Origin of the sequence: Arthrobacter sp. Bi26 (genome assembly GCF_918697925.1) — a bacterium.
GTDB lineage: Bacteria > Actinomycetota > Actinomycetes > Actinomycetales > Micrococcaceae > Arthrobacter.
The window spans coordinates 1-44,829 of the sequence record NZ_CAKKMF010000035.1 but is presented as its reverse complement, the minus strand read 5'-3'; the positions used below and the strand labels follow the sequence as shown (position 1 = coordinate 44,829).

The following is a 44,829-nucleotide window of genomic DNA, read 5'->3' as shown; positions in this document are numbered from 1 at the left end:
CCGTGGGACATGTCCAGCGGTGGGAACAAACAGCCCGCATGGCGGAAGCCGGGCCCGACCTCAAGGTCCGGCCCGGCTTCCGGGTCGTTGGATTCCGCGCCGCGAAGGGTGCACGGGAAAGTCTCAGAGGCCCGCGTCGCGGCTCTCATTGCGGGTGATGGTTTCGCCGGTGTTGGGGTCCACGACCGTGCGGCTTTCGCTGACCCGGCGCGTGCGGCCGCGTCCGGGGGAGGCGAGGACGAGCGAGGCGATGAGCCCAATCACGCCGACCGCCATCAGGATGTAGCCGATCATGGCCTGGTTCACGTTGGGGATCAGCCCCGGGGCGACGGCCCAGGCAAGGATAGCGCCGATGGCGATGAGGAAGATTGCGGAACCGATTCTCAAGACGATCTCCTTGGTGCCTGCAGGGGCAGTTTGGTGATGCTAAGCATGCTGTCCAGCGTCACGCTACAACCCCGACCCTGCTGTTTCAATGAATCACCCCCGGACCGGCCGGGATATTTCCGCGCCGATTCCGGACATCCGGCCCGTAATCGGACGGCCGCGCCGCGGATCCGGGGGGCAGAAGTCCGCTTCCGCGGCGGAACTCGGGGCCGGTCAAGGACGCTGCGCCAAGCATGCTGCGCGGAGCCCGAGCCCGCGCTGGATAGGCTGGGCCCATGGAGACGGTCGTCTGGTCAAAACCCGAACACGAACGCGCCGGCACGCCGCTGCTGGTGATGCTGCACGGCTACGGCACGGACGAGTTGCGGATGTCCAAGCTGTTCGGTTCCCTGCCGCCGGAGTTCAGTTGCGCTGCCCTGCGCGGGCCCAAGGACATCGGAGACCACCACGGCTGGTTCCTTTTGGATTACTTCCTCACCCACGACTTCGCCGACGTCATCGCCTCCACGAACGCGGTCTTCGCCTGGATCGAGTCCGTCAAGTCCCGGCACAGCAGCGTCAGCCTGTTCGGATTTTCGCAGGGGATGGCCATGGCCAGCACGCTTCTGCGGCTCCGGCCTGACCAGTTCCGCGCGGTGGTCGGGCTCTCGGGTTTTGTCCTGGACAACGAACTCCTGACTATGAGCGAATCCTTCACCTCCCGCCCGCCGTTCTTTTGGGGCAGGGACAGGGCCGACGTCGTGATTAACGACGCCGCCGCCGAACACACCGAGGAGTGGCTGGAGCAGAACACCCAGCTCACGGCCCGGACGTACCCCGGCATGGGACATTCGATTTCCAAGGCCGAACTCGTGGACGTCAGTGCGTTCCTGCGGCACTACGTCCTGCGCTGACCAGACGCTGAGCAGCCGCCGCCCGCCCGCAGCCCTGGACGCCGTCCCGCCGGCCGCCCAAACACCCACCCGACATGGGACCATCCACTTGCATGCCAAATTTGTAAGCGCTTACAATCGACCTCGGCCATGAACACCGGGCCCACTACTTCGGGGGGAGAAAGGGTCGAGCCCGTGCCGCAGGCCAAGACCTCGCGTGTGAGAATCCAGGACGTCGCCGCGCTCTCCGGGCTCTCCATCTGCACCGTCTCCCGTGCACTCCGGCAGCTTCCCAACGTCTCGGCACAAGCCAAGGCAAGGGTCGGTGCCGCGGCAGCCCAGCTGGGCTACAAGGCCTCGGCGGCAGCATCCCGGCTGGCCGGCGGCAACACCGGTTCCGTGGCCATCATCGCCCCGACCGCCACGGCATGGTTCTTTGCCCGGGCGGTGGAAGCGGCCGAGGAAGTCCTTGCCGACAGCGGCTATGACACCGTCCTGATCAGCCTCCGGAACCGGCCCAGCGTGCAGCAGAAGCTTTTCGGCGACCTCGCGGGCCTGGCGCAGCGCGTGGACGGTGTGCTGCTGCTCAACATCGGCCTCGGTGAGGCCGACATGGCCGCGCTCGCAGGGTCGGGCCTCGCCGTGGCCAGCGTCGGGATGCACGGCGTGCCGTGGGACAACGTGGGGATCGACAACGCGGAAGCCGCCCGCGCCGCCACCAACCACCTGCTGGAACTGGGCCACCGGGACATTGCAATCCTCGCTGGCAGCGAAACCGGTGCGCCCTCCCTCGTGACCGCCAGCGAGCGGCGGCGGGGCTTCGAGCAGGCCCTGGCCGGCCACGGCCTCGAGGTCGATCCGGACCTCGTGCTCGACGCCGGCTCCAGCATCGAAGGCGGCCGGCTGGCCATGGTGGAGCTCGTGGAAAACCGCAGAATGCCGTCCGCGATCTTCGCCGGCTGCGACGAGACAGCCTTCGGAGCGCTCATGGCGATGCGGGAGTTCGGTTTGTCAGCGCCGGAAAACGTGTCCATCATAGGAATAGACGATCATCAGATGAGTTGGTTCCTGGGCCTGACCACTATTGCCCAGCCAGTGGCCGACCAGGGCGCTTTCGCGGCCACCCTGCTGATTGAAAGACTTCATTGCTCGGGACTTCCCAATCCGCCCCTTGCCGGTCCGCAGTCGAACCATCTGCTGGACGCCAAACTGTTGGAACGCACCAGCACGCGCCGCCGCTGATCCGGACGGTGCCCGCCGCCGGAACGGACCCAAACACAGCAGCAAAGGCCGGGGCCGCCGTCGCAACGGACAGCGCTTGGACCGACTGCCCTGCACTGACTGCCTTAGACCATAACTTTGATCAAACCGTCTTGCCTGCCCGTTGTCTGAAAGGACTTTGACTCATGACTGTAGTTCCCGACACCTCCGGCCTCGCCGGTGCGCTCTCCGGCGCATCCGCCATCCTTTTTGACCTCGACGGCGTCCTGACGCCCACCGCGGTGGTGCACGAGCAGGCCTGGAAGCAGCTCTTCGACGGCTTCCTGGCCTCGGTCCCTGAGGCTGCGCCGTACCGTGAGAGCGATTACTTCGACCACATCGACGGCAAGCCGCGCTTCGACGGCGTCCGGGACTTCCTGGCCTCCCGCGGGATTGTGCTGCCCGAGGGTCCGGCGGACGACGAGCCCGCGCATGACACCGTCCATGGGCTGGGCAACCGCAAGAACAAGGTCTTCAACGACATCGTCGAGGCCGGCGGAGTCCAGCCCTACGAGGGCTCCGTCCGGCTTGTCGACGCAGCACTGGCCCGCGGACTCAAGCTCGCCGTCGTCTCCTCGTCCCGCAATGCCCCTGCCGTGCTCAAGGCTGCCGGGCTCTCCGATTACTTCCCGGTGGTGGTCGACGGCGTCATCGCCGTCACCCAGGGGCTGCCCGGCAAACCCAGCCCGGCCACCTACGAATACGCCGCCCGGCTCCTGGATCTGCCGAGCCAGGACTGCGTCGTGGTGGAGGACGCCGTCTCCGGCGTCCAGGCCGGCAGCGCGGGAGACTTCCGCTCGGTGATCGGCGTCGACCGCGGAGCCGGCCGGCAGACGCTGCTCGACGCCGGGGCCACGGTTGTGGTCAACGACCTCGCCGAACTGCTCTAGCTCTGCGACGGCTTCCGCCGCCTAACACCTCATCCCTCCCGGCTCCCACCGCCTAGCCCACTGCCCACTCCCGCCGAAGGAACCCCCTAAAACCATGGCTCTCATCACCTCGGACCGCGCCCGGTTCCCCAACGATCCCTGGCAGCTGGTCGAGACCGTCCATCTCCCCGGCAATGCCGGCACCTTGGAGACCCTGTTCAGCCTCGGCAACGGGCACCTGGGCATCCGCGGCGCGCATTGGGGCGCCGCTGATGCCGAACTTCCCGGCAGCTTCATCAACGGCTTCCACGAGACCTGGGACATCAAGCACGCGGAAAACGCCTACGGCTTCGCCCGCACCGGCCAGCGGATCCTCTACGTCCCGGATGCCAACAACTTCACCGTCATCATCGACGGCGAGCCGTTGAGCCTGGACGAGTCCACGGTGCTGGACTACCGCCGCTCGGTCGATTTCGCCACGGGTATCTACGAGTGCCGGATCACGTGGCAGTGCCGCTCCGGCGCGGCCGTGACCACCACCGAACGCCGTGCCGTCGGCTACGAATCCCGCGGCGCGCTGGGCATCAGCCTCGAAGTGGCGGCGGACCGGGATATCTCCGCCGACGTCACGTCCTCGGTCATCAACCGCCAGGACCAGCCGGTGGACGACCACTCCGCCCACGATCCGCGCCGCGCCGGCCGCCACGCCGGGCGCGTGCTGCTGCCGCTGAGGCTCGACGGCGGGGACGGCTCCCTGCGCCTGTCCTGGGAAGCCTCCGAATCCAAGCAGCGGCTCGGGATGGCCGTGGACCACTGGACCTCGGCCGGGGTGCAGCCGTTCGACACCCAGGTGGACCAGGACGACAGCAGCGTCCGCTACGTGCTCGCCGTCAGCGCGGACGTACCGTTCGTGCTGGAGAAGAGCGTCAGCTACGCCGTGGGCCAGGCCGCCGAGGACCTCGCGGACAGCGCCGAAGCCAGCCTCAAGCCGGTCAGCGAGATCTTCACCCAGAGCGAGGACTACTACCGCGGCTACTGGAGCACAAGCGACATCGTGGTGGCGGGCCAGACCGAGCTCCAGCAGGGCATCCGGTGGAACCTCTTCCAGCTCGCACAGGCCACTGCCTGCGCCGATGTGGCCGGCATCCCGGCCAAGGGCGTATCCGGCTCCGGCTACGACGGCCACTACTTCTGGGACCAGGAAGTGTACCTGCTGCCCTACCTGACCTACACGAACCCGGGCAACGCCCGCCAGGTCCTGGAATTCCGCCACGACCTGCTGCCCGAGGCGAAGATCCGCGCCAAGGAGCTCAGCGTGGACGGCGCCCTCTTCCCCTGGCGCACCATCAACGGACTCGAGGCCAGCGCCTACTACGCGGCAGGCACCGCGCAGTTCCACATCGCCGCCGCGATCGCGTTCGCGACCAACCGGTACATCTGGGCCAGCGGGGACACCGAGTTCCAGGACACCCTGGGCTCCGAGCTGCTGATAGAGACCGCCCGGATGTGGGCGTCCCTGGGCTTCTTCGGCAAGGACGGGCTCTTCCACATCCACGGCGTCACCGGCCCCGACGAGTACACCGCCGTCGTCAACGACAACCTGTACACAAACGTCATGGCGCGGTTTAACCTGCGCGCCGCGGCGGCGCTGGACCACCCGGAGATCGACGACGCCGAACGCGAGTTCTGGGAACAGGCCGCCAACCGGATGCAGCTGCCCTACGACGAAGACCTCCAGGTCTACTCCCAGGACAACGACTTTATGACCCTGGAGCCGTGGGACTGGACCACGCCACGGTCCAAGTACCCGCTCCTGCTGCACTTCCACCCGCTGGTGATCTACCGGCACCAGGTCCTCAAGCAGGCGGACAGCGTGCTGGCCATGTTCCTGCAGTGGCAGGACTTCACGGCCGAGGAAAAGCGCCGAGCGTTCGACTTCTACGACCCCATCACCACCGGCGACTCCACGCTGTCCGCCTGTGTCCAGGGCATCATGGCGGCCGAGGTCGGCTACGGCAAGGCTGCGCTGGACCACTTCACCCACGCCCTGTTCATCGACCTCGACGACACCCACGGCAACACGATCGACGGCGTCCACATCGCCAGCACCGGCGGGGTGTGGAGCTCGCTGGTCAGCGGCTTCGCCGGTCTGCGGGACCAGGGCGCGGTACCGTACTTAGATCCGCGGCTGCCGGCAGAATGGGACGGACTCGAGTTCCACCTGAAGATCCAGGGCAGGCTCCTGCACATCGGGCTGGAGCAGGGCTCGATCAGCCTGACCGTCCGTGAGGGCGCGCCGCTGGAGGTCGACGTGCGCGGGGAACTGCTCACCGTCGACGGCAACCCGGCCCGGGTTCCGCTGGCGCCCGTCACGGACCCGGAGCCCACCATCTTCCCCAGCGGCCTTCCCACGGCGTCGATCCCGGTGGTGCGCGCCGCGGTCTGAGCCCCCGCGGCCTGAGGCGCCGGTGCCCTGACGGTGCGGGCGTCCGGTTTGCGGCGGTCGCCGCGGGGGCAGATGAGGGCGGATCGGCGGCGTCGATCCGCCCTTAACTGCCCGCCAGGCCGTCCTCGGCGGGTTCTTCCGCGCCGCTGGATTGTTCTGTTTCGCGGGCCTCTTCGGCGCCGCCGGCGAGCGGATGGGCCAGCTCGTCGGCCGGCATCCGCGCCACTACCATCGCGACGGCGGCCATCACCGGACACACGGTTCCCGCGACGAGGAAGATCAGCCACAGCGGCAAGACTTCGGCGGCCGGTCCGGCCAGTGCCATGGAGACCGGCATGAGGGCCAGCGACACGAAGAAGTCCAGGCTCGAGACGCGGCCCAGCAGATGCGGCGGGACACGGCGCTGCAGCAGGGTTCCCCAGATCACCATGCCCACGCTGCCGGTGGCGCCGAAGACAAACAGTGCGGCGGCCACGGCCCAGAAACTGTCCATGATTCCGATGGCGGCGATCGGCAGGCTTCCCAATCCCCATGACACCATCATCACGGTGAGGTAGCGGCGCGGGAGGGGAAAAGAGGCCGTGGCCAGCGAGGCTGCGGCGCCGCCGACGCCCATGATGGCGAGCAGGAAGCCGAACATGCGCGCGTCCCCGCCGAGCTGGTCCCGGACCACGAACGGGATGAGGACCTCGATGGGGCCTATCAGGAACAGCACTGAAATGCAGGCCCAGAGCAGGGTCCACAGCAGCCAGGGCGTGCGGACGGTATAGCTGACGCCCTCGCGGAGGTCGTGGCGCAAGGACTTCTTGGCCCGCGTCTGGCCTGAAACGTTGGCCCCGCCGCTGGCCGTACCCTCGGTGCCCACTGTGCCCGGCGCCCCTGCCGCGGGCTGGCGGTGGAGGAAGTTCAGGATGCAGAAAGCCAGCAGGTGGCAGACCGCCACACCGGTGACGGCGTACGCGGGGGACATGGCCGCCACCAGGACCCCGGCAACGGCCGGCCCGGCGGCCTGCTGCAGGATCGGCCGCATGGTCCCCTCCAGGCCGTTGGCCGCCAGCAGGTCCTCGGGCGGCAGGATCCGCGGCAGGATGGCGGAATAGGCGGGGAAGAAGAACGCCGCCCCGACGCCGAGCACGAAGGCCCCCACCGCCAGATGCCAGAGCTGCAGCAAACCGGCCATGGCCAGCGCGCTGATGCTGGCGATGACGGCGAGGTTGGCGCCCTCGACCGCGATGATCAGCAGCCGCTGGGGGACGCGGTCCGCGGCGATGCCGCCGGCCAGCAGAAACGCCACGAGCCCGACGCTGCCCGCCGCGGCCACGAGCGAGAGTTCCAGCGGACCGCCGCCGAGATAGATCACCTCGTAGACCATCGCAACGGCCCACATCCCGGAACCGAAGATGGAGATGGCCAGCGCCGTGATCAGCACGCGGTACTCCTGGTGCGCGAAGGGGCTGAGGGCTCGCAGGGCGGGCATGGGCCCAGTCTAGTAGCCGGCCACCTGGCCGGACCGGAGGGGTGCGCCGGCCCCGGGGCTGGGTCTGGCCGGCCCGTGTGTAGTGTTAAGTGCACTTAGTTTTATGGTTCCGACGAGAGGCGATCATGGCCAAGCGCAGCAACCCGGCAATGAAGATTGCCCAGGAAACAGCCCACAGCGCGATGTTCGACGCCGCAGGCCAGCCCCGGCCCGGCCTGCACAAGGTGCTCCTGCGCGCGGTTGAAGTCCAGCGGCCCCTGGTGCTGGCCAATATCCGCAGGCTCCAGCGCAGGCACCCGCACGCCACCGCGGCGCAGCTCGCCGCCATCCTGGAACGCGACTACCTGCTGGCCGTCACCGGCGGCGGCGCGCTGGTGGGCGGGGCGGCCGTGATTCCGGGCGTCGGAACTGCCGCCGCACTCGGTCTCTCGGCCGCCGCAGCCGTCGGGTTCCTCGAAGCCACCGCGCTGTATTCCACAGCGCTCGCTGAACTGCACGGCGTGCGGATGGTGGATCCGGACAGAGCCAGCACCCTGGTCATGGCGATCATGCTGGGAGAGGAAGGCACCCAGCTGCTGAGCTCGCTGAGCGGACAGGCGGCGGGCCGGGGCAAGGGGCCCACCCAGGCCTGGACCGCGGCCTTCACCCGGCGCGTCCCCCTCGCCGGCTTCGGTGCCGTGCGGGCCAAGATCCAGACGATGTTCCTGCGCTCCCTGCTCAAGACCCAGGGCACAGCCTGGCTGGGCCGTGCCCTGCCCTTCGGCATCGGCGCCGTCGTAGGCGGAGTGGGCAACCGGGTGATGGGCCATGCGGTCGTGGCGAACGCCAAGGAAGCCTTCGGGCCCATCCCGGACACGATCCCGGGAGAACTGCAGGCCTTGGCAGAAACCACCGGGCCGCTCGCGCTCTACGAAACTTCCCTGGACACGCCACCGGGGACGACGCCGGACAGCGGCACCCCGAACAACGGCACCCCGAACACCCCAACGAAGGGCGGCGGCACGTTTTGGATCTGAACGCTGATCTGGGGGAGTCCTTCGGGACCTGGACCATGGGCGACGACGCCGCGATGTTTCCGCTTGTCACGAGCGCCAGCGTGGCCTGCGGGATGCACGCCGGCGACCCTGTGACCATGCTCGACACCTGCCGGGCCGCCTACGAGCTCGACGTCAACGTCGGCGCCCACCTTGGCTACCCGGATCTGGCCGGCTTCGGCCTGCGCTCGCTGGACATGACCTTCGATGACCTGTTCGGCGCGGTGCTGTACCAGCTCGGCGCGCTCGACGGCGTTGCCCATGCCGTGGGCGCCTCGGTGGACTACGTCAAGCTGCACGGGGCGCTCTATGACCGCACCGTGCGCGACGCCGAGCAGGCCTCCGCAGTGATCGCCGCCATCCAGGCCTACGATCCCGGACTGCCCGTCCTGGGCTTCCCCGGCTCAGCCTTGCTGCAAATCGCCCGGGACGCCGGACACCCCGTCTTCGCCGAAGCCTTCGCCGACCGCGCCTACCTCCCGGACGGCACCCTCGTGCCGCGCACGGAGGAAGGCGCCGTGCTGCTCGACGCCGGACAGGTCGCCGAGCGGGCCGTCAGGCTCGCCACGAAGGGCGAGGTCGAGGCGGTGGACGGATCGGTGATCGCGGTGAGGGCGGATTCGCTCTGCCTGCACGGGGACACACCCGGCTCCGTCAGCGTTGCCGCCGCCGTGCGGGCCGCGCTGGAGGCCGCCGGCGTGGAGCTGGAGAGTTTCGCCTGACCCGCAGCCAGGCAGCCCCCAAACCGGCACCGGCCGGCGTGCGCACCGTGTCCTAAGGCCCTATCCGGGCCAGAAAGTGCATCCTAGCTTGAAGGCATGACTGCCGGAGGCGCCGCGGGGTTGGACGGACCCGCCTCGGATGCAATGTTGAAATTGGGCCGATTTTTCACGAAATGGGACCAGACCGACGACGGCAGGGCGGTGTTCCGGGAAGGCGGCCGCAAGGGCGACATCTTTTACCGGGACCGGTGGAGCCACGACAAGGTGGTCCGGTCAACCCACGGGGTGAACTGCACGGGCTCGTGCTCCTGGAAGGTGTACGTCAAGGACGGCATCATCACCTGGGAATCCCAGCAGACCGACTACCCCTCGGTGGGCCCGGACAGCCCGGAATACGAGCCGCGGGGCTGCCCCCGCGGGGCGGCCTTCTCCTGGTACACCTATTCGCCCACCCGGGTGCGCTTTCCCTATGCCCGGGGTGTCCTCGTCGAGATGTACCGCGAGGCCAAAGCGCGGCTGGGTGACCCGGTGCTGGCCTTTGCCGACGTCGTGGGGGACCCGGCGCGGCGCCGCCGCTACCAGCAGGCCCGCGGCAAGGGCGGCCTCGTGCGCGTCTCCTGGCAGGAGGCGATCGAAATTGCCGCCGCCGCGCACGTGCACACCATCAAGGCCTACGGGCCGGACCGCTGCGCCGGCTTCTCGCCCATCCCGGCCATGTCCATGGTCTCGCACGCCGTCGGGACCCGCTTCATCCAGCTGATCGGCGGGGTGATGACGTCCTTCTACGACTGGTACGCGGACCTGCCCGTGGCCAGCCCGCAGGTGTTCGGGGACCAGACCGACGTCCCGGAATCGGGGGACTGGTGGGACGCCCGGTACCTCATGATGTGGGGCTCCAACGTCCCCGTGACCCGCACCCCGGACGCGCACTGGATGGCCGAGGTGCGGTACCGCGGCACCAAGGTGGTCACGGTCAGCCCGGACTATGCGGACAACACGAAGTTCGCCGACGAATGGCTGCCCGCCCAGGCCGGGACGGACGCCGCGCTGGCGATGGCCATGGGGCACGTGATGCTCAGGGAATTCTTCGTCGAGCGCGACGTGCCGTTCTTCACCGACTACGTCCGCCAGTTCACCGACCTGCCGTTCCTGGTCCGGCTGGAACGGCGCGACGACGGCTCCCTCACCCCGGCCAAGTTCCTCACCGCCAAGGATCTTCCGGACGAGGCCGGGGCCGAGGACGCGGCCTTCCGCACCGTCCTGTTCGACAAAGCCACCGGCCGTCCGGCCGTGCCGAATGGCTCTTTGGGGTTCCGCTACTCCGGCAGCGGCGAGGGCAAATGGAACCTGGACCTTGAGGGGATCGAACCGGCCCTGTCGCTCCGCGAGGTCTCCGGGGACAGCGCCGAGATCCTGCTGCCGTGCTTCGAGGACGCCGGCGGGAACGGCAGCGTGCTCCGCCGCGGTGTTCCCGTCCTGGAACTGGATGGCCAGCTGGTCACCACCGTGTTCGACCTCATGCTTGCCCAGTACGGGGTCGGCCGGGACGGGCTCCCGGGGGAGTGGGCCGCCGGCTATGATGACGCCGCGACGCCCTACACCCCGGCCTGGCAGGAGGAGATCACTTCCGTCCCGGCACAGGCCTGCATCCGGGTGGCCCGCGAATTCGCCCGCAACGCCGAGCAGTCCAAGGGCCGGTCCATGATCATCATGGGCGCCGGGATCTGCCAGTGGTTCCACGGCGACACCACCTACCGCGCCGTGCTGGCCCTCGTGATGCTGACCGGCTGCATGGGCCGCAACGGCGGCGGCTGGGCACACTACGTGGGGCAGGAAAAGACCCGGCCCGTCACGGGCTGGCTGTCGCTGGCGAACGCACTGGACTGGTCCCGGCCCCCGCGGACCATGATCGGCACCGGCTACTGGTACATGCACACGGACCAGTGGCGGCAGGACGGCTACTCCGCGGACGCGCTGAAGTCCCCGCTCTCCACCGGAAGCCTGGACGGCATGCATACCGCGGACGCGCTGGCCCAGTCCGCGCGGCTGGGCTGGATGCCGTTCTACCCGCAGTTCGACCGGAACCCGCTGGACCTCGCGGACGAGGCGGAAGCCGCCGTCGGCGCCGGCACCGCGAAGGATACTCCCGGCTACATCGCTGACGCGCTGAAGAACCGTACCCTGAATCCGGCAATCGAGGACGTGGACGCCCCGGAAAACTGGCCGCGGACCCTCGTGTTGTGGCGTTCGAACCTGTTTGGCTCCTCGGCCAAGGGCAACGAGTACTTCCTCCGGAACCTGCTGGGCACCCACAACAATGTCCTGGGCCCGGACCATGCCGAGGGGCTCAGGCCCAAGGACGTGAAATGGCACGAGCAGGCACCGGAAGGGAAACTGGACCTCCTGGTCTCAGCGGACTTCCGGATGACCTCCACCACCCTGCTCTCCGACGTCGTGTTCCCGGCCGCCACCTGGTACGAGAAGCACGATCTGTCCTCCACCGACATGCACCCGTTCGTCCACGCGTTCAGCCCCGCGATCGACCCGCCGTGGGAGACCAAAACGGACTTCGACGCCTTCCACCTGCTGGCCCAGGAGTTCTCCCGGCAGGCCAAAACCCACTTGGGCGTCCGCCGGGACCTGGTGAGCGTGCCGCTGCAGCACGACACACCTGGCCAGCTCGCCCAGCCGGGCGGGATCGTGCGGGATTGGCGGGACATGTCCATTCCCGCGGTCCCGGGGCAGAACATGCCCATTTTTTCCGTCGTGGAGCGCGACTACACCGCCATCGCCGACAAGCTGGCCGCCGTCGGGCCGCTGGCTGACAAACTCGGCTTCACCGTCAAGAACGTCACCTACAAACTCCAGGGGCCGCTGGAGAGGCTCAGCCGCTCCAACGGGGTGATGCTCGGCGGCGCCGCGGACGGCCGGCCGGCGATCGACACTGACGCGAAAATGGCGGAGGCCATCCTGGCCTTCTCCGGCACCACCAACGGCGCGCTGTCAGTCCAGGGCTTCAAGGACCTGGAAGTCCGCACCGGGAAGAAACTGGCGGACCTGGCCGAGGGCTCCGAGGAAAAATTCATCACCTTCGCCCAGACCCAGGCCGCCCCGGTGCCGGTGATCACCTCGCCGGAATGGTCCGGCTCCGAGACCGGTGGCCGGCGCTACGCACCCTTCACCATCAACGTGGAACGACTCAAGCCCTTCCACACCCTGACCGGGCGAATGCACTTCTTCCTCGACCACGACTGGATCCGGGACATCGGCGAGGCCCTGCCGATCTACCGGCCGCCGCTGGACATGCACCGGCTCTTCGGCGAGCCCAGACTCGGCCAGGACGGCTCCATGGAGGTGGTGGTCCGCTACCTGACCCCGCACTCCAAGTGGTCCATCCACTCCGAATACCAGGACAACCTGCTGATGCTCTCGCTCTCCCGCGGCGGACCCACGGTCTGGATGAGCCCCGCCGACGCGGCAACCATCGAGGTCAAGGACAACGACTGGGTGGAGTGCCTGAACATCAACGGCGTCCTGGTGGCCCGGGCGATCGTCAGCCACCGGATGCCGGCCGGCGTGGTGTACGTGCACCACGCGCAGGAACGCACCATCGACGTGCCGAAGTCCGAGGCCACCGGCCGGCGCGGCGGCATCCACAACTCCGTGACCCGGCTGCTGGTCAAACCCTCGCACCTGATCGGCGGTTACGCCCAGCTGGCCTACGCGTTCAACTACCTTGGCCCCACCGGAAACCAGCGCGACATGGTGGCCACCGTCCGGCGTCGTTCCCAGGAGGTGCAGTACTGATGCGTGTCATGGCTCAAATGGGCATGGTCATGAACCTGGACAAATGCATCGGCTGCCACACCTGTTCGGTGACCTGCAAGCAGGCCTGGACCAACCGTGCGGGCACCGAATACGTCTGGTTCAACAACGTCGAGACCCGCCCCGGCCAGGGCTATCCGCGCCGCTACGAAGACCAGGAGAAGTGGCACGGCGGCTGGGCGCTGAACAAGCGCGGCAAGCTGGTGCTCAGGGCCGGCGGCCGGGTCAAGAAGCTCTTCGGGATCTTCGCCAGCCCCGTCCAGCCCGAGCTCAAGGACTACTACGAGCCCTGGACCTACGACTACAAAACCCTCGTGGACGCGCCGCTCGGCGACGACTTCCCGGTCGCCCGGCCCAAGTCCCTGATCACCGGGGAGGACACCAAGATCACCTGGTCCGCGAACTGGGACGACGACCTGGGCGGCTCCGCCGAGAACGGCCACCTGGATCCGATCGTGGAAAAGGTCCGGCGGGAATCCGAAGACAAGATCAAGTTCGCCTACGAACAAACCTTCATGTTCTACCTCCCCCGGATCTGCGAGCACTGCCTGAACCCCTCCTGCATGGCCTCGTGCCCCTCGGGAGCGATCTACAAGCGCGTGGAGGACGGGATTGTGCTGGTGGACCAGGACAAGTGCCGCGGCTGGCGCCAGTGCGTCACGGGCTGCCCCTACAAGAAGATCTACTTCAACCACAAGACCGGCAAAGCCGAGAAGTGCACCTTCTGCTACCCGCGGGTGGAAGTGGGGCTGCCGACGGTCTGCTCGGAGACCTGCGTGGGACGGCTGCGGTATTTGGGGCTGTTTTTGTACGACGCCGACGCCGTCACCGCTGCGGCGTCCGTCACTGACCCCCAGGAACTCTACGACGCCCAGATGGACGTGCTCCTGGACCCGAACGACCCAGCCGTCCAGGCCGAGGCCCGGGCCCAGAATATCCCGGAAGACTGGATCGACGCCGCCCGGCGCTCGCCGGTCTACGCCCTGGCCAAGGTCTACAAGGTGGCCCTGCCGCTGCACCCGGAATACCGGACCATGCCGATGGTCTGGTACGTGCCGCCGCTCTCGCCCGTTGTGGACCTGCTGCGCGACCAGGGGCACGACGGCGAGGACGCCGGCAACCTCTTCGGCGCCATCGACGCGCTGCGCATCCCGGTGGAATACCTCGCCGAACTCTTCACCGCCGGAGACACTGAACGGGTCGCCGCGGTGCTCAGGAAGCTCGCGGCCATGCGGTCCTTCATGCGCGGCATCAGCCTCGGCAACGACCCGGACGACGCCATCCCCGAGGCCGTGGGGATGGACAGCCAGAGCATGTACGAGATGTACCGGCTGATGGCGATCGCGAAGTACGAGGAGCGCTACGTCATCCCGAAGGCGCATGTGGAGCAGGCCCACGACCTCGAAGAGATGGGCTGTTCGCTCGATTTCGAGGGCGGGCCCGGCATGCAGGATTCGGCCCCGTTCGGCGAAGCCAGCGGCAGGCCCGTCCCGGTGGCGGTGGAAACCTTCAACGCCCTCCGCGACCGGCAGACCTCCGGCTCCGCGCCCGGCGAAAGCACCCTGCGCGGCAGGGTGAACCTGCTGAACTGGGACGGCACAGGCGCCCCCTCCGGGCTGTTTCCGGAAAAACCGCCTCCCATGAAACCGTCGGCCCCCGAGGACTCCCCGGACTCTCCTCCGGCGGGGGAACAGCCATGACCCGCCGCCAGCAGGTCCTCTACCTCGCCGCGGCGTGGTGCCTGTCCTACCCGGATGAGGAACTGATCGGCCGGGTTCCGCTGATGCGGGCCGCGCTGGCCGAGTTCCCGGGGGCCGCGGCGGACTTCGTGGAGGTCCTGGACCGGCTGGAGTCCACACCGCCCATTCAGATCCAGGCCCAGTATGTGCGCGAGTTCGACCTCGGCAAGCGCCACGCCCTGCACCTGTCCTACTGGACTGACGGGGACACCCGGCGCCGCGGCGAGGTCCTGGGCAACTTCAAGAAGACCTATCGGCAAAGCGACATCCTGGTGGACACGCACGGCGAACTGCCGGACTACCTCCCGATGGTCCTCGAATACGCCGCGCTGGTGGACCTCGCGGCCGGCCGCGAGTTGCTGACGCGCTTCCGGGCGAGCCTTGAGATGCTCCGCTTCGGGCTGCTCCGGGACGAGCTCCCGCACGCCCGGATCCTGCAGGCCGTCTGCGCCACCCTGTCGGGGAAATCACCGGCCGACGAGCAGGCCGTCATGCGGATGGCCGGCTACGGCCCACCCACCGAGGCCGTGGGCCTGGACCCCTACGATCCGCGGCTGCTGCCCGTGAAGGGGGCCTGACCATGCTGGCATTCGAAGCCGAGACCGGATCCGCCGTCGACATCTCCGCACTGGATATCCTGCTGTGGGGCGTGCTGCCGTACGTCATGGTGGTGGTCCTTGTTGGCGGGCTGGTCTGGCGTTACAAATACGATCAGTTCGGCTGGACCACGAGGTCCTCCCAGCTGTACGAGTCCAGGCTGCTGCGGATCGCGTCCCCGCTGTTCCATTTCGGCCTGCTCGCCGTGATCGCCGGCCACTTCTTCGGTCTCGTCATTCCGATGGCGTGGACCCAAGCGGCTGGGATGAGCCAGGAGTTCTACCACTTCAACGCTCTGTTCGTCGGCGGTGTGGCCGGGGTAGGGACCCTGGGCGGGATCATCCTGCTGATCTACCGCCGCCGCACCACCGGGCCCGTCTTCATGGCCACCACCGGGAATGACAAGACCATGTACGTGGTGCTGACGGCGGCGATCGTCTTCGGGCTGTGGACCACGCTGGCCAGCGTCTTTGAGGGCGAGCACGGGCACAATTACCGCGAGACCGTCGCCCCGTGGTTCCGCTCGCTGTTCATCTTCCAGCCCGACATCGCGGCCATGGCCGGGGCGCCGTTTTCCTTCCACCTGCACACCCTGGTGGGCATGGCGCTGTTCGTGATCTGGCCGTTCACCCGGCTGGTCCACGCCTTCACGGCACCGTTCCACTACCTCTTCCGCCCCTACATCGTCTACCGCTCGAGGGACCGGGACACCGGCGGAGCCGGAGCCAAAGGGACAGCCGGCGCCGCCGGTGCCCGGAACCCGGTCGGCGCGCGGCGGGGCTGGTCCGCCGTCGGGACCCGGGACCGCGACACCAGGAACCGGTGAACACCTGCGATTCCTGACCTGCACTGCTGAACTGCATTCTGAACTGAACGTTGCCGAACCGAACGTTGCCGAACCGAAAAGGAGACCACCGTGGCCGGAGCAGTGTCCCCTTTCGTCGCCGCCCCCGCCGGCCGGACGCTCAACCTGGCACTCGCCACCTCGGCGTCGGTGGCGTGCTTCTGGGCCTGGAACTCCATCGCCACGCTCGGCGCGTACTACACCCAGAACCTGCACCTCAATCCGGCCACCACCGGGGTGCTGGTGGCCATGCCCGTCTTCGTTGGCTCGCTGGGACGGATCGTCGTCGGCACCTTGACGGACAAGTACGGCGGGCGCGCCATGTTCACCTTTGTCCTGCTGGCCTCCATCATCCCGATCCTGCTGGTGGCGGTGGGCGGCACCATCGACTCCTTCGCGCTGGTGCTGGGCGCCGGACTGTTGCTCGGGGTCGCCGGCACGGTCTTCGCCGTCGGGATCCCCTTCGTCAGCGCCTGGTACGAGCCCGCCCGGAGGGGCTTTGCCACCGGTGTCTTCGGCGCGGGCATGGGCGGAACGGCGCTGGCGGCCTTCCTGAACCCGCGGCTTGTCGCGAGCATCGGCTACGTTCCCACGCACGTGCTGATCGCCGCGATCCTGGCGTGCATGGCCGCCCTCATCTGGTTCCGAATGAAGGAGGCGCCGGGCTGGACCCGCAGCAACGCGCCCGTGATGCCCAAGCTGCTCGACGCCGTGAAGACCCCGGTCACGTGGAAGCTGTGCTTTCTCTACGCCGTCCTCTTCGGGGGTTTCGTTTCCTTCGCCACGTATCTGCCCACCTACCTCCGGGATGTCTACAGCTTCGATCCCAGCGCGGCCGGCGCCCGCACCGCAGGGTTTGCGCTGGCCGCCGTGCTGGCGCGGCCCCTGGGCGGGGTGCTCGCGGACAAGGTCGGCCCCAAGCCAGTGGTGATCGTAGCGCTCGCCGGCGTCGCGGCGCTCGCCTGGGTGGTGAACCTGCAGCCCGACGGCGACGTCCCCGCCGGCCTGACGTTCGTCGCCATGGCCGGCGCGCTCGGCCTGGGCACAGGCGGGGTGTTCGCCTGGGTGGGTGTGCTCGCGCCGCAGGGCAAAGTGGGCAGCATCAGCGGGGTGGTCAGCGCCGCCGGAGGACTCGGCGGCTACTTCCCGCCGCTGATCATGGGTGCCACCTACGACGCCGCAGCGCACAGCTACGCGATCGGGCTGCTGCTGCTCGTGGTGACAGCGCTCGGGGCGCTGGCCTTCACGATCTTCGCCATGCAGGGCCGGACCAAGGCGGAGGTCGCCGCTGCCTGACCGGAGCCGGGACCGGAGGGTAGCTAGCCGAACAGCATGTTGGCCACCGTGAAGATGGCCAGCCCGGCCAAGGCGCCCACCACCGTGCCGTTGATCCGGATGAACTGCAGGTCCCTGCCCACCTGCAGTTCGATCTTCTGGGACGTTTCCTCGGCGTCCCAGCGGGCCACGGTGTCCGTGATGACCCCCGCGATGTCCGAGCGGTAGGTCTTTACGAGGTAGCCCGCCGCGTCGCCGATCCAGGCGTTCACCTTGCCGGCGAGCTCGGGATCGACCACCAGCCGGGTGCCGAAGTCATGTATGGCTGCCTTGAATTTGACGGTCAGTTCGCTGTGCGGGTCATCGACGGCGGTGAGCAGGGCCGTCTTGATGGTGTCCCAGGTGCGGGAGGCGAGCTCCCGGACCTCGGGGTCGCCGAGCACCTGCGCCTTGATGCCCTCGGCACGGGCGATCATCACCGGATCATGCTGCAGATCCTGCGCCAGGTCCTTGAGGTACTTATCGATCGACAGGCGGACCTGATGCTGCGGATCGGACTGTACGGCGCGGGTGAACTTGAGGATCTCCACGTACACCTTGTCCCCAACCAGGCCGTCCACGAACGACGGTACCCACGTCGGGGACCGGTCGGTGACCAACCTGTTGACCGTCTCCTGGTTGTCCCGCACCCAGTCCACCGTCCGGTCCACGAGCACGTCCACCAGTGCGTGGTGGTGCCCGTCGTCGAAGATCCGCTCAGCGAGCCGGCCCACGGGCGGCCCCCACGGCGGGGTGAGCAGGTGCTTGCGGACCATGGATTCGATCACGGCCTTGACGTCGTCGTCGTTGAGGACCTTGAACGCGCCGCGGATGACGGCGGCACCCTCCTTGGCGACGCGGTCCGGGCCGCCGGGGCTGGAGAGCCAGGCGCCGGCCTTGCGCGCAATGTCCGCGGACGCCAGCTTTTCCTGGACCACCTGTTCGGAGAGGAAATTGGTCTCCACGAATTCGCCCAGCGAGGCGCCGATCTGGTCCTTGCGGCGCGGGATGATCGCGGTGTGCGGGATCTTGATTCCCATGGGGTACTTGAACAGGGCCGTAACGGCAAACCAGTCCGCCAGGGCACCCACCATGCCGCCCTCGGCCGCGGCGCGGACGTACTCGAGCCCCGGATACTGCTTCTGCAGGGCAAACGCGACGACGAAGATCACGGCCATGACGATCAGGAGCGCCAGGGCCAGGAGCTTCATCCGGCGCAGCGCCGCGGCCTTCTCGGCGTCGCTGGACGCAGCGGCACGCTGTCCGGGGGGACCATCCGGGCGGACACCGCCCGGAAGTCCCGCGGCACCGGTCAGGGATGTTGGCTCAGTATTCACCTGCATGAGCCCAGCCTAGTCCCGCCACGGAAACGGGCCGTCCGCTAACGTGGCACCATGACGACTGACGAGTCCGCCGCCGCCCGTCCTCTGGTCTATGCCCACCGCGGCTCCAGCGGAGCCTTCGCCGAGCACACCCGGGCCGCGTACCTGCAGGCAATCGCCGACGGCGCCGACGGTGTGGAATGCGATGTCCACCTGACCCGGGACCAGCACGTGGTGCTCCTGCACGATGCCACCCTGGACCGCACCTCGGACGGCACCGGCCAGGTGGCCGACCGGACCCTGGAAGAGCTCCGGCCGCTGGACTTCTCCTCCTGGAAGGGAGCCCGGATCCCGGAAGCCTACGGTGCCAAGTCCGAGCAGCTCCTGACCCTGCCGGAACTGATCGACATCCTGCGCGGGGCGGGCCGCGGGATCGGACTGGCGATCGAGTTCAAGCACCCGAGCCCGTACCAGCTCGGACTCGAGGACCGCGTCCTCGAGGTCCTGAGGGACGAAGGCTGGAATCCGCGGACGTCGATGCTGGACAAGATCGTCGTTTCCTTCATGAGCTTTAGCCCCGACTCCGTCAAGCACCTTCTCGAGTCCGTGCCGGCAGGGGCCGTCTGCCAACTCGTGGACAACGTCAATGTGGCGGACATCAGGGAGGAACTGGGCCTCGGTGCCCTGACCGGCGGGGCCCTGGCCAACGTGATGAAGGCCGCCCAGGCGGAGGGCGAACGGATCCTGGATGGGGCTGAGGCGGGCATTGCCGGCCCCGGAATCGGGTACGTCCGCGCGCACGCCCCCACCGTTCAGCGCTGGCTCGCCTCGGGGCTCCGGTTCCGGGTGTGGACGGTCGACGCCGAGGACGACGTCGAACGGTGCCGGGAACTGGGGATCCACGAGATCACCACAAACTGGCCGGCCCAGGTCCTGTCCCAGCTGATGTCGGTCAGTCCGCCCCTCCGCTAAGAGCCCGGCCGCGCTGCGGAGCTGGGGCGGATTCCTGCGGAAACCGTTGCGCGCCCCGGCGGATTACGGCCGGAGTGACCGCTGTGGTTGAGTGGTTGCATGCCATTTCGCTGGTCCGGCCCGGACCTCCAGACCCTGTCCGCGGCAGCGATGTGCGCGCTGCTGCTCACGAGCGCCGCCAAGCACTTCCGCGAACCCGAATTTTTCCACCCGGTGGTTCCCGACATCCTGTGCCGGGACGACTCCGGTGAGCAGCCGAACGGCCCCCTGGCCGTCCTGTCCCGGGAGGAATGGGTGGCGGCGAGCGGGCTGCTGGAAGCCGCTGTCGCCGTCGGGCTCCTGATCCCGGCCACCCGGAGGGCCGCCGCCGGCGCCGTCACGGCACTGTTCACCGCGTTTCTTTCCGGCCACGTGGACGCCCTGCGCCGGGCCTACGGGGCAGACGGCACGCCGCGCGCGCGACGCGTGCATACCTTGCGGCTCCCGCTCCAGGCGCCCCTCATCGCGTGGGCCTGGACTCTGACGCGGCGGAACCCGCGCCCGTGAAAATCCTGCAGTCGCCGGCAGTGCGGATCGGCTTGTCGATCAGCATTGCCACCGGTCTCTACGGCGTCTCCTTCGGCGCACTGTCCGTCACCTCGGGCCTGGATTTCTGGCAGACCATGGCCCTGAGCCTGCTGCTGTTCAGCGGCGGATCCCAGTTCGCCTTCATCGGCGTGGTGGCCGGCGGCGGGTCCGGAATCGCCGCGATGGGCGCCGCGACGCTGCTGGGCATGCGCAACGGCATCTACGGCATGCAGATCAACGCCCTGTTGCAGCCGCGCGGGTGGCGCAAGTTTGCCGCCGCCCAGCTGACCATCGACGAGTCGACCGCCACCAGCACGGGGCAGACGGACCCGGACGAGCAGAAGCGCGGCTTCTGGACAGCCGGAATCGGTGTCTTCGTCCTCTGGAACCTGTTCACGGCCCTCGGCGCACTGGCCGGCGGGGCACTCGGGGATCCCAAACAGTGGGGGCTCGACGGCGCCGCCGTGGCGGCCTTCCTGGGCCTGCTCTGGCCCCGCCTGAAAGGCAGGGAGCCTGTCGCCATCGCGGTTGTCTGTGCGCTGGCCACCGTGCTGGCCGTGCCGTTCGTGCCCCCGGGAGTGCCGATCCTCGTCGCCGCCGTCGTCGCGGCCGGAATCGGCTGGTTCAGCCACGGCCGCAGCGACGAGGGCCTGGAACCGGACGTCGATCCCTACGCGGAGAACCACGTGCACCACCACCACGACCCCGCCGGCGACCACCGCGATCGCACTGGAGACGACGCATGAACCTTTGGATGTGGCTGCTGCTCTCCTGCCTGCTCGCCTACACCTGGAAGCTGCTGGGCTACCTGGTGCCAGCCAGCCTGCTCCGCAACCCGCGGATGTCCAGGATTGCCGGCACCATGACGATCGGGCTGCTGGCGTCCCTGACGGTGGTCAATGCCGTCGCCTCGGGCCAGTCGCTTGTCCTGGACGCGCGGCTGGGTGCATTGGCGGCGGCGGGCATCGCTTTGTGGTTGCGGGCGCCGTTCCTGGTGGTGGTGATCGCCGGCGCGGCGGCGGCCGCCGGGCTCCGGCTGCTGGGCTGGGATTGACCCGCCCAGGGGACCCCTAGCGGTGCTGCTCGGCGATCCGATTGCGGTACGGCCGGAATGGTCTTTAGTCCCTACTTGGCGCGGGGATCGCGTGGGAGCATTCGAACATGAGCGAACACGACGGCGAGCAGGCGGCTGCCGACCAGCCGGCTGCGGAGCATGAAGCTGCGGAGCATGAAGCTGCGGAGCAGGAGGTCGCGGAGCCACGCAAGGATCAGAGGTCCAAGCAGCACGAGCCGTTCGTTTCTGGAGGGGCTGAGTCCACCAGGGAAATGCGCGAAATGTCCCGCCGTCGCCGGGAAGCCGAAGAGAAGCTGCAGCACCACCTTCTCGAAGCCAAGGAAAAGCCGGCCGAGGACGCTTAGACTGGCGTCCCGAGCCCGGCGAGCCGCAGCATGACGGCCAGGCCCTCCGGGGTTCCAGGCCAGTGGCGCCGGACGGCGTCGCCCCCCGCGCGGGCTACCACCGAGCGCAGCACCAGAGCCACTATCACGACGTCGTCCGCGTAGCCGATCACCGGTATGAAGTCCGGTACGAGGTCGATCGGGGAGGCCAGGTAGACGAGCAGGAGCGCCAGCCGGACCCGGACCCCCACCGCCACCGAACGGTCGGCCAGCAAGCGCCGGATGAGCCGAAGAAGGTCCGGCAGCAGCCGCAAAGCATCCTTCATGGTGACGGTCTCGGGGTGCCGGCGGGCATAGCCCCACAGCAGCAACAGCAGGACCGCATAGACCACCAGTACACCGCCGACTACCCCGGCAAGGGTTTCCCATCCCATGGGCTAGATCCTATCCACTCTGCCAAGGCGGCCCTAGCCGAGAACGGAGTCGAACGCGGTGCCCGGCAGCGGGGCCTGCGGTGGCAATGCCCGGTCCGGCCGCTCCGTCCGGATGGCGTCCTCGACCAGCGCCACGGGGCGCCGCCAGGCGTCGGAGCCCGGCTCCATCGTGTCGACGGCGCCGATCAGCATGGCCAGCAGGCGGATCATGTCTGTCATGGAAATATCGTTGCGCAGGGTGCCCTGGCCCTGGCCACGGCCCAGCAGCACCGCGATGGATTCAACCAGGCCGCCGGTGATCCCCGCCAGCAGGCCGCGCCGGCCGGCAACAGCTCCCAGGAGGTTGGCCTCTTCGCTGGCAACACGCATCGTGGCATCGATGACCCGAAAGAGTCCGGCTGCGGCGTCCGGATCGGCCAGCGCCTCATCAATGGCCGGATCCACCTGAAGCCGGAGCTGCCTGTTCAGGGCAGCGAGCACCAGTTCTTCCTTGTCGGCGAAGTTCCGGAAGAGGGTGGCCGGACCCACCCCGGCGGTGACGGCAATGGTCTGCAACGGCACCTCGGGGCCGTGTTCGCGGAAGCACTGCCGGGCCGCGGCGATAATTTTGTCCACGTTGCGCGCGGCATCTGCGCGGAGCGGCCTGCGATCTACTGCCCGGTTCATTTGCCTAGGTTAGCAACGCGACGGGTGCGCGAACCTGTTACCGGCGGGTAGTGATTTATGTGACGGTTTCGACGGTTCGCCCGGGCGCTGTCGGGGCGGAATCCCGTGAAAGACTAGTGTCGGACAGCCCTGGAATTTTCGCCCCGCTGTCCGAACTGAGTGAAGGGAACCACCACATGCTGGTCGCATTCTCCGTAGCACCCTCCGGTGACCCCGCCAACGGACAGGCGCCCGGCGACGCGTCGGTCCATGACGCCGTCGCGGCCGCGGTGCGGATCGTCCGCGAGTCGGGTCTGCCCAACCGGACGAGTTCCATGTTCACCGAGATCGAGGGCGAGTGGGATGAGGTCATGGACGTGGTCAAGCGGGCCACAGACGCGGTCGGCGCCTATGGTTCCCGCGTCTCGCTGGTCCTCAAGGCGGACATCCGGCCCGGCTACAGCGGCGAGCTGACCGGCAAGGTGGAGCGGCTCGAAAACGCCATCGACGGGCAGGGCCCCGGCGGCACCGGGCCGCAAATTCCAACCACGCCGGAAACCTAGCGCCGGTCCGCACGCCGGAATCCGGCCCAAAACCGGACGGAAACCGCGCCCGGAGACTACCGCCGGGCGCGGGCGGCTGGAACACTGGGGACATGATCGAGCATCAGTCCACCCCCGGCTGGGTCGCCGTGGAGAACTTCCTCTCCGACGCGGTGGTCCGCCCGGATAGTTCGCTCAAGCGCGCCGTGACCAGCGCCCTCGAGGCCGGCATGCCGCCAATCGAAGTGGCCCCCAACGCCGGCAAACTCCTGAAATTGCTGGTCCAGCTCTCCGGTGCCAGCCGCGTCCTGGAGATCGGCACGCTGGCCGGTTTCAGCACCATCTGGATGGCCCAGGGGCTGCCGGACGACGGCCGTCTGGTCACCTGCGAGTACCTCCCCCTGCACGCCCGCGTTGCGCGCGCGAACGTTGACGACGCCGGCCTGGGCCACAAGGTGGACATCCGGGTCGGCGCGGCACTGGACACCCTGCAGGAGCTGGAAAGCGAGGCGGGACCGCCCTTCGATTTCGTGTTCATCGATGCCGACAAGGAAAACAGCCCCCACTACCTGGACTGGGCCATCCGGCTTGGCCGGCCCGGCACCACCATCGTGGTGGACAACGTCGTGTGGGAAGGCGCCGTGCTGGACGCGTCGATGGACCCGGTGAACGCCCCCGGAATCATCAGCACGCTCCAGATGCTGGGCGATGACCCGCGGTTGGACGGCACCGTCATGCAGACCGTGGGTTCGAAAGGCTGGGACGGCTTCGCCCTCGCGATCGTCCGCTAGGTGCAGGAGGTTGTCCGCCAGGGCGCACGAGCGCCGGTGGCATCGCATGCGTGGGGCCGGCCGGCCAGCAACAAGTGCTAAGTATGCTTAGATTGCTTGTCGACGGCGCCAGCGATGGCGGCGCGGCCGCGGACGCGCAGGACTCCAGCCACGTAGCCAGCCCACACGCCTTCCGCACAGCCCGAATCCGCCCAGTCCGAAGGAACACAGGCAGTCGCAATGAACGGGATCCCCACCGCCCACTACCCCCTACCTGTCAGGATCAGCTCCGCGGCCGCCGCCCTGGACGCGCTCAGCCCCCTGCTGTCCGAGGCACACGCCGCCGTCGGCGATGTCCCGGCGCTGCTGGACCTGGCCAAGGCGGCAGCGGCGACGGCGCCGAAGCCCGGGGACGGCCGGACCGCGTTCCTGTGGGAGATTCTGGCCTCCGTGACCGCCGTCGACGTCGCTGCCGGACGCGTGCTGGAACCGCAACTGGACGCCGTGGCGATCCTCGCCCAGGCCGCAGGCAAGGCGGCACAGGACGGCGGCGACTTCCCGAATCCCGACGGCGCCGAGTTCGAGGGGACCTGGGGGGTGTTCGCCGCCGAGGCGCCCGCCCTGCGGCTTGAGGCCAAGGAATCCGCCGGCGGGTGGATCCTCCAAGGGTCCAAGCCCTGGTGCTCGCTCGCCGCGCAGCTGGACCATGCCGTGCTGACGGCCCATCTGGAGAACGGGGACCGGGCGGCCTTCGCCGTCGACCTCCACGCGCACGGCGTGAGCTTCGCGAATCCGGAGTGGACCAGCCGGGGCTTGCGCGAGATTCCCAGCGGCACCGTCCACTTCGAGGCCGTCCCCGCCGTGCCCCTCGGCGGCGCCGGCTGGTATTACCGGCGCCCGGGCTTCGCCTGGGGCGGCATGGGCGTGGCCGCCTGCTGGCTGGGCGGCGCCGTCGCGGTGGCGCGCAGCTTCACCGCCTCCTTGCAGCAAGCAGCCGACGGCGGACGGGAGCCGGACCAGATAGCCCTGGCCCATCTCGGCGAGATTGACCGGACGCTTGCCGCACTGACCGCCTACTTGGCCGGAACGGCCGCGAGGATCGACGCCGGGGAGCTCTCGGACCGCGGCGCGTGGAAGGAAGCCCTGCGCGTGCGGGGAAGCGTGGCCGCCGCCGTCGAACGCGTCCAGACGCTCGTGAGCCAAAATCTGGGGCCGGCCCCGCTCGCCTTCGACGAGCGCTACGGAAAACGGATGGCCGATCTCGCCCTGTACATCCGCCAGCACCACGCCATGCGCGACGACGCGCAACTGGGCACCCTGACGCTGACAGGAAGCAACCCATGGTGAATTTCACCCACAACGATGCCGGGACCAGCGAGGCCGCGTGGGCCGGCAGCCGTGCCGCCGGGCTGCCGGAACTGCCGCTGGATGACGCTGCACTCGCCGGCCGGGCCTTCATTGTCCTGGCCGCGCACCCGGACGACGAATCGCTCGGGGCCGGCGGGTTGCTGGCCCGGCTGCACGCCGTCGGCGCCACGGTCCGCGTGCTGCTGTGCACGGCAGGGGAAGGATCGCATCCCGGCTCGCCAACGACGACGCCGGAACAGCTCGCCGCGGTCCGGCTGCAGGAGTTCGGTGACGCCCTGGAACGCCTTTCCGGGGGCGGCGGTGGGGACCGGAACTGGCAGTGCCTTGGCCTGCCCGACGGACAACTCGCCGGGCACCGGGAGCAGATCCGGGCCGCGGTCCGCGAGGCGTCGGCCGCGTGCGGGCGCACCGCCGACAAGACAGTTCTCGTGGCGCCGTACCGCTCCGACGCTCACTCCGACCACGACGTCCTCGGATCCGTTGCCGCAGAGCTCAGCGCCGCGGCGGGCTACGCTTTGCTCGAATACCCTATCTGGTACTGGCTGTGGGCGGCACCAGATGGACCGGAAGACCCGGCCGGCGGGGCATGGCGGGGCTGGTTCCGGCTGCCGCTGCGCCCGGCAGAGCTGCAGGCCAAGGCTGCCGCCATGGCGGCGCATACGTCCCAGGTGCAGCCGCTCTCCGGGCTGCCGGGCGACGAGGTGCTCCTGCCTCCGGACTTCCTGGCGCACTTTGAGCGGACCTGGGAGACATTTGCCTGGCATCCGGCGGACGGCCCGGCCGAAGGCGGATCCGGCGCTGAGGCGAAAGCCCCGGCCGAGGGCGGATCCGCACGCCCCTACGCCGCGGGGGACGCGGAGCGGCTCTTCGATGCGGTCCACGCCAGGGACGAGGATCCCTGGCAGTACACCTCGAGCTGGTACGAGCAGCGAAAGCGTTCCCTCACGCTGGCCGCGCTGCCGGGCGACAGCTACACGGCCGGGCTGGAGATCGGCTGCTCGATCGGGACCCTGAGCGCGGAGCTCGCGCCGCGGTGCGGAAGCTTCCTCGCCGTTGACGCCAGCGGCACCGCCCTGGACCGCGCCGCCCGGCGGCTCGCCCACCTGCCCGCGGCAACGACGCGGCACCTGACAGTCCCGCACGAGTGGCCGGACGGATCATTCGATCTGATCGTGGTCTCAGAGGTGGGTTACTACCTCTCGCCGGCAGAGCTCGCCGGACTGTTCGACCGGATTGAGGGCTCTCTCATGCCTGGCGGGACCCTCGCGCTGTGCCACTGGCGGCACCCCGTTTCCGGCTGGGAACTCGACGGCGACTCGGTCCACGCAGCGGCCCGGCGGCACCTGGGCTGGACCGGCGGCGGGATCTACAAGGAACGCGACTTCGTCCTCGAAGTGTTCCTCGCACCGGACACCGCACCGGACACCGCACCGGACACCGCACCGGACACCGCGACTCACACCGAGCCGGGCACCGCCCCGGACACCGCGCCTCACACTGAGCCGGACCGCGCCCCCCAACGGACGGGGTGACCCGGATGGCGGCGTTGCCGTTGCCGCGCGGGCACCGCATCGACCGGGTCGCCGTCGTCATGCCCGCGCACGACGAAGAAGACCACCTTGGGCAGGCACTGCAGGCCGTTCAGCGGTCCGCGGACGCCCTGCAGAAGGTCCGGCCCGACGTCGACACCCGCGTGACCGTGGTGCTGGATAGCTGTACGGATGGCTCCGCCGCCATCACCGCTGCCTACGCTGCCACGGACCCGCGTATCAGCGCGCTGGAGGTCAGCTGCCGCAGCGCCGGCGCCAGCCGGTCCGCGGGCGTCCGGGCCTCCGGCATCGGCGTGCCACGGCGGCGGCCGCCCGGCGAGCGTTGGACGCCGCCGCCCTGGGCAGGCCGGACCTGGCTGGCCAACACCGACGCCGATTCCCGGGTGCCGGAGAACTGGCTGGTGCGCCAGCTAGAGTTCGCCGAAGCCGGGGCCGACGCTGTGCTTGGATCCGTGGAACCGGACCCCGCCGGGATGGACCCTGAGCTGCTCCGGCGCTGGCGCGAACGTCACCCCTTCCACGAGGACCATCCCCACATCTACGGCGCGAATTTCGGGGTCCGGGCCTCGGCCTACCTGACCGCCGGCGGGTTCGCACGGGTCACGTCCGAAGAAGACCGGACCCTGGTGCACAGCCTCCGCAGCCGCGCCTTTACGGTCACGGCGACGGACAGCACCCGGGTCCTGACCTCCGGCCGGACCCACGCCCGGGCACCGCACGGCTTTGGCACGTACCTGCGGAGCCTGGGCCCGTTGCCGCCTCCGCCTGCCGGCTGAGGATTTCGTTGACGCCGGGACCGCTCCGCCCCACACTGAAGGAGTGACTGACGATGCGAAAGAACCCAGCATTGATCAGGTTGTCGACCGCCTGGCCGCCCGGTTTCCGCACGTTCCGCGGATGCACATCGCCGGGATTGTAGGCGAGGAATTCGACGCCCTGAACGAAGGCCGGATCAGGACATACATACCCACGCTGGTTGAGCGCGGCGCCCGCGTGCGGCTGAAGAGCCAGTTCGGGATCAGCGCCGCCAACGACTAGCTCCAGTGTCCCGGTAGCCGCGAGTTCGCCGGATACCGGCCACATCGCCGTAACGTCCCGGCGAACCCGCAGCTTTCCGGCGATTTCGACGGCGGCCGGGGCCGAGGGCGCGCAGGGCGTTCAGGATCGTGGCGAGATCCACCAGTTCCTGGGTCAGTGCGCCGGCGATGGCCGGCACGTACCCCGCGGCGGCGGCCAGCATGAGGACCACGCTCAGCCCGATGCCGATCCAGATGCTCTGCAGGGCCACCTGCACGGTGCGCCGTCCGATCCGGACGGCCGACGCCACCTTGGAGAGGTCGTCGAGGATGATCACGACGTCGGCGGATTCGCCGGCCGCCGTCGAGCCGCGGGCGCCCATGGCGATTCCGACGTCGGCGACCGCCAGGACCGGGGCATCGTTGACGCCGTCGCCGACCATCATGACCGGACGGTCCGGCAGCGATTTGACGGCCTCGACCTTGTCCGGCGGGAGGCACTCGGCGCGGATGTCTGAGAGCCCGGCCTCCTCCGCGATGTGCCGGGCCGTGGCGAGCGCGTCGCCGGTCAGCATGACCGTCCGGCCCACGCCCAGCGCCTTGAGCTCGCCGAGGGTGCGGCGGGCCTCTTTGCGGATGGGATCGCTCATCACGAGCGAGCCCACGAATTCGCCGCCGGCACCGACGTAAATGGCGAGCTCGCCGCTGGTGAGCTTCGCCTCCGTCACGCCGGATGCCCACTCCGCCACGAACGCCGGCTTGCCCACCACGACGTCCCGGCCGTTGAACCGGGCCCGCACCCCGTGGGTGGCGACTTCCGTGGCCTCGGTGGCGGACGAGAAGGCCATCCCGCGGTTCCTGGCCGCGTCCATCACCGATGCGGCCAGGACGTGCGAAGAATACTGTTCAGCGGACGCCGCCAACTGGAGGACCTCGTCGGCCGTGCGGCTCCCGGCGGTCCGGATGCCGACCAGGGCCGGGCGGCCGTACGTGAGGGTTCCAGTCTTGTCGAAGGCGGCCGTCTTGATCCGGCTTAGCTGTTCGAGCACTCCGGCGTACTTGACGATGATGCCGGAGCGCGCGGCGCGGCTCATCCCGCCGAGGAACGCCACCGGCGCGGCGATCAGCAGGGGGCACGGGGTGGCCACAACGAGGACCTCGGCGAATCGTTCCGGGCTGCCGCTGACGATCCAGCCCACGGCGCCGAGAACGTACGCGAGGGCGGTGAACGGAACGGCATAGCGGTCGGCCAGCCGGACCATGGGAGCCTTGCTATCCGCCGCCTCCTTAACGAGGGCGACGATCCTGCTGTATTGCGAATCCTCCACGCGTGCCGTGACGCGCATTCGGACCGCGACCTCACCGTTCAACGACCCGCTCATGAGGCCGTCCCCGGCGGACCGTTCCACCGGCAGGCTTTCCCCTGTGAGTGAGGATTCATCGAACGACCCGGAATCGGAGAGCAGGACGCCGTCCAGCGGGACCACCTCGCCGGGCCTGACCAGCAGGATGTCCCCGATCTCGACGTCGGTGGCGGCGACGTCCTCGTTCTGGCCGTCTGTGGGGGTTCCGGCGGCGGCGCTGCCGTTGCGCTCCCGGTGTGCCGTCTGCGGGACGCGTTCGAGCAACGCGGTGAGTTCGCCCCTGGCCCGCCCGGCGGCGTAGTCTTCGAGGGCCGTACCGCCGGCGAGCATGAGGACGATAATCATCGAGGCGATGTACTCACCTACCAGCACCGTGCTGACGATTGCGGTCACGGCCAGGATGTCGATGCCCCACTGCCCACCTGCCAGCCGGCGCGCCATCCCGACGGCGAGGTAGGCCGCCACGGTCAGGGCATAGGCGCTCGCGGCGACCCGGGCTATGCCTTCGTGGCCAGCGGCCAACATGGCCACCACCGCCAGCAGCGCAAGGAATGTCCCCGTGACGAGCGGATACCGCAGCACGAATTTCACGAAAGTTCTGCCTTCGACGGCCTGTCCTTCACTACTGAATCCTACTTCGACGCTCTTTGCGCCCGCGTCGCCGCGAGTTCGCCGGATACCTGCCAGATCGCCGCAACGTCCCTGTGTGTCAGGCGAGCCCGCACCGTTCCGGCGATTTCGACGGCGGCGGGCGCGGGACCACCCGGGCTAGGTCGGCTCCATGTGCAGCACGGCCGCCCCCGTGATCCGGTCCTCCGCGAGGTCCCGCAGGGCCTGGTCCGCGGCCTCGAACGGGTAGGCCACGGTGGTGGGACGGAGCGGGATCTCGGCGGCGATCCGGAAGAACTCCTCGCCGTCGGCCCTGGTGTTGGCCGTGACGCTGCGCAGCTGGCGCTCCTGGAAGAGCTCGTCGGTGTAGTGCAGGGGCGGGATGTCGCTCAGGTGGATGCCCGCGACGGCGAGCGTCCCGCCGCGGTCCAGGGCGCGCAGCGCAATCGGCACGAGCCCGCCTGCGGGGGCAAAGAGGATCGCGGCATCCAGCGGATCCGGCGGCTGCTCCTCGGCCCCGCCGGCGAACGTGGCGCCCAGATCCAGGGCCAGCTTGCGCGCCTCCGCGGACCGGGTCATGACGTAGACGCGGGCACCCCGGTACAGGGCAATCTGTGCTGCCAGATGCGCGGATCCGCCGAAGCCATAGATGCCCAGCCGGCCGCCGATCGGCAGCTCCGCCCGGCTCAGGGCACGGTAGCCGATGATGCCTGCGCACAGGAGGGGCGCGGCCTCCTCGTCGCTGAACGTCTCCGGGATCCGGTAGGCGAAGTTCTCGGCCACCGTGATGAGCTCGGCGTAGCCGCCGTCGCGGTCCCAGCCGGTAAAGGTGGGGGAAAGGCAGAGGTTTTCCTGGCCGCGCACGCAGAACCGGCAGGCGCCGCAGGTGCCGCCCAGCCAGGGAACGCCCACCCGTTCGCCGAGGCCGAACCTGGCCGCCCCCGGTCCCTGTCCGATCACCTCACCCACCACCTCGTGTCCCGGGATGGTCCCGGGGTGCCGCGGCCGGAGGTCGCCCTCGGCCAGGTGTAAGTCCGTGCGGCACACACCGCAGACGCGCACTTTCAGCAGGACCTCTCCGCGTCCCGGCACAGGATCCGGGCAGTCGGCGGCGACGAGGGGACCGCTGGACATGGGCCCCGGAAGTCCAACTCGCCAGGCTCGCACCGCGGCCTCCTTCTCTGCAGCATCCCCAGGTCCGAATTGGTTACATTTGCGGCGGCTAGCGGGTGACCAGCACGTTGCAGTGCGCCTTGTGCAGCACGGCGGAGACCGTGTTCCCCGGTCCTGCCGAGGGGTTGTGGGTCCCGAGCACCAGGACGTCGGCGTCGTCCGCGGCGTCGAGCAGCTCCCTGGCACCATGGCCCTCGCGCAGGGCCCCGGAAACCTCCAGGCCGGATGCCAGCCCGCGGGCCTCAGCGACGGCCCGGTCCAGCAGCTCCTGGCCGTGGAGCCGGGCATGGCGGCCGTGCTCCTCCCGTGCCCCGGCCCGGAGCGGATCCACGTGGACGAGCTGCAGCGGGGCGCCGAGGACTTCGGCCAGCGCGATGGCCTCGGCCACGGTGGCTGGGCTGCGGGGCGAGGCGTCAACTCCCACGACGACCGGGTGATGCGGGCGGCGCGGGCGCCGGATCACCATCACCGGGCAGGGTGCCGATCCGGCCAGATCGATGCAGACCGAGCCGGCCACCTGGCCCAGGACGGCGCCAAGGCCACGGCTGCCCACCACCAGCAGCCGTGCGTCCCGGGCAGCGTCGCGCAGCACCGGTGCCGGGAGCCCGGCCTCCATGACGCCGTCGACGGCGGGGGCCGCGTGTTCCGTCGCATTTTCGGGAACGGCACGATCGGGAACGGCACCCTCGACGCCGGGCGGCGCGGCTCCGGCCGCTTCGAGGGCGGTGGCGCGGGCCAGTTCGATGCCCTCGGCGAGGATGGCTTCCGCGGAGTGCCGCAGCCCGCTGCCGGCCACGCCTTTGACAGGGCCCAGGTTCTTGGTGAAGACCGGCCACACCCAGGCATGGACCACCCGGAGGTTCAGGCCGGCGGCGGCCGCGTAGCCGGCGGCCCAGCGAACGGCGAGTTGGGCGGCCTCGGACCCGCCGTAGCCGACCGCCACGATGCCGCCCTGCTGCCCTGCGGGTGCCGACATTTTTCCTCCCGGCTCGGCGGACGCACCCCCTCGCCCGGCAGTATGTGCAGCCCCAGTAGAACCCTGCGATCCGGGAATGGGTAGGGGCTTTGGTCCCGCGGACGGCCAGCGGACGGCCAGCGTCCGGCCGCGCGGGGCCACTCCAGCCGGGGATCGGGGTCCGGGGCACCCCTGCCGGTGAACCACTGCCGGTGAACTAGGGTTGAAACATGCACAATGCGGGGGATAGCTGATGGCCAAGCGGGGCAGGGGGCGAAGCACCGGAACCGCGGAACCCGGAGTGGTGGAAGTGCCCAAAGGTTCCCGGCCGGCCGGTCCTGTGGCCGGGGTGTACTACATCGACACGGGGGACTGCGAGCTGATCCCGGACCAGGACAATTCCACCGGCTGGCTCCTGCGCATCAACGGGGTCATGAGCTCGCACATTGATCTCGCAGACCCGTTGTTCCTGGACTTTGAATACATGCGCTGGATCGCCGCCCTTGTCGAGTCGCGCTGGCCGCGCGATTCGAAGCCAAAGCTCCGCGCCCTGCACCTCGGCGGGGGAGCATGCTCACTGGCCCGCTACTTCCACGCCGCCTATCCGGACGCCCGCCAGGTGGTGGTGGAGCTGGACGGCAAGCTCGCCGACTACGTCCGTGGCTGGTTTGACCTGCCCAAGGCCCCGCTGCTGCGCCTGCGCGTGGGAGAAGCCCGGGAAGTCACCGAGAGCCTGACCCCGCAGACCCGGGACCTGATCATCCGCGACGTCTTCGCAGGCTCGCTGACCCCGCGGCCGCTGACAACCCGGGAATTCACCGAGCACGCCAAGCGCGTCTTGGCACCCGGCGGGATCTACGTGGTGAACTCCGGCGACGCCCCTGACCTCAGGAATGCCCGCGAAGACGCCGCCACCATCGCCGACGCCTTTGCCCACACCGTGATCATCGCGGATCCGGCCATGCTCAAGGGCCGGCGTTACGGCAACATGATCATGGCCGGCAGCGACAGCCCGTTCGACGACGATCCCGGCCTCGCGCGGCGCCTGCTCGGCGGAGCGGTGCCGGCCCACATCTGGAACGACGGGAAGGTGCGGGCGTTCGCGGCAGGCGCCGCCGTCCGCCACGACCCGGCACGTTCAACCCCGGCTGAACCGCCTGCTGAGACCCTTGCTGAGCCGCCGACTGCTCCGTAACGCCCTTTTTGCGGCACCATAACGGCGCCTACGGAGCAATCGATGTGGTGGCTCCCCGCCCCAGCAGGGCATCGCGGTGCGCCGCGGTCTGTTCCCGCAGTGCCTGCACGAGGGCTGCCACTGCCGGCCGGCGCATCGAATCGGGCCGGAGCACCATCCAGTAGGGGAGCAGCTCCGCGAATTCCTCGGGCAGGAGCCGGACGAGGTCCGGATGCAGGTCGGCCGCGAAGCAGGGCAGGAACCCGATCCCGGCGCCGGCGCGGGTGGCCTCCACGTGGACAAAGACGTTGGTGGAGCTCAGCCCGTCCCGCATTGTGGGCACCAGCCGACGCGGGGCGTCCAGATCGTCCACCTGCAGCATCGAATCCACGAAATAGACCAGCGAGTGGGCCGTCAGTTCCTCCACGTTGGCCGGGGTGCCGTACTCGGCCAGATAGCCGCGGGAGGCGTACATTCCCAGCATGTACTCGCCGAGCTGCGCGGCCTCTGCCCGGTGCACCTGCGGCTCGCCGACCACCACTTCGATGTCCAGGCCGGAACGCTGCTGGAGCGCCCGGCGCGTCACGGTGATGATCTCCACGCTGAGGCCGGGATGGTCGCGGCGGAGCCGGGCCACGGCCGGGGCGGCGATGTAGGCGCTGAAGCCGTCCGTCGCGGTCATCCGGACGACGCCGGTGATGGGGTCCGGGGTGTGCCCGGGCTGCTCCAGGGTGCGCACGGCACTCTCGACCTGCTCGGCCACCCGCACGGCCTCGGCACCGAGCTCGGTGAGCTCCCAGCCGCCGGACGCGCGCGAGAGCACGCGGCCGCCCAGCGCCTTCTCCAGCGCAGCGATCCGCCGGGAGACGGTGGTGTGGTTCAGTCCGAGAGTCTGGGCCGCCGTCGTAAATTTCGCCGAACGGGACACCGCGAGCAGGACCAACAGGTCATCGGGATTGGCGTTCATATCTGCAATTCTGCACATGCCGGGTGCCAGTTTGGCCATTGAATCGCCGTAAATGTGCGGCAATACTCAATGGAGCCATTTCAGTGCTGTGCGTCACAGCGCGTGTCACCGATGACACTAAGGAGAACCAGATGAGCGTAAACGAACGCTCTGCAACAACCCCCGCAGCACCCGCATCCAAGGGTTCCGGGCTCAAGAAAATCGTCGCAGCTTCGATGGTGGGAACCGTCGTCGAGTGGTACGAATTCTTCCTCTATGCCACCGCCGCCACCCTGGTGTTCGGCAAGTACTTCTTCCCCGCCACCGGCAACGAGCTGGACGGCATCATCCAGGCGTTCCTGACCTACGCCGTCGGTTTCGTGGCCCGCCCGCTGGGCGGCATTGTCTTCGGCCAGATCGGCGACAAGCTCGGCCGCAAGCCCACCCTGCAGCTGACCATCATCATCATCGGTGTCTCCACCTTCCTGATGGGCTGCCTCCCGGGCTTCGCCTCCATCGGCTACCTGGCCCCGGCGCTGCTGGTCTTCCTGCGCTTCATCCAGGGCTTCGCCCTCGGCGGCGAATGGGGCGGCGCTGTTCTGCTCGTCGCCGAGCACAGCCCCAACAAGTCCCGCGGCTTCTGGTCCAGCTGGCCCCAGGCCGCCGTTCCCGTGGGCAACCTGCTGGCCACCCTGGTCCTGTTCATCATGTCCAACGTGCTCAGCGCCGCCGACTTCCTCAGCTGGGGCTGGCGTGTGGCGTTCTGGCTCTCCGCCGTGATCGTGTTCGTCGGTTACTACATCCGCACCCACGTCTCCGAATCGCCCATCTTCCTCGAGGCCAAGGCCAAGCTGGAGGAAGAGCAGTCTGTCAGCTACGGCGTCCGTGAAGTCATCCGCAAATACCCCAAGGGCATCCTGCAGGCCATGGGCCTCCGGTTCGCGGAAAACATCATGTACTACCTCGTGGTCAGCTTCGCGATCGTCTACCTGAAGTCCGTGCACAAGTACGACACCTCCTCGCTGCTGCTGGCCCTGCTGATCGCCCACGTCATCCACTTCCTGGTCATCCCGCAGGTCGGGCGCCTCGTGGACAGCTGGGGCCGGAAGCCGGTCTACCTTGTCGGGGCCATCGCCGGCGCCACCTGGCCGTTCTTCGCCTTCCCGATGTTCGATACCCGCAATCCGGTGATCATCGTCCTGGCCGTCACGATCGGCCTGTGCCTGCACGCCTTCATGTATGCCGGCCAGCCGGCCCTGATGTCGGAGCTTTTCCCGACCAGGATGCGCTATGCCGGGGTCTCCCTGGGCTCGCAGGTCACCTCGATCTTCGCCGGTTCGCTGGCGCCGCTCCTGGCCACCCAGTGGCTCAAGGACACCGGCTCGTGGCTGCCCACCGCGATCTACCTGGTGGTCGCCTGCGCCATCACCACCGTGGCAGTGCTTAGCCTGAAGGAAACCAAGGGCATCGCACTGGAGGACGTGGACCGGGCCGACGCCGAACGCGAAGGCCTGCCCGTAGCAGCCATGCGCTGAGCTGCTTGCGTTACTGGGCCGCTTGCGTTACTGGGCTGCTTGAGTAACTGGGCCGCTTGCGTTACTGGGCTGCTTGAGTAACTGGGCCGCTTGAGTTTGGGCCGGCTCCAGCCACGCTGGAGCCGGCCGCCTCATCGAATCTTTAGATATGGAAGGCTGAGTTATGGAAAACACGCTGAACGGACGCAAGGCCCTGGTCACCGGCGGCGCCGGCGGGATCGGCGCAGCCAGCGTCCGCGCCCTGGCGGCACGCGGGGCCAAAGTGGTGATCGCGGACGTGGACGAGTCCGCCGCCGCAGCACTCGCCGACGAGGTCGGCGGCACTGTGTGGGCCGTCAACCTACTTGACGTTGAATCCCTCCAGACGCTCAGCCTGGACTGCGACATCCTTGTGAACAACGCCGGAATCCAGCGCATCAGCCCCATCGAGGAGTTCGATCCGGCCGACTTCCGCCGCATCATCACCCTCATGCTCGAGGCGCCGTTCCTGCTGATCCGGGCCGCGCTGCCGCACATGTACGCCAACAACTTCGGCCGGATCATCAACCTGTCCTCCGTGCACGGGCTGCGGGCCTCGCCGTTCAAGAGCGCCTATGTTTCGGCCAAGCACGGACTGGAAGGCCTGAGTAAGGTGACGGCACTCGAAGGCGGGGCGCACGGAGTCACGTCCAACTGCATCAACCCCGGCTACGTCCGGACACCCCTGGTGGAGTCGCAGATCGCGGACCAGGCCAAGGTGCACGGCATTCCGGAGTCCGAGGTCCTCGCAAAGATCATGCTGACCGAATCGGCGGTCAAGCGGCTGGTGGAACCCGAGGAAGTGGCGTCCCTCGTGGCGTGGCTGGCATCGGACGACGCCGGCATGGTCACCGGCGCCAGCTACACGATGGACGGCGGCTGGTCCGCGCGGTAGCCGGTCGCCGGCACGGCTGGGTTGCGGCTCGCTTGCCGGCCGGGTTGCCCGGCTAATTGCCCGGCTGGAACTCCGCAGAGTTGCCCACGAGCGCGAGCGTGCCGCCCAGGCCGATCATCATCACGCCGCCGGTGGTGCTGAGCGCGGCGATCCGCCGGGGCGAGCGGGCAAACCAGTGCCGGGCCGTTCCCGCCGCGAGGGACCACGTGCTGTCTGAGACCAGGGCAATCAGCAAGAAGATGGCCCCCAGGGTTCCGAGCTGCACCGGAATCGCGCCGGCGGAGTAGTCCACGAACTGCGGAAGCACGGCCACGAAGAACACAATCGACTTGGGGTTGGTCGCACCCACGATGAAGCCCTCCCGGAGCACGCGGGCGGTCGAGGACGGGTTCGAGGACGATGCCGTCGCCGGTCCGCCGCCCCGGTGCCGGATCGCCTGGATCCCGAGGTAGACAAGATAGGCGGCGCCCGCGAATTTCACCACGCTGAACAGCAGCACGGACTGGGCCAGCACCACGCCGACGCCCAGGGCCACGGCGGCGATCTGCACCACCTCGCCGGCAGCGTTCCCCAGGACGCTCAACAGCCCGCCCCTGCGTCCCAGGGCCAGGGTCCGTCCGATCACGAACAGCACGCTGGGCCCCGGGACGGCGATGAGCACGAGGGAGGCGAGGGCAAAGGCGAGGACGTTGGGCACGGGGACCATGCCTGATCTTAACCCCGCGGGGCCACTCCCGGGAGCGGCCCCTGAGGGGGAGGCGCCGTTTACCGCCCGGCGGGAACCTGCGGGAGCTGGGCCGTTTCATCCACGAGTTCCGCCCGCGCCCGGCCGTGGCCGCGGACCCAGAGCCGGTAGGCGAGTACCAGGACGCCGAGCCAGACGGCGCCCACGTACAGCGCCACGCGCGTGTCCTCGAAGACGCCCAGAATCACGATCACGAGGGCCATGAACGCGATGGTCAGCACGGAGGCGGCGGGCCACCACGGTGAGGGGAACTCCGACGCCGGCAGGGACTTGCGGGCGATCTCGCGTTTCATGGCGACATGGGAGGCCAGGATCATGGCCCAGACCCACACGGTGGCGAAGGTGGCGATCGAGGCGATCAGCAGGAAGACGTCCTCCGGGATCACGGCGTTCAGGACCACTCCCACCAGCAGGATGCCGGTCATCATCACCACGGTCATCCACGGCACCCCGTGACGGGAGACCTTGCCGAAGCTCGCCGGGGCGTGGCCCTGCCGGGCAAGGCCGAAGAGGATCCGGCCGGCGCCGAAGATGTCGCTGTTGACTGCCGAGAGCGCCGCCGTGATCACGACGGCGTTGAGGATGTGGGGCGCTGCCGGGATGCCCAGACCGCTGAAGATCTGCACGAAGGGGCTGCCGTTGCTGCCAATTTCATCCCACGGGAACAGGCTCATCAGCACGCCGAGGGTCAGCACATAGAACAGCAGGACCCGGACGGGAACGGTGTTGACTGCCTTGGGGATGACCTTTTTCGGGTCGGCGGCTTCACCGGCGGTGATGCCGAGGGTTTCTATGCCGCCGAACGCGAACATCACGACGGCGAAGGAGGCCAGGAGCCCTTCGAACCCGTTGGGGAACACGCCCCCGTGGTCCACGAGGTTGCCAAGCCCGGGCGCCACGGTGGCGCCGCCGGCCTGGAAACCGAAGACGATGATCGCCGCCCCACCCGCGATCATGGCGATGATGGCCGCAACCTTGATCAGGGAGAACCAGAATTCCAGCTCACCGAACACCTTGACGCTGAGCAGGTTCAGGGCCGCCAGGAAGAAGATGATGGCCAGGATCCAGACCCAGCGCTCCACGTCGGGGAACCAGAATCCCATGTAGATGCTGAAGGCCGTGACATCCGCGATGGCCACGATCGCCATCTCGAAGACATAGGTCCAGCCGGTCACGAACCCGGCCAGCGGCCCCAGGTAACGGCTCGCGTACTGGCCGAAGGACCCGGATACCGGGTGCCGCACCGCCATTTCGCCCAGGGCCCGCATCACCATGAAGACTGCGGCGCCGCCGATCATGTAGGCAAGCAAGACGGCGGGCCCGGCCTTCTGGATGGCGGAGGCGGAGCCGTAGAAAAGCCCCGTGCCGATCGCCGATCCCAGCGCCATGAAGCGGATGTGGCGGACGTTGAGTCCCCGGCTGAGTACGGAGTCAACGGCTGCGCCGACGGTGGTGACGGCGCTGCCGGTGCCTGCTTCGTCAGGTGCCGGCTTCGTGGCGGTTTGGGCTTGTTGCATGCGAATACCTTCTCGTCATTGGGAGGGGGATCGCTATCCAGCAGACCATGTCCGGCCTTGCTGTGATGAGTCTCACGGGTACTTCGTGTCTTTGATTTCAGACTGTGCGGCGTCCCCGCCGCCGGGATTCCCCACCTTTGGCGGGGCCTTGCGGCGTGTGGTCCCGCGATGGCGGCGCGTGCCGGCGTCGTGGTGGCAAAGGTGGGGAAACTCCGCGCGGGGACCAAGCGCGGTCGGATCGCGGGCGGCACGGTCGCCGCCGCCGTCGGACCCAAACCTAAAGCGAGTCGAAAACTCTTGACACCATGTCAGGTTTTCTTTACTTTTGGGATGTCAGGTTTGTTTTACATCGATTTGGTTGCGCGGGAGCGGCAGATGTCATTTGAAGAGAAGAGCGCCTGGATCATGGGGGTGCTTGCGGCCGCAACCTACACCGCGTACCTCGCCGTCGTTTTTGGTCTGGCCGGCACTATGCCGCTCACAGAAGTGCCGTACGTGGCGCCGCTGCTGTGGACGGTCGGCGCTTCGATCGGCCTCTCGATCGTGCTCCACCTGGTGATCCGGGCCCTGTCCGCCAAGGACGCCGGCATGAAAGACCAGCGGGACAAGGAGATCTACCGCTTCGGCGAGTACATCGGCCAGTCCTTCCTCGTCGTCGGGGCCGTGACGGCGCTCCTCCTGGCCGTGGCCGAGCTCGACCACTTCTGGATCGCCAACGTCATCTACCTGGCCTTCGTCCTTTCGGCAATCCTGGGATCCGTGGCCAAGGTGGTCGCCTACCGCAAGGGCTTCCAGCCGTGGTGAAGCCGACCCGGGTCACCAACTCCATCCGGCGCCTGCGCTTCGAAAGCGGCGAGCTGACCCAGGCGGAGCTCGCCGAACGTATCGGTGTGACCCGCCAGACGGTCATCGCGATTGAACAAGGCCGCTACTCGCCGTCGCTTGAACTGGCGTTCCAGATCGCCCACGTTCTCAAAGTTCCGCTCGATGACGTCTTCCAATACCCCGACTTTGAAGGAGAAACACCATGAAAGCGATCGTTCAGGATGTTTACGGTTCCGTTGAAGTGCTGGAACTGCGCGAGACCGAAGCCCCCGTGCCCGGCGATGACGACGTGCTGATCCGGGTACGGGCCGCCGGCGTCGACCAGGGCGTCTGGCACCTCATGACGGGGCTTCCGTACCTGACCCGTGCGGTCGGCTACGGGCTGAGGAAACCGAAGACCCGCATCCGGGGCCGGGCCGTGGCGGGCCAGGTGGAGGCTGTCGGCCGGAACGTCGTCGGCTTTCGCGCGGGGGATGAGGTGTACGGCACCTGCGAGGGATCCTTCGCCGAATACGCGTGCGCAAAGGAAGCCCGGCTCGCGCTGAAGCCCAAGAACCTCAGCTTCGAGCAGGCCGCCGCCGTCCCGATCTCCGCCGTCACGGCCCTCCAGGCGCTCCGGGACGCCGGCAGGGTCCAGGCCGGGCAGGAGGTCCTCGTCATCGGCGCGGCCGGCGGTGTCGGCGCGTATGCGGTGCAGCTCGCCAAGGCGTTCGGGGCGCAGGTGACGGGGGTGTGCAGTACTGCGAAAACCGATCTGGTCCGCTCGATCGGCGCGGACCATGTCATCGACTACAAACATGACGACTTCGCGGACGGGGCCAGGCAGTTCGACCTCATTGTCGACACCGCCGGCAACCGCCCGGTCGCCGTCCTCCGGCGGGCGCTCAAGCCGAAGGGAACGCTCGCGATCGTCGGCGGGGAAGGCGGAGGGCGGCTGGCCGGAGGCATTGGACGCTCGCTCGGCGCGGCTCTGCTCTCCGTGTTTGTCGGCCAGCGGCTCACGGGCGTCATGTCCGCAGAGCGCGCGGAGGACCTCCGGTTCCTGACCGGGCTCATCGAGGCGGGCGCGGTGACCCCGGTTATCGGCAAGTGCTATGCCCTGGCGGACGCTCCGGCGGCAATCCGGGACCTGCGCGATGGCCACCTCCGCGGCAAGGCCGTCGTCACTGTTTGACCTGGCCTACTGAGCCGGCCTACGGCGTGTCCGCGTGAAAGCGGGCGACGTACCGCCGCTGCCCCGGAGTCTCCACCGTCCGACGCCGGTACTTGCGCCTGACGTAGGACACCGCCTGGGCGGGCGGGACTCCGTCCAGGATGGCGATGCAGGCCAGTGCGGTTCCGGTCCTGCCGATGCCGCGCCAGCAGGCCACTTCAACCCGCTCGGCCGCCGCCCGGCGCCAGGCCTCGCGGAATGCGTCGAAGGCGTCATGCTCGTCGGCCGGCAGCCGCAGGTCGGGCCACAGCAACCATCTGGACTCCCACTCCACCCGGGGCGGCTGTTTGCCCAGCAGGTAGAGGCCGAAATCAGGCAGCGGGCCCTCGGGCAGCGCGTAGTGCAGTCCCCGGCCGCGGACGCTTCGGCCGGACGGAAGAACCAGGACGCCGTCCTGGGATGGTTCCCACGTCTGCTTCATGTTCCAGATCGTAGTCCTTCCGCCGGGGTGGGGCCTTGTCCGCCCGCGCTGTGCCCGGGCTGGCTGCCGCCGGCGCACGAGGGTGTGGGCCAGGACTCAGCGGTCAGCGGTAGCCGGCGGCATCGGCGTCGAGTCCCGCTTCCTGGACTTCGACGAGGTATCTCCAGCAGTCCGGCTGCGAGCCGTCGGTGTCGGTGAAACCGTACTCGCGCGCCAGCGCTCCGGAGGAATATGAGCCGCCCGTGCGGCTGAGCACGTTGGGGTCCGCCGCCAGGGCCGCGACCGCGCGCCCGACGAACAGCGGGCTTTCCGAGATCGCGGCAAAATGCGGTTGCGTGCTGGCGGCTTCCCGCCAGTTCGCCTCGGTGACGCCGAAGTGTTCGAGCATCATCTCGGAGCGCATCCAGCCGGGCGTCAGTGCCAGCGCCGTGCACCCGGACAACTTCAGCTCCTCGGCCTGGCTGAACGCCAGGCGGAGCACCGCGGTCTTGACGAGATCGTAAAACACCGACACCCGGTAGTGCCGCGCGTTGTACTCGCCGGTGCCGTCGGTCATCTCCACCACCAGGCCGCCGGGGCGGCGGGCGAGCAGCGGGAGCGCGAAGTGGCTGGTGATGAGGTGGGTGTCGAGGCCAAGGTGGAGCATCTGCAGCCCGGCGTCCAGATTGTGCGCCCAGAGCGGCGTGTTCCATTCAATGAAGTCCTCGCCACCCCAGATGTCGTTGACCAGGATATCCAGCCGGCCTTGTTCCTCGTCGATCCTTTGGACCAGGGCTTCGACCTCGGACGGTACGAGATGGTCGACCGCGACGGCGATCCCGGTGCCGCCCGCGGCGCTGACGAGGCCGGCCGTCTCATCGATCGTCTCGGGCCGGTTGTAGTCGGAGCGGTGGCTGGAGGTCGTGCGGCCGGTGCAGTACACCACCGCTTCCGCCTCGCCGAGGGCGACGGCGGTGCCGCGGCCCGCGCCGCGCGTGGCCCCTGCTACCAAGGCGACCTTGCCCGACAACGCTGCAACCATGCCTTCGCTACCTTCCTCCGCGGAACCCTCCCGGGCCCAGGGCATTCATCTTTAGCGGACACTTCATGGCGACCGCAGGTCATCGAGCAGCCGTTGCAGGTACTCGGGCCGCTCGATATTGGCGAAGTGTCCGCAACGCGGGATCGTGACGAGCTGGGCGTGCGGGACTATTTCGGCCAGCCGGTTCAGGTCAGAAGGAGGCGTGAACAAATCGCTGTCCCCGCGCGTCGCGAGTACCGGGCAGCTGATGCCGCGCCACTGGCCAAAGTCGTAGTGCGCCGCGGCCCGGACTGCTGCGGAGAAGCTGGCCGGCCGGGCGTCGTCGCCGAGCCCGCGAAGCACGCCCGCCGGGATGGTTGCGGGTTCTGCGAAGAAGGGGGACAATACCAGTCCCGTCACGGGTGTGCTGCCGACTGCACGGACCAGCGCCGGCCCCGCCGGGCCCAGGGCCGCCATGGAGCGCATGAGCAGCAGCAGGCCGACAAACGTCGGGAAGCTTGAAAGGCTGTGCAGAGGCCGCCGGGCCGCCTCGGACACGCCGAATGTAGTGGCCGAAATGGTGGCGACGCTGGCCGTCCTCTCCGGCCAGGCCGCGGCAATGTGCAATGCCAGGAAGCCTCCCATGGAGTGGCCCACCAGGTTCCACCGCCGGTAGCCGAGCGAGTTCAAAACTTCGGTGACAACCTGTGCCATCGCCTCGATGCTGAAATGCTCCAGCCGGGCACCCTTCGTGGATTCGCCCCAGCCCGGCAGATCAATCAGCACACGGTCATGGGCTGGCGCCGCGGATAATAACGGCGGGAAGGAAGTCCAGGATCCCGCGGCGCCGTGAAGGTAGACATCCGCTGTGCCGGGCGCGGGACACCGGCTTCCGGTGCCCTGCTGGACCCGCACCGTGCAGGAGCCCAGTTCCGTCGGAAGGACGTGCCGCCGCAGCGTGGCCGCTCCATTGCGGCCGGATTCGTGTTGAACACTCATAGTCACTTCCTGGTCCTAGTCTCTAAACGTCGCTGAGACTGATTCGGAGCCGTAGAGGTACCGGACCGGCCGCTGCCAGTGAGGATGACGAATCCGGGCGGGACGGGGAAGCCTGCACGGGTGAGCTCTCCCAGGTTGGCGCCCCTGCCTCCTGCGGTCGCGACGTCGTCGCCGCCAGTGTCCTCAACCCGCTGCGTGAAGCCCATCGCCGATAGTCCCTCGATGCCTGTTCGCCTGATCCCGGCCCTGACGCCCGTGGTTCCGCGGGCCGTGGTGCCGACTCAACGGTAATCCGGTGTTTTGGCTCGGGGGAAGGGCCAAAAGGAACACCCGGGGGAGACTTGTTTGGATTTATTGCCCCACTGTCATTTGACTGAAAGCCCCTGCGCCAGCCACAGGCACGCGCGGCTTGCTGCCTTGCCTCGGAAGTCGCCCTAGGAGAAGTCCGACGTCGGCCTTGCAGGTGTCCGGAATTCCAGACACCGGTGGGGCTGAATGGCCTACCGCAACCCGCCCGGCGGGGGCATTCTTAAGTACGGGATACCGGACACCGCCCGATCTTGAAGAGGACGCATGCCAGCCAGCAGCACCACCCTGACCCACCAACCCGCGGCATCGGATTCGCCCGCTGCCGCTGCCGCTCCCGCGCCCGGCGCCGCGGCGGCCAAGCCGGCACCGGCTCCCGCCCCGGTCCGCCGAGCCGCCGGCACCAGGGCGACGTCGAAAGTCCCTGCCGCCGAGAACACCCTGCGCATCCTCAAGCTGCTGGCCTCCCGGCGCGGACCGATGGCGGCGTCGAACATTGCCACCGCGCTGGGGCTGCCGCGCTCCAGCGTCTACCACCTGCTCGGAGTGATGGAAGCGAACGGCTTCGTGCTCCATCTGCATGAGGAGCAGCGCTACGGCCTGGGCATCAGCGCCTTCGAACTCAGCTCGGCCTATTCGCGGCAGGAGCCGCTGTCCCGGCTGGGCCGGCCGATGCTCGCCTCGCTCGTGGACGTGATTGGCGAAAGCGCGCATCTGGCTGTGCTGCACGGCCGCGACGTGCTCTACATCGTGGAAGAGCGGGCCAAGAACCGGCCGTCTTTGGTGACCGACGTCGGGGTCCGGCTGCCCAGCCACCTCACCGCGAGCGGCCGCGCGATTCTTGCCGCGCTGCCGAAGTCCCAGGTGCGGGCGCTGTACCCGAACGCTGCCGCCTTCACTGCCCGGCACGAAACCGAATCGCCCATCATGAAGTACTCCGCGCTGTCCTCCCATCTGGACCAGGTCCGGCAGCGCGGCTACGCCACCGAACACGGCGAGGTGACCCCCGGTTTCGGCTCGATCGCCGCCGCCGTAACCGACCACGTGGGGTGGCCCACCGCCGCCGTCGCCGTGACCTTCCTCGAGGACAAGCTGCCCGCGGACCAGTGGCCGGTCCTGGCCGCCCGGGTCCAGAAGGTCGCCGACGAGCTCTCGGTCCGGATC

The 44,829-nt window shown here is 68.7% G+C and carries 43 protein-coding genes; 29 read left to right on the top strand and 14 right to left on the bottom strand.

Translation table 11 applies throughout. The annotated features are described in order from the left end of the window. Positions 1–123: 123 nt before the first annotated feature. The gene (locus tag LQV16_RS11335; protein ID WP_229993992.1) at positions 124–387 is read right to left on the bottom strand and encodes a DUF6458 family protein; all 264 of its coding nucleotides are present in this window, start codon (positions 385–387) and stop codon (positions 124–126) included. A 275-nt stretch (positions 388–662) separates the two neighbouring features. Between LQV16_RS11335 and LQV16_RS11330 the strand changes: the two genes are divergently transcribed. From LQV16_RS11330 to LQV16_RS11315, 4 genes are all read left to right on the top strand, one after another. Next, a complete protein-coding gene (locus tag LQV16_RS11330) occupies positions 663–1,280 on the top strand; it encodes a phospholipase (RefSeq protein WP_229993991.1) in 618 nt (205 codons plus the stop codon). Positions 1,281–1,409: 129 nt separating this feature from the next. Then, positions 1,410–2,501 carry a LacI family DNA-binding transcriptional regulator gene (locus tag LQV16_RS11325; RefSeq protein WP_229993990.1) on the top strand — a complete coding sequence of 364 codons (1,092 nt, stop codon included), beginning with the start codon at positions 1,410–1,412 and terminating at the stop codon, positions 2,499–2,501. Between the two features lie 164 nt (positions 2,502–2,665). After that, entirely contained in the window at positions 2,666–3,409 is a 744-nt protein-coding gene (locus LQV16_RS11320) for an HAD-IA family hydrolase (protein ID WP_229993989.1), read from the top strand. 94 nt (positions 3,410–3,503) lie between these two features. Further along, positions 3,504–5,834, top strand: coding sequence for a glycosyl hydrolase family 65 protein (locus LQV16_RS11315; RefSeq protein WP_229993988.1), 2,331 nt, complete (start codon positions 3,504–3,506; stop codon positions 5,832–5,834). A 103-nt stretch (positions 5,835–5,937) separates the two neighbouring features. Here LQV16_RS11315 and LQV16_RS11310 read toward each other — a convergent pair whose 3' ends face one another. Continuing rightward, on the bottom strand, positions 5,938–7,311 hold the full coding sequence (locus LQV16_RS11310; protein WP_229993987.1) for an MFS transporter: 1,374 nt from the start codon (positions 7,309–7,311) through the stop codon (positions 5,938–5,940). A gap of 125 nt (positions 7,312–7,436) precedes the next feature. On the opposite strand from LQV16_RS11310, the gene LQV16_RS11305 reads away from it, so the two are divergent. The 7 genes from LQV16_RS11305 to LQV16_RS11275 all read left to right on the top strand — a co-directional run bounded on the left by LQV16_RS11305 (position 7,437) and on the right by LQV16_RS11275 (position 17,368). After that, the gene (locus LQV16_RS11305; RefSeq protein ID WP_229993986.1) at positions 7,437–8,327 is read left to right on the top strand and encodes a hypothetical protein; all 891 of its coding nucleotides are present in this window, start codon (positions 7,437–7,439) and stop codon (positions 8,325–8,327) included. Further along, positions 8,318–9,067: a 5-oxoprolinase subunit PxpA gene (locus LQV16_RS11300; RefSeq protein ID WP_229993985.1), complete on the top strand. Its 750-nt coding sequence runs from the start codon at positions 8,318–8,320 to the stop codon at positions 9,065–9,067. Before LQV16_RS11305 ends, LQV16_RS11300 begins: the two co-directional genes overlap by 10 nt. Before the next feature lie 96 nt (positions 9,068–9,163). Then, positions 9,164–12,874: a nitrate reductase subunit alpha gene (locus tag LQV16_RS11295; protein WP_229993984.1), complete on the top strand. Its 3,711-nt coding sequence runs from the start codon at positions 9,164–9,166 to the stop codon at positions 12,872–12,874. Continuing rightward, positions 12,874–14,592, top strand: coding sequence for a nitrate reductase subunit beta (gene narH / locus LQV16_RS11290; RefSeq protein ID WP_229993983.1), 1,719 nt, complete (start codon positions 12,874–12,876; stop codon positions 14,590–14,592). The genes LQV16_RS11295 and narH overlap by 1 nt, the downstream gene beginning before the upstream one ends. Continuing rightward, a complete protein-coding gene (gene narJ, locus LQV16_RS11285) occupies positions 14,589–15,209 on the top strand; it encodes a nitrate reductase molybdenum cofactor assembly chaperone (protein WP_229993982.1) in 621 nt (206 codons plus the stop codon). Before narH ends, narJ begins: the two co-directional genes overlap by 4 nt. A 2-nt stretch (positions 15,210–15,211) precedes the next feature. Continuing rightward, positions 15,212–16,054, top strand: coding sequence for a respiratory nitrate reductase subunit gamma (gene narI / locus LQV16_RS11280; protein ID WP_229993981.1), 843 nt, complete (start codon positions 15,212–15,214; stop codon positions 16,052–16,054). Between the two features lie 90 nt (positions 16,055–16,144). Next, entirely contained in the window at positions 16,145–17,368 is a 1,224-nt protein-coding gene (locus LQV16_RS11275) for an MFS transporter (RefSeq protein WP_229993980.1), read from the top strand. A gap of 23 nt (positions 17,369–17,391) precedes the next feature. Here LQV16_RS11275 and LQV16_RS11270 read toward each other — a convergent pair whose 3' ends face one another. Next, complete coding sequence (locus LQV16_RS11270; protein WP_229993979.1) at positions 17,392–18,729, bottom strand: DUF445 domain-containing protein; 1,338 nt, start codon at positions 18,727–18,729, stop codon at positions 17,392–17,394. Positions 18,730–18,780: 51 nt separating this feature from the next. On the opposite strand from LQV16_RS11270, the gene LQV16_RS11265 reads away from it, so the two are divergent. From LQV16_RS11265 to LQV16_RS11245, 5 genes are all read left to right on the top strand, one after another. Beyond that, positions 18,781–19,680 (top strand): glycerophosphodiester phosphodiesterase family protein, encoded by a 900-nt coding sequence (locus LQV16_RS11265; protein ID WP_229993978.1) that lies wholly within the window; start codon positions 18,781–18,783, stop codon positions 19,678–19,680. A gap of 99 nt (positions 19,681–19,779) precedes the next feature. Continuing rightward, positions 19,780–20,226, top strand: coding sequence for a hypothetical protein (locus tag LQV16_RS11260; RefSeq protein WP_229993977.1), 447 nt, complete (start codon positions 19,780–19,782; stop codon positions 20,224–20,226). Continuing rightward, positions 20,223–20,993, top strand: a complete 771-nt coding sequence (locus LQV16_RS11255) for an AzlC family ABC transporter permease (protein WP_229993976.1) — start codon at positions 20,223–20,225, stop codon at positions 20,991–20,993. The genes LQV16_RS11260 and LQV16_RS11255 overlap by 4 nt, the downstream gene beginning before the upstream one ends. Then, a complete protein-coding gene (locus LQV16_RS11250) occupies positions 20,990–21,301 on the top strand; it encodes an AzlD domain-containing protein (protein ID WP_229993975.1) in 312 nt (103 codons plus the stop codon). Before LQV16_RS11255 ends, LQV16_RS11250 begins: the two co-directional genes overlap by 4 nt. Before the next feature lie 107 nt (positions 21,302–21,408). After that, positions 21,409–21,666 carry a hypothetical protein gene (locus tag LQV16_RS11245; RefSeq protein WP_229993974.1) on the top strand — a complete coding sequence of 86 codons (258 nt, stop codon included), beginning with the start codon at positions 21,409–21,411 and terminating at the stop codon, positions 21,664–21,666. Here LQV16_RS11245 and LQV16_RS11240 read toward each other — a convergent pair. Together LQV16_RS11240 and LQV16_RS11235 are read right to left on the bottom strand one after the other, a co-directional pair. Next, positions 21,663–22,079: a YkvA family protein gene (locus LQV16_RS11240; RefSeq protein WP_229993973.1), complete on the bottom strand. Its 417-nt coding sequence runs from the start codon at positions 22,077–22,079 to the stop codon at positions 21,663–21,665. The genes LQV16_RS11245 and LQV16_RS11240 overlap by 4 nt on opposite strands. A 33-nt stretch (positions 22,080–22,112) precedes the next feature. Next, the gene (locus tag LQV16_RS11235) at positions 22,113–22,745 is read right to left on the bottom strand and encodes a TetR/AcrR family transcriptional regulator (RefSeq protein WP_229993972.1); all 633 of its coding nucleotides are present in this window, start codon (positions 22,743–22,745) and stop codon (positions 22,113–22,115) included. Between the two features lie 176 nt (positions 22,746–22,921). Between LQV16_RS11235 and LQV16_RS11230 the strand changes: the two genes are divergently transcribed. The 6 genes from LQV16_RS11230 to LQV16_RS11205 all read left to right on the top strand — a co-directional run bounded on the left by LQV16_RS11230 (position 22,922) and on the right by LQV16_RS11205 (position 27,992). After that, positions 22,922–23,287, top strand: coding sequence for a thiamine-binding protein (locus LQV16_RS11230; RefSeq protein ID WP_229993971.1), 366 nt, complete (start codon positions 22,922–22,924; stop codon positions 23,285–23,287). 92 nt (positions 23,288–23,379) lie between these two features. After that, entirely contained in the window at positions 23,380–24,057 is a 678-nt protein-coding gene (locus tag LQV16_RS11225) for an O-methyltransferase (RefSeq protein WP_229993970.1), read from the top strand. Between the two features lie 219 nt (positions 24,058–24,276). Continuing rightward, positions 24,277–25,383, top strand: coding sequence for an acyl-CoA dehydrogenase family protein (locus LQV16_RS11220; RefSeq protein WP_229993969.1), 1,107 nt, complete (start codon positions 24,277–24,279; stop codon positions 25,381–25,383). Next, positions 25,377–26,936 (top strand): bifunctional PIG-L family deacetylase/class I SAM-dependent methyltransferase, encoded by a 1,560-nt coding sequence (locus tag LQV16_RS11215; protein WP_229993968.1) that lies wholly within the window; start codon positions 25,377–25,379, stop codon positions 26,934–26,936. Before LQV16_RS11220 ends, LQV16_RS11215 begins: the two co-directional genes overlap by 7 nt. A 5-nt stretch (positions 26,937–26,941) precedes the next feature. Then, positions 26,942–27,730 (top strand): glycosyltransferase, encoded by a 789-nt coding sequence (locus tag LQV16_RS11210; protein WP_229993967.1) that lies wholly within the window; start codon positions 26,942–26,944, stop codon positions 27,728–27,730. 43 nt (positions 27,731–27,773) lie between these two features. Then, entirely contained in the window at positions 27,774–27,992 is a 219-nt protein-coding gene (locus LQV16_RS11205; RefSeq protein ID WP_229993966.1) for a three-helix bundle dimerization domain-containing protein, read from the top strand. On the opposite strand, the gene LQV16_RS11200 is transcribed toward LQV16_RS11205, so the two are convergent. The 3 genes from LQV16_RS11200 to LQV16_RS11190 form a co-directional block, all read right to left on the bottom strand. Next, positions 27,973–29,925, bottom strand: coding sequence for a heavy metal translocating P-type ATPase (locus tag LQV16_RS11200; protein WP_229993965.1), 1,953 nt, complete (start codon positions 29,923–29,925; stop codon positions 27,973–27,975). The genes LQV16_RS11205 and LQV16_RS11200 overlap by 20 nt on opposite strands. 177 nt (positions 29,926–30,102) lie before the next feature. Further along, the gene (locus tag LQV16_RS11195; protein ID WP_290369362.1) at positions 30,103–31,110 is read right to left on the bottom strand and encodes a zinc-dependent alcohol dehydrogenase family protein; all 1,008 of its coding nucleotides are present in this window, start codon (positions 31,108–31,110) and stop codon (positions 30,103–30,105) included. A 55-nt stretch (positions 31,111–31,165) separates the two neighbouring features. Beyond that, a complete protein-coding gene (locus tag LQV16_RS11190) occupies positions 31,166–32,092 on the bottom strand; it encodes a universal stress protein (RefSeq protein WP_229993963.1) in 927 nt (308 codons plus the stop codon). Between the two features lie 232 nt (positions 32,093–32,324). Here LQV16_RS11190 and LQV16_RS11185 point away from each other — a divergent pair, with 232 nt between their 5' ends. Continuing rightward, on the top strand, positions 32,325–33,266 hold the full coding sequence (locus tag LQV16_RS11185; protein WP_229993962.1) for a fused MFS/spermidine synthase: 942 nt from the start codon (positions 32,325–32,327) through the stop codon (positions 33,264–33,266). A 28-nt stretch (positions 33,267–33,294) separates the two neighbouring features. Here the strand turns inward: LQV16_RS11185 and LQV16_RS11180 are convergent, their stop codons facing one another. Continuing rightward, the gene (locus tag LQV16_RS11180; RefSeq protein WP_229993961.1) at positions 33,295–34,212 is read right to left on the bottom strand and encodes a LysR family transcriptional regulator; all 918 of its coding nucleotides are present in this window, start codon (positions 34,210–34,212) and stop codon (positions 33,295–33,297) included. 131 nt (positions 34,213–34,343) lie between these two features. Between LQV16_RS11180 and LQV16_RS11175 the strand changes: the two genes are divergently transcribed. Both LQV16_RS11175 and LQV16_RS11170 read left to right on the top strand, forming a co-directional pair. Then, entirely contained in the window at positions 34,344–35,726 is a 1,383-nt protein-coding gene (locus tag LQV16_RS11175) for an MFS transporter (protein ID WP_229993960.1), read from the top strand. Between the two features lie 163 nt (positions 35,727–35,889). After that, positions 35,890–36,639 (top strand): 3-hydroxybutyrate dehydrogenase, encoded by a 750-nt coding sequence (locus LQV16_RS11170; protein WP_229993959.1) that lies wholly within the window; start codon positions 35,890–35,892, stop codon positions 36,637–36,639. A gap of 52 nt (positions 36,640–36,691) precedes the next feature. Here the strand turns inward: LQV16_RS11170 and LQV16_RS11165 are convergent, their stop codons facing one another. Together LQV16_RS11165 and LQV16_RS11160 are read right to left on the bottom strand one after the other, a co-directional pair. Next, positions 36,692–37,345, bottom strand: coding sequence for a LysE family translocator (locus LQV16_RS11165; RefSeq protein ID WP_229993958.1), 654 nt, complete (start codon positions 37,343–37,345; stop codon positions 36,692–36,694). A gap of 59 nt (positions 37,346–37,404) precedes the next feature. Continuing rightward, positions 37,405–38,901, bottom strand: a complete 1,497-nt coding sequence (locus LQV16_RS11160; protein WP_229993957.1) for an amino acid permease — start codon at positions 38,899–38,901, stop codon at positions 37,405–37,407. A gap of 375 nt (positions 38,902–39,276) precedes the next feature. Between LQV16_RS11160 and LQV16_RS11155 the strand changes: the two genes are divergently transcribed. The 3 genes from LQV16_RS11155 to LQV16_RS11145 are packed head-to-tail and all read left to right on the top strand — an operon-like array spanning position 39,277 to position 40,900. Next, positions 39,277–39,705: a hypothetical protein gene (locus LQV16_RS11155; protein WP_229993956.1), complete on the top strand. Its 429-nt coding sequence runs from the start codon at positions 39,277–39,279 to the stop codon at positions 39,703–39,705. After that, complete coding sequence (locus LQV16_RS11150) at positions 39,699–39,932, top strand: helix-turn-helix transcriptional regulator (protein WP_090579051.1); 234 nt, start codon at positions 39,699–39,701, stop codon at positions 39,930–39,932. The genes LQV16_RS11155 and LQV16_RS11150 overlap by 7 nt, the downstream gene beginning before the upstream one ends. Beyond that, on the top strand, positions 39,929–40,900 hold the full coding sequence (locus tag LQV16_RS11145) for an NAD(P)-dependent alcohol dehydrogenase (protein WP_229993955.1): 972 nt from the start codon (positions 39,929–39,931) through the stop codon (positions 40,898–40,900). Before LQV16_RS11150 ends, LQV16_RS11145 begins: the two co-directional genes overlap by 4 nt. Positions 40,901–40,919: 19 nt before the next feature. Here the strand turns inward: LQV16_RS11145 and LQV16_RS11140 are convergent, their stop codons facing one another. The 3 genes from LQV16_RS11140 to LQV16_RS11130 form a co-directional block, all read right to left on the bottom strand. Continuing rightward, positions 40,920–41,360 (bottom strand): protein-tyrosine phosphatase family protein, encoded by a 441-nt coding sequence (locus LQV16_RS11140; protein ID WP_229993954.1) that lies wholly within the window; start codon positions 41,358–41,360, stop codon positions 40,920–40,922. A 103-nt stretch (positions 41,361–41,463) separates the two neighbouring features. Beyond that, positions 41,464–42,381 carry an SDR family oxidoreductase gene (locus tag LQV16_RS11135; RefSeq protein ID WP_229993953.1) on the bottom strand — a complete coding sequence of 306 codons (918 nt, stop codon included), beginning with the start codon at positions 42,379–42,381 and terminating at the stop codon, positions 41,464–41,466. A gap of 63 nt (positions 42,382–42,444) precedes the next feature. Then, entirely contained in the window at positions 42,445–43,359 is a 915-nt protein-coding gene (locus LQV16_RS11130; protein WP_229993952.1) for an alpha/beta hydrolase, read from the bottom strand. Positions 43,360–43,932: 573 nt separating this feature from the next. Here LQV16_RS11130 and LQV16_RS11125 point away from each other — a divergent pair. Beyond that, a partial coding sequence (locus LQV16_RS11125; protein WP_229993951.1) for an IclR family transcriptional regulator occupies positions 43,933–44,829 on the top strand: 897 nt, incomplete at its 3' end.

What these genes read in the sequence shown, in the direction of transcription:
- LQV16_RS11220 (WP_229993969.1), top strand. Translation starts at nt 24,277, where the DNA reads ATGAACGGGATCCCCACCGCCCACTACCCCCTACCTGTCAGGATCAGC.
- LQV16_RS11180 (WP_229993961.1), bottom strand. Translation starts at nt 34,212, where the DNA reads ATGAACGCCAATCCCGATGACCTGTTGGTCCTGCTCGCGGTGTCCCGT.
- LQV16_RS11270 (WP_229993979.1), bottom strand. Translation starts at nt 18,729, where the DNA reads ATGCAGGTGAATACTGAGCCAACATCCCTGACCGGTGCCGCGGGACTT.
- LQV16_RS11145 (WP_229993955.1), top strand. Translation starts at nt 39,929, where the DNA reads ATGAAAGCGATCGTTCAGGATGTTTACGGTTCCGTTGAAGTGCTGGAA.
- LQV16_RS11140 (WP_229993954.1), bottom strand. Translation starts at nt 41,360, where the DNA reads ATGAAGCAGACGTGGGAACCATCCCAGGACGGCGTCCTGGTTCTTCCG.
- LQV16_RS11160 (WP_229993957.1), bottom strand. Translation starts at nt 38,901, where the DNA reads ATGCAACAAGCCCAAACCGCCACGAAGCCGGCACCTGACGAAGCAGGC.
- LQV16_RS11175 (WP_229993960.1), top strand. Translation starts at nt 34,344, where the DNA reads ATGAGCGTAAACGAACGCTCTGCAACAACCCCCGCAGCACCCGCATCC.
- LQV16_RS11230 (WP_229993971.1), top strand. Translation starts at nt 22,922, where the DNA reads ATGCTGGTCGCATTCTCCGTAGCACCCTCCGGTGACCCCGCCAACGGA.
- LQV16_RS11295 (WP_229993984.1), top strand. Translation starts at nt 9,164, where the DNA reads ATGACTGCCGGAGGCGCCGCGGGGTTGGACGGACCCGCCTCGGATGCA.
- LQV16_RS11260 (WP_229993977.1), top strand. Translation starts at nt 19,780, where the DNA reads ATGCCATTTCGCTGGTCCGGCCCGGACCTCCAGACCCTGTCCGCGGCA.
- LQV16_RS11235 (WP_229993972.1), bottom strand. Translation starts at nt 22,745, where the DNA reads ATGAACCGGGCAGTAGATCGCAGGCCGCTCCGCGCAGATGCCGCGCGC.
- LQV16_RS11240 (WP_229993973.1), bottom strand. Translation starts at nt 22,079, where the DNA reads ATGGGATGGGAAACCCTTGCCGGGGTAGTCGGCGGTGTACTGGTGGTC.
- LQV16_RS11325 (WP_229993990.1), top strand. Translation starts at nt 1,410, where the DNA reads ATGAACACCGGGCCCACTACTTCGGGGGGAGAAAGGGTCGAGCCCGTG.
- LQV16_RS11310 (WP_229993987.1), bottom strand. Translation starts at nt 7,311, where the DNA reads ATGCCCGCCCTGCGAGCCCTCAGCCCCTTCGCGCACCAGGAGTACCGC.
- LQV16_RS11170 (WP_229993959.1), top strand. Translation starts at nt 35,890, where the DNA reads ATGGAAAACACGCTGAACGGACGCAAGGCCCTGGTCACCGGCGGCGCC.
- LQV16_RS11190 (WP_229993963.1), bottom strand. Translation starts at nt 32,092, where the DNA reads ATGTCGGCACCCGCAGGGCAGCAGGGCGGCATCGTGGCGGTCGGCTAC.
- LQV16_RS11155 (WP_229993956.1), top strand. Translation starts at nt 39,277, where the DNA reads ATGTCATTTGAAGAGAAGAGCGCCTGGATCATGGGGGTGCTTGCGGCC.
- LQV16_RS11250 (WP_229993975.1), top strand. Translation starts at nt 20,990, where the DNA reads ATGAACCTTTGGATGTGGCTGCTGCTCTCCTGCCTGCTCGCCTACACC.
- LQV16_RS11185 (WP_229993962.1), top strand. Translation starts at nt 32,325, where the DNA reads ATGGCCAAGCGGGGCAGGGGGCGAAGCACCGGAACCGCGGAACCCGGA.
- LQV16_RS11305 (WP_229993986.1), top strand. Translation starts at nt 7,437, where the DNA reads ATGGCCAAGCGCAGCAACCCGGCAATGAAGATTGCCCAGGAAACAGCC.
- narJ (WP_229993982.1), top strand. Translation starts at nt 14,589, where the DNA reads ATGACCCGCCGCCAGCAGGTCCTCTACCTCGCCGCGGCGTGGTGCCTG.
- LQV16_RS11210 (WP_229993967.1), top strand. Translation starts at nt 26,942, where the DNA reads ATGGCGGCGTTGCCGTTGCCGCGCGGGCACCGCATCGACCGGGTCGCC.
- LQV16_RS11225 (WP_229993970.1), top strand. Translation starts at nt 23,380, where the DNA reads ATGATCGAGCATCAGTCCACCCCCGGCTGGGTCGCCGTGGAGAACTTC.
- LQV16_RS11165 (WP_229993958.1), bottom strand. Translation starts at nt 37,345, where the DNA reads ATGGTCCCCGTGCCCAACGTCCTCGCCTTTGCCCTCGCCTCCCTCGTG.
- narI (WP_229993981.1), top strand. Translation starts at nt 15,212, where the DNA reads ATGCTGGCATTCGAAGCCGAGACCGGATCCGCCGTCGACATCTCCGCA.
- narH (WP_229993983.1), top strand. Translation starts at nt 12,874, where the DNA reads ATGCGTGTCATGGCTCAAATGGGCATGGTCATGAACCTGGACAAATGC.
- LQV16_RS11330 (WP_229993991.1), top strand. Translation starts at nt 663, where the DNA reads ATGGAGACGGTCGTCTGGTCAAAACCCGAACACGAACGCGCCGGCACG.
- LQV16_RS11135 (WP_229993953.1), bottom strand. Translation starts at nt 42,381, where the DNA reads ATGGTTGCAGCGTTGTCGGGCAAGGTCGCCTTGGTAGCAGGGGCCACG.
- LQV16_RS11265 (WP_229993978.1), top strand. Translation starts at nt 18,781, where the DNA reads ATGACGACTGACGAGTCCGCCGCCGCCCGTCCTCTGGTCTATGCCCAC.
- LQV16_RS11130 (WP_229993952.1), bottom strand. Translation starts at nt 43,359, where the DNA reads ATGAGTGTTCAACACGAATCCGGCCGCAATGGAGCGGCCACGCTGCGG.
- LQV16_RS11320 (WP_229993989.1), top strand. Translation starts at nt 2,666, where the DNA reads ATGACTGTAGTTCCCGACACCTCCGGCCTCGCCGGTGCGCTCTCCGGC.
- LQV16_RS11245 (WP_229993974.1), top strand. Translation starts at nt 21,409, where the DNA reads ATGAGCGAACACGACGGCGAGCAGGCGGCTGCCGACCAGCCGGCTGCG.
- LQV16_RS11315 (WP_229993988.1), top strand. Translation starts at nt 3,504, where the DNA reads ATGGCTCTCATCACCTCGGACCGCGCCCGGTTCCCCAACGATCCCTGG.
- LQV16_RS11215 (WP_229993968.1), top strand. Translation starts at nt 25,377, where the DNA reads ATGGTGAATTTCACCCACAACGATGCCGGGACCAGCGAGGCCGCGTGG.